Annotated in this window: 54 protein-coding genes and 1 tRNA gene (1 of these 55 cut by a window edge); 20 read left to right on the plus strand and 35 right to left on the minus strand. The window is 71.4% G+C overall.

The features are described from left to right. Window positions 1-66 precede the first annotated feature (66 nt). Both rpoC and ACFVTX_RS04555 read right to left on the minus strand, forming a co-directional pair. A complete protein-coding gene (gene rpoC, locus ACFVTX_RS04550) occupies window positions 67-3,963 on the minus strand; it encodes a DNA-directed RNA polymerase subunit beta' (protein ID WP_386898366.1) in 3,897 nt (1,298 codons plus the stop codon). Window positions 3,964-4,006: 43 nt separating this feature from the next. Next, the gene (locus tag ACFVTX_RS04555) at window positions 4,007-7,495 is read right to left on the minus strand and encodes a DNA-directed RNA polymerase subunit beta (RefSeq protein ID WP_386898367.1); all 3,489 of its coding nucleotides are present in this window, start codon (window positions 7,493-7,495) and stop codon (window positions 4,007-4,009) included. Window positions 7,496-7,891: 396 nt separating this feature from the next. Between ACFVTX_RS04555 and ACFVTX_RS04560 the strand changes: the two genes are divergently transcribed. Beyond that, window positions 7,892-8,053 carry a hypothetical protein gene (locus ACFVTX_RS04560; protein ID WP_386898368.1) on the plus strand — a complete coding sequence of 54 codons (162 nt, stop codon included), beginning with the start codon at window positions 7,892-7,894 and terminating at the stop codon, window positions 8,051-8,053. Window positions 8,054-8,106: 53 nt separating this feature from the next. Here the strand turns inward: ACFVTX_RS04560 and ACFVTX_RS04565 are convergent, their stop codons facing one another. The 3 genes from ACFVTX_RS04565 to ACFVTX_RS04575 are packed head-to-tail and all read right to left on the minus strand — an operon-like array spanning window position 8,107 to window position 11,208. After that, a complete protein-coding gene (locus tag ACFVTX_RS04565) occupies window positions 8,107-10,368 on the minus strand; it encodes an Ig-like domain-containing protein (protein ID WP_386898369.1) in 2,262 nt (753 codons plus the stop codon). Between the two features lie 59 nt (window positions 10,369-10,427). Next, entirely contained in the window at window positions 10,428-10,829 is a 402-nt protein-coding gene (locus ACFVTX_RS04570) for a hypothetical protein (RefSeq protein ID WP_386898370.1), read from the minus strand. 1 nt (window position 10,830) lies between these two features. Continuing rightward, window positions 10,831-11,208, minus strand: coding sequence for a hypothetical protein (locus ACFVTX_RS04575; RefSeq protein ID WP_386898371.1), 378 nt, complete (start codon window positions 11,206-11,208; stop codon window positions 10,831-10,833). 239 nt (window positions 11,209-11,447) lie between these two features. Between ACFVTX_RS04575 and ACFVTX_RS04580 the strand changes: the two genes are divergently transcribed. Beyond that, window positions 11,448-14,120, plus strand: coding sequence for a LuxR C-terminal-related transcriptional regulator (locus ACFVTX_RS04580; RefSeq protein ID WP_386898372.1), 2,673 nt, complete (start codon window positions 11,448-11,450; stop codon window positions 14,118-14,120). Between the two features lie 20 nt (window positions 14,121-14,140). Here ACFVTX_RS04580 and ACFVTX_RS04585 read toward each other — a convergent pair whose 3' ends face one another. Beyond that, the gene (locus ACFVTX_RS04585; protein ID WP_386898373.1) at window positions 14,141-14,497 is read right to left on the minus strand and encodes a group 1 truncated hemoglobin; all 357 of its coding nucleotides are present in this window, start codon (window positions 14,495-14,497) and stop codon (window positions 14,141-14,143) included. A 104-nt stretch (window positions 14,498-14,601) separates the two neighbouring features. Between ACFVTX_RS04585 and ACFVTX_RS04590 the strand changes: the two genes are divergently transcribed. Both ACFVTX_RS04590 and ACFVTX_RS04595 read left to right on the plus strand, forming a co-directional pair. Then, window positions 14,602-15,369, plus strand: coding sequence for a spermidine synthase (locus ACFVTX_RS04590; RefSeq protein WP_386898374.1), 768 nt, complete (start codon window positions 14,602-14,604; stop codon window positions 15,367-15,369). Window positions 15,370-15,448: 79 nt separating this feature from the next. Continuing rightward, complete coding sequence (locus ACFVTX_RS04595; RefSeq protein ID WP_386898375.1) at window positions 15,449-16,321, plus strand: spermidine synthase; 873 nt, start codon at window positions 15,449-15,451, stop codon at window positions 16,319-16,321. Between the two features lie 99 nt (window positions 16,322-16,420). On the opposite strand, the gene ACFVTX_RS04600 is transcribed toward ACFVTX_RS04595, so the two are convergent. The 4 genes from ACFVTX_RS04600 to ACFVTX_RS04615 all read right to left on the minus strand — a co-directional run bounded on the left by ACFVTX_RS04600 (window position 16,421) and on the right by ACFVTX_RS04615 (window position 20,454). After that, entirely contained in the window at window positions 16,421-18,109 is a 1,689-nt protein-coding gene (locus ACFVTX_RS04600) for a glycoside hydrolase family 10 protein (RefSeq protein ID WP_386898376.1), read from the minus strand. 79 nt (window positions 18,110-18,188) lie between these two features. Then, complete coding sequence (locus ACFVTX_RS04605) at window positions 18,189-19,055, minus strand: biotin-dependent carboxyltransferase family protein (protein ID WP_386898377.1); 867 nt, start codon at window positions 19,053-19,055, stop codon at window positions 18,189-18,191. After that, on the minus strand, window positions 19,052-19,696 hold the full coding sequence (locus ACFVTX_RS04610) for an allophanate hydrolase subunit 1 (protein ID WP_386898378.1): 645 nt from the start codon (window positions 19,694-19,696) through the stop codon (window positions 19,052-19,054). Before ACFVTX_RS04610 ends, ACFVTX_RS04605 begins: the two co-directional genes overlap by 4 nt. Continuing rightward, window positions 19,693-20,454: a LamB/YcsF family protein gene (locus ACFVTX_RS04615; RefSeq protein ID WP_386898379.1), complete on the minus strand. Its 762-nt coding sequence runs from the start codon at window positions 20,452-20,454 to the stop codon at window positions 19,693-19,695. The genes ACFVTX_RS04610 and ACFVTX_RS04615 overlap by 4 nt, the downstream gene beginning before the upstream one ends. A gap of 47 nt (window positions 20,455-20,501) precedes the next feature. Between ACFVTX_RS04615 and ACFVTX_RS04620 the strand changes: the two genes are divergently transcribed. The 3 genes from ACFVTX_RS04620 to ACFVTX_RS04630 all read left to right on the plus strand — a co-directional run bounded on the left by ACFVTX_RS04620 (window position 20,502) and on the right by ACFVTX_RS04630 (window position 23,181). Beyond that, window positions 20,502-21,761, plus strand: a complete 1,260-nt coding sequence (locus ACFVTX_RS04620) for a PQQ-dependent sugar dehydrogenase (RefSeq protein WP_386898380.1) — start codon at window positions 20,502-20,504, stop codon at window positions 21,759-21,761. 74 nt (window positions 21,762-21,835) lie between these two features. Further along, a complete protein-coding gene (locus tag ACFVTX_RS04625; protein WP_386898381.1) occupies window positions 21,836-22,333 on the plus strand; it encodes a SprT-like domain-containing protein in 498 nt (165 codons plus the stop codon). Window positions 22,334-22,425: 92 nt separating this feature from the next. Continuing rightward, entirely contained in the window at window positions 22,426-23,181 is a 756-nt protein-coding gene (locus tag ACFVTX_RS04630) for a CGNR zinc finger domain-containing protein (RefSeq protein WP_386898382.1), read from the plus strand. Window positions 23,182-23,203: 22 nt separating this feature from the next. Here the strand turns inward: ACFVTX_RS04630 and ACFVTX_RS04635 are convergent, their stop codons facing one another. Genes ACFVTX_RS04635 through ACFVTX_RS04645 form a run of 3 tightly spaced genes read right to left on the minus strand, consistent with a single transcriptional unit; the run spans window position 23,204 to window position 28,391 of the window. Further along, window positions 23,204-26,245 (minus strand): hypothetical protein, encoded by a 3,042-nt coding sequence (locus tag ACFVTX_RS04635; protein ID WP_386898383.1) that lies wholly within the window; start codon window positions 26,243-26,245, stop codon window positions 23,204-23,206. A 9-nt stretch (window positions 26,246-26,254) separates the two neighbouring features. After that, a complete protein-coding gene (locus ACFVTX_RS04640; protein ID WP_386898384.1) occupies window positions 26,255-27,091 on the minus strand; it encodes a 2-phosphosulfolactate phosphatase in 837 nt (278 codons plus the stop codon). Between the two features lie 40 nt (window positions 27,092-27,131). After that, complete coding sequence (locus ACFVTX_RS04645) at window positions 27,132-28,391, minus strand: hypothetical protein (protein WP_386898385.1); 1,260 nt, start codon at window positions 28,389-28,391, stop codon at window positions 27,132-27,134. 90 nt (window positions 28,392-28,481) lie between these two features. On the opposite strand from ACFVTX_RS04645, the gene ACFVTX_RS04650 reads away from it, so the two are divergent. The 4 genes from ACFVTX_RS04650 to ACFVTX_RS04665 all read left to right on the plus strand — a co-directional run bounded on the left by ACFVTX_RS04650 (window position 28,482) and on the right by ACFVTX_RS04665 (window position 32,267). Then, window positions 28,482-29,003, plus strand: a complete 522-nt coding sequence (locus ACFVTX_RS04650) for a hypothetical protein (protein WP_386898386.1) — start codon at window positions 28,482-28,484, stop codon at window positions 29,001-29,003. After that, on the plus strand, window positions 29,000-29,629 hold the full coding sequence (locus ACFVTX_RS04655; RefSeq protein WP_386898387.1) for a DUF1684 domain-containing protein: 630 nt from the start codon (window positions 29,000-29,002) through the stop codon (window positions 29,627-29,629). Before ACFVTX_RS04650 ends, ACFVTX_RS04655 begins: the two co-directional genes overlap by 4 nt. 220 nt (window positions 29,630-29,849) lie before the next feature. Continuing rightward, the gene (locus ACFVTX_RS04660; protein ID WP_386898388.1) at window positions 29,850-31,424 is read left to right on the plus strand and encodes a DEAD/DEAH box helicase; all 1,575 of its coding nucleotides are present in this window, start codon (window positions 29,850-29,852) and stop codon (window positions 31,422-31,424) included. A gap of 273 nt (window positions 31,425-31,697) precedes the next feature. After that, entirely contained in the window at window positions 31,698-32,267 is a 570-nt protein-coding gene (locus ACFVTX_RS04665) for a hypothetical protein (protein WP_386898389.1), read from the plus strand. Between the two features lie 22 nt (window positions 32,268-32,289). Here ACFVTX_RS04665 and ACFVTX_RS04670 read toward each other — a convergent pair whose 3' ends face one another. Continuing rightward, window positions 32,290-32,787, minus strand: a complete 498-nt coding sequence (locus ACFVTX_RS04670) for a hypothetical protein (protein ID WP_386898390.1) — start codon at window positions 32,785-32,787, stop codon at window positions 32,290-32,292. Further along, window positions 32,784-33,383, minus strand: coding sequence for an RNA polymerase sigma factor (locus ACFVTX_RS04675; protein ID WP_386898391.1), 600 nt, complete (start codon window positions 33,381-33,383; stop codon window positions 32,784-32,786). The genes ACFVTX_RS04670 and ACFVTX_RS04675 overlap by 4 nt, the downstream gene beginning before the upstream one ends. A gap of 147 nt (window positions 33,384-33,530) precedes the next feature. Here ACFVTX_RS04675 and ACFVTX_RS04680 point away from each other — a divergent pair, with 147 nt between their 5' ends. After that, a complete protein-coding gene (locus ACFVTX_RS04680; RefSeq protein ID WP_386898392.1) occupies window positions 33,531-34,034 on the plus strand; it encodes a GNAT family N-acetyltransferase in 504 nt (167 codons plus the stop codon). A gap of 225 nt (window positions 34,035-34,259) precedes the next feature. Here ACFVTX_RS04680 and ACFVTX_RS04685 read toward each other — a convergent pair whose 3' ends face one another. Beyond that, window positions 34,260-34,841, minus strand: coding sequence for an NUDIX hydrolase family protein (locus tag ACFVTX_RS04685; RefSeq protein WP_386898393.1), 582 nt, complete (start codon window positions 34,839-34,841; stop codon window positions 34,260-34,262). Window positions 34,842-34,877: 36 nt separating this feature from the next. Between ACFVTX_RS04685 and ACFVTX_RS04690 the strand changes: the two genes are divergently transcribed. After that, window positions 34,878-35,519, plus strand: coding sequence for an alpha/beta hydrolase (locus ACFVTX_RS04690; RefSeq protein WP_386898394.1), 642 nt, complete (start codon window positions 34,878-34,880; stop codon window positions 35,517-35,519). A gap of 158 nt (window positions 35,520-35,677) precedes the next feature. On the opposite strand, the gene ACFVTX_RS04695 is transcribed toward ACFVTX_RS04690, so the two are convergent. Further along, window positions 35,678-36,085, minus strand: coding sequence for a DUF5997 family protein (locus ACFVTX_RS04695; RefSeq protein WP_386898736.1), 408 nt, complete (start codon window positions 36,083-36,085; stop codon window positions 35,678-35,680). Window positions 36,086-36,171: 86 nt separating this feature from the next. Here ACFVTX_RS04695 and ACFVTX_RS04700 point away from each other — a divergent pair, with 86 nt between their 5' ends. Together ACFVTX_RS04700 and ACFVTX_RS04705 are read left to right on the plus strand one after the other, a co-directional pair. Beyond that, entirely contained in the window at window positions 36,172-36,903 is a 732-nt protein-coding gene (locus tag ACFVTX_RS04700; protein WP_386898395.1) for a LysR family substrate-binding domain-containing protein, read from the plus strand. Then, on the plus strand, window positions 36,900-37,649 hold the full coding sequence (locus ACFVTX_RS04705) for a glutamine amidotransferase (RefSeq protein ID WP_386898396.1): 750 nt from the start codon (window positions 36,900-36,902) through the stop codon (window positions 37,647-37,649). Before ACFVTX_RS04700 ends, ACFVTX_RS04705 begins: the two co-directional genes overlap by 4 nt. Window positions 37,650-37,705: 56 nt before the next feature. Here ACFVTX_RS04705 and ACFVTX_RS04710 read toward each other — a convergent pair whose 3' ends face one another. The 7 genes from ACFVTX_RS04710 to ACFVTX_RS04740 form a co-directional block, all read right to left on the minus strand. Beyond that, window positions 37,706-37,978: a GlsB/YeaQ/YmgE family stress response membrane protein gene (locus ACFVTX_RS04710; protein WP_386898397.1), complete on the minus strand. Its 273-nt coding sequence runs from the start codon at window positions 37,976-37,978 to the stop codon at window positions 37,706-37,708. Between the two features lie 93 nt (window positions 37,979-38,071). Then, complete coding sequence (locus tag ACFVTX_RS04715; protein ID WP_386898398.1) at window positions 38,072-38,884, minus strand: YidC/Oxa1 family membrane protein insertase; 813 nt, start codon at window positions 38,882-38,884, stop codon at window positions 38,072-38,074. A 140-nt stretch (window positions 38,885-39,024) separates the two neighbouring features. Next, the gene (locus ACFVTX_RS04720; protein WP_386898399.1) at window positions 39,025-39,342 is read right to left on the minus strand and encodes a DUF6412 domain-containing protein; all 318 of its coding nucleotides are present in this window, start codon (window positions 39,340-39,342) and stop codon (window positions 39,025-39,027) included. Window positions 39,343-39,369: 27 nt separating this feature from the next. Further along, on the minus strand, window positions 39,370-39,909 hold the full coding sequence (locus ACFVTX_RS04725; protein WP_386898400.1) for a GNAT family N-acetyltransferase: 540 nt from the start codon (window positions 39,907-39,909) through the stop codon (window positions 39,370-39,372). A 644-nt stretch (window positions 39,910-40,553) separates the two neighbouring features. Then, the gene (locus ACFVTX_RS04730) at window positions 40,554-41,120 is read right to left on the minus strand and encodes a hypothetical protein (protein WP_386898401.1); all 567 of its coding nucleotides are present in this window, start codon (window positions 41,118-41,120) and stop codon (window positions 40,554-40,556) included. Window positions 41,121-41,131: 11 nt separating this feature from the next. Continuing rightward, window positions 41,132-41,464, minus strand: coding sequence for a hypothetical protein (locus tag ACFVTX_RS04735; protein WP_386898402.1), 333 nt, complete (start codon window positions 41,462-41,464; stop codon window positions 41,132-41,134). 316 nt (window positions 41,465-41,780) lie between these two features. Next, window positions 41,781-41,870 (minus strand) — tRNA-Ser (locus ACFVTX_RS04740). 239 nt (window positions 41,871-42,109) lie between these two features. On the opposite strand from ACFVTX_RS04740, the gene ACFVTX_RS04745 reads away from it, so the two are divergent. Further along, window positions 42,110-42,961 (plus strand): SGNH/GDSL hydrolase family protein, encoded by an 852-nt coding sequence (locus tag ACFVTX_RS04745; RefSeq protein WP_386898403.1) that lies wholly within the window; start codon window positions 42,110-42,112, stop codon window positions 42,959-42,961. A gap of 10 nt (window positions 42,962-42,971) precedes the next feature. Then, entirely contained in the window at window positions 42,972-44,336 is a 1,365-nt protein-coding gene (gene radA, locus ACFVTX_RS04750) for a DNA repair protein RadA (protein ID WP_386898404.1), read from the plus strand. Between the two features lie 71 nt (window positions 44,337-44,407). Here radA and ACFVTX_RS04755 read toward each other — a convergent pair whose 3' ends face one another. From ACFVTX_RS04755 to ACFVTX_RS04780, 6 genes are all read right to left on the minus strand, one after another. Then, the gene (locus tag ACFVTX_RS04755) at window positions 44,408-44,818 is read right to left on the minus strand and encodes a dehydrogenase (protein WP_386898405.1); all 411 of its coding nucleotides are present in this window, start codon (window positions 44,816-44,818) and stop codon (window positions 44,408-44,410) included. A gap of 179 nt (window positions 44,819-44,997) precedes the next feature. Further along, on the minus strand, window positions 44,998-45,624 hold the full coding sequence (locus ACFVTX_RS04760) for a hypothetical protein (RefSeq protein ID WP_386898406.1): 627 nt from the start codon (window positions 45,622-45,624) through the stop codon (window positions 44,998-45,000). 135 nt (window positions 45,625-45,759) lie between these two features. Continuing rightward, window positions 45,760-46,266, minus strand: coding sequence for an amino-acid N-acetyltransferase (locus ACFVTX_RS04765; RefSeq protein ID WP_386898407.1), 507 nt, complete (start codon window positions 46,264-46,266; stop codon window positions 45,760-45,762). Window positions 46,267-46,348: 82 nt separating this feature from the next. Continuing rightward, the gene (locus tag ACFVTX_RS04770; RefSeq protein WP_386898408.1) at window positions 46,349-46,729 is read right to left on the minus strand and encodes a heavy metal-responsive transcriptional regulator; all 381 of its coding nucleotides are present in this window, start codon (window positions 46,727-46,729) and stop codon (window positions 46,349-46,351) included. Continuing rightward, window positions 46,726-47,187, minus strand: coding sequence for a hypothetical protein (locus tag ACFVTX_RS04775; RefSeq protein ID WP_386898409.1), 462 nt, complete (start codon window positions 47,185-47,187; stop codon window positions 46,726-46,728). Before ACFVTX_RS04775 ends, ACFVTX_RS04770 begins: the two co-directional genes overlap by 4 nt. Before the next feature lie 156 nt (window positions 47,188-47,343). Next, the gene (locus ACFVTX_RS04780; protein WP_386898410.1) at window positions 47,344-49,872 is read right to left on the minus strand and encodes an ATP-dependent Clp protease ATP-binding subunit; all 2,529 of its coding nucleotides are present in this window, start codon (window positions 49,870-49,872) and stop codon (window positions 47,344-47,346) included. 175 nt (window positions 49,873-50,047) lie between these two features. On the opposite strand from ACFVTX_RS04780, the gene ACFVTX_RS04785 reads away from it, so the two are divergent. Continuing rightward, window positions 50,048-50,665 (plus strand): hypothetical protein, encoded by a 618-nt coding sequence (locus ACFVTX_RS04785; protein ID WP_386898411.1) that lies wholly within the window; start codon window positions 50,048-50,050, stop codon window positions 50,663-50,665. After that, a complete protein-coding gene (locus tag ACFVTX_RS04790; protein WP_386898412.1) occupies window positions 50,665-50,898 on the plus strand; it encodes a helix-turn-helix domain-containing protein in 234 nt (77 codons plus the stop codon). Before ACFVTX_RS04785 ends, ACFVTX_RS04790 begins: the two co-directional genes overlap by 1 nt. A 98-nt stretch (window positions 50,899-50,996) precedes the next feature. On the opposite strand, the gene ACFVTX_RS04795 is transcribed toward ACFVTX_RS04790, so the two are convergent. Next, window positions 50,997-51,452, minus strand: coding sequence for a hypothetical protein (locus tag ACFVTX_RS04795; protein WP_386898413.1), 456 nt, complete (start codon window positions 51,450-51,452; stop codon window positions 50,997-50,999). A 66-nt stretch (window positions 51,453-51,518) separates the two neighbouring features. Here ACFVTX_RS04795 and ACFVTX_RS04800 point away from each other — a divergent pair, with 66 nt between their 5' ends. Continuing rightward, window positions 51,519-52,568 (plus strand): pirin family protein, encoded by a 1,050-nt coding sequence (locus ACFVTX_RS04800; protein ID WP_386898414.1) that lies wholly within the window; start codon window positions 51,519-51,521, stop codon window positions 52,566-52,568. 31 nt (window positions 52,569-52,599) lie between these two features. Here ACFVTX_RS04800 and cls read toward each other — a convergent pair whose 3' ends face one another. The 4 genes from cls to lysS form a co-directional block, all read right to left on the minus strand. Next, window positions 52,600-54,072: a cardiolipin synthase gene (gene cls / locus ACFVTX_RS04805; protein ID WP_386898415.1), complete on the minus strand. Its 1,473-nt coding sequence runs from the start codon at window positions 54,070-54,072 to the stop codon at window positions 52,600-52,602. A 6-nt stretch (window positions 54,073-54,078) separates the two neighbouring features. Continuing rightward, window positions 54,079-54,255, minus strand: coding sequence for a hypothetical protein (locus ACFVTX_RS04810; RefSeq protein ID WP_386898416.1), 177 nt, complete (start codon window positions 54,253-54,255; stop codon window positions 54,079-54,081). Between the two features lie 113 nt (window positions 54,256-54,368). Then, window positions 54,369-54,518, minus strand: a complete 150-nt coding sequence (locus ACFVTX_RS04815) for a hypothetical protein (protein ID WP_386898417.1) — start codon at window positions 54,516-54,518, stop codon at window positions 54,369-54,371. A gap of 24 nt (window positions 54,519-54,542) precedes the next feature. Further along, on the minus strand, window positions 54,543-55,197 hold the end of the coding sequence (gene lysS / locus ACFVTX_RS04820; protein WP_386898418.1) for a lysine--tRNA ligase. Its footprint extends 863 nt past the window's final position; 655 of the gene's 1,518 nt are visible here — the last part of the coding sequence; the start codon falls outside the window, past its right edge; the stop codon is at window positions 54,543-54,545.

Consider the following 55,197-nt stretch of genomic DNA (forward strand, 5'->3'; position numbering starts at 1 on the left):
TCCCCCCGGGTACGGCGAAGGGCCCCGGATTCCTCCGGGGCCCTTCGTCTGGAACTCGCTTCGCGCTTAGCTGTAGTTGCCGGGCGTGAAGTCGTCGCTCGAGAACGCGTCGAAGTCGACGAAGCTGAGGTCGCCCTCGCTGAAGGCCGCGTCGTCGGTGAAGATGCGGTTCGGGTAGCGCTCCGCCTTCGCCTCCTCCGTGGCCTCGACCGCGACGTTCCGGTACTTGCCGAGGCCAGTACCTGCCGGGATCAGCTTGCCGATGATCACGTTCTCCTTGAGGCCGACCAGCGGGTCGCTCTTGCCCTCCATGGCGGCCTGCGTGAGCACGCGGGTCGTCTCCTGGAAGGACGCGGCCGACAGCCACGACTCGGTCGCGAGCGAGGCCTTGGTGATACCCATGACCTCCTGGCGAGCCGACGCCGTCTTCTTGCCCTCGGTGAGCGTCGCACGGTTGATCTCGTTGTACTTCAGGCGGTCGACGAGCTCACCCGGGAGCAGGTCGGTGTCGCCGTGGTCGACGACGGTGACCTTGCGCAGCATCTGGCGCACGATGACCTCGATGTGCTTGTCGTGGATCGGCACACCCTGCGAACGGTAGACGTCCTGCACGCCGTTCACGAGGTGCTTCTGCACCTCGCGGACGCCCTTGACCCGGAGGACCTCCTTCGGGTCGACGGTGCCGACGATCAGCTGCTGACCGAGCTCGACGTGCTGGCCATCCTCCACGAGGAGGGTCGAACGCTTGAGCACGTTGTACGCGATCGGCTCGTCGCCGTTGTCGGGCGTGAGGATGACCTTGCGCTGCTTGTCGGTCTCGTCGATCGTGATGCGACCGGGAGCCTCGACGATGGGCGACGCACCCTTGGGGGTACGGGCCTCGAAGAGCTCCTGCACGCGGGGCAGACCCTGCGTGATGTCGTCGGCCGAGGCCGAACCACCGGTGTGGAAGGTACGCATCGTGAGCTGCGTGCCGGGCTCACCGATCGACTGGGCCGCGATGATGCCGACGGCCTCGCCGATGTCGACGAGCTTGCCGGTCGCGAGCGAACGGCCGTAGCACTTCGCGCACACACCGACGGCCGACTCGCACGTGAGGACCGAGCGGACCCGGATCGACTCGACGCCCGCGGCGATGAGCTCGTTGATGAGCACGTCGCCGACGTCGCTGCCGGCCTCGGCGACGACCTCGCCCTTGGCGTTCACCGCGTCAGCGGCGAGCGAACGGGCGAACACCGAGTTCTCGACGTTCGGGTCGCGGACGAGCTCGCCCGCGGCGTCGACCGTGGCGATCGGGAGCTCGAGGCCCTTCGACGTGCCGCAGTCCTCTTCGCGGATGATGACGTCCTGCGAGACATCCACCAGACGACGCGTGAGGTATCCCGAGTCGGCCGTACGGAGGGCCGTGTCGGCCAGACCCTTGCGGGCACCGTGCGTCGCGATGAAGTACTCGGCGACCGAGAGGCCCTCGCGGTAGCTCGAGATGATCGGGCGAGGGATGATCTCACCCTTCGGGTTGTTCACGAGACCGCGCATACCGGCGATGTTGCGAACCTGCAGCCAGTTACCACGAGCGCCCGAGGTCACCATGCGGTTGATGGTGTTGTCGGTCGGGAAGTTCTCCTGCATGGCCTTGGCGACCTCGTCGGTGGCCTTCGTCCAGATCTGGATGAGCTCCTGACGACGCTCGAGGTCGGTCGTGAGACCCTTCTCGAACTGCGACTGCACCTTGGCGGCCTGCTTCTCGTACTTCGACACGATCTCGCCCTTGCTCGGGGGCGTGATGATGTCGGAGAGCGCGACGGTGACGCCCGAACGGGTCGCCCAGCGGAAGCCGGCGTCCTTGATCCGGTCGAGGGTCGCGGCCACCTCGGTCTTCGGGTAGCGCTCGGCGAGGTCGTTGACGATCTCCGAGATCTGGCCCTTGCCGGCCTGGCGGTTGAAGTACGGGTAGTCGACCGGCAGCGCCTCGTTGAAGAGGGCGCGACCGAGGGTCGTCTCCATGAGGAACGGCTTGCCCTGCACGAAGCCCTCGGGCTCGTCGCCCTCGGCGAAGTAGAGACCGTCGAGACGGATCTTCACCTTCGCGCCGAGGTCGAGTTCGAGGTCGCCGGGGCGGTTCTGGTCGAACGCGAGGATGGCCTCGGCGATCGACGAGAACGCGCGGCCCTCACCGTCGGCGCCGGGCTTCTCGGTCGTCAGGTGGTGCAGACCGATGATCATGTCCTGCGAGGGCAGGGTCACCGGACGGCCGTCCGACGGCTTCAGGATGTTGTTCGAGGCGAGCATGAGGATGCGCGCCTCGGCCTGGGCCTCGACCGAGAGGGGAAGGTGCACGGCCATCTGGTCGCCGTCGAAGTCCGCGTTGAAGGCGGCGCAGACGAGCGGGTGGAGCTGGATGGCCTTGCCCTCGACGAGCTGCGGCTCGAACGCCTGGATGCCGAGACGGTGCAGGGTGGGCGCACGGTTCAGCAGCACGGGGCGCTCGCGGATGATCTCCTCGAGGACGTCCCACACCTGCGGGCGCGAACGCTCGACCATGCGCTTGGCGGCCTTGATGTTCTGAGCGTGGCTCAGGTCGATCAGGCGCTTGATCACGAACGGCTTGAAGAGCTCGAGCGCCATCTGCTTGGGCAGACCGCACTGGTGCAGCTTCAGCTGCGGGCCGACGACGATGACCGAACGGCCCGAGTAGTCGACGCGCTTGCCGAGCAGGTTCTGGCGGAAGCGACCCTGCTTGCCCTTGAGCATGTCGCTCAGGGACTTGAGGGCGCGGTTGCCGGTACCGGTGACGGGGCGACCACGGCGGCCGTTGTCGAACAGCGCGTCGACGGCCTCCTGCAGCATGCGCTTCTCGTTGTTGACGATGATCTCGGGAGCACCGAGGTCGAGCAGACGACGAAGGCGGTTGTTGCGGTTGATCACACGACGGTAGAGGTCGTTGAGGTCGCTGGTCGCGAAGCGGCCACCGTCGAGCTGCACCATGGGGCGGAGCTCCGGCGGGATCACCGGCACGACGTCGAGCACCATCGCCGCGGGCGAGTTGCCCGTCGCGAGGAACGAGTTGACGACGCGCAGACGCTTGATCGCGCGGATCTTCTTCTGGCCCTTGCCCTCGGCGATCTGCAGGTGCAGGTCTTCCGCCTCGGCGGCCAGGTCGAACGCCTCGAGGCGCTTCTTGATGGCCTCGGCGCCCATGTAGGCGTCGAAGTACATGCCGAAGCGGTCCTGGAGCTCGTGGAAGACCGAGTCCTCGGGCTTGAGGTCGCCGACCTTGAGGGTGCGGAAGTCCTCCCACACGCGCTCGAGGTGCGCGATCTGCTCGTCGCCCGACTTGCGGACCTGGGTCATCTCCTTGTCGGCGGCGGCCTCGGCGCGCTTGCGCTGGTCGCTCTTGGCGCCCTCGGCCTCGAGGGCCGCGAGCTCCTCCTCCTTGCGCGCCATGAGCGTCGCGATGCGAGCGTCGCGCTGGTCGCCGATGGTCTTGATCTCGAGGCGGAGCTCGTTCTCGAGGCCGGGCATGTCGGCGTGACGGCCCTCGTCATCGACGTCGATCACCATGTAGGCGGCGAAGTAGATGACCTTCTCGAGGTCCTTCGGCGCCATGTCGAGCAGGTAGCCGAGGCGCGAGGGAACACCCTTGAAGTACCAGATGTGGGTGACGGGGGCGGCGAGCTCGATGTGGCCCATGCGCTCGCGGCGGACGGAGGACTTGGTGACCTCCACGCCGCAGCGCTCGCACACGATGCCCTTGAAGCGCACGCGCTTGTACTTGCCGCACGCGCACTCCCAGTCGCGGCTCGGCCCGAAGATCTGCTCACCGAACAGACCGTCCTTCTCGGGCTTGAGGGTGCGGTAGTTGATGGTCTCGGGCTTCTTCACTTCGCCGTAGGACCACTTGCGGATGTCCTCTGCGGTGGCCAGGCCGATCCGAAGCTCGTCAAAAGTCGTTGCGTCGAGCAATTTCTCTCCTTGGAAAGTCTCTGTAGTCGTCTACTGGCCTGGCTTAGATCTCGTCGATGTTCGACGACTCGAAGCGCGCGGAGATGTTGATGCCGAGCTCTTCCGCAGCGCGGAAGGCCTCGTCATCGGTGTCGCGGAGGGAGACCGCCGTGCCGTCGGCCGAGAGCACCTCGACGTTCAGGCAGAGCGACTGCATCTCCTTCATGAGCACCTTGAAGGACTCGGGGATGCCGGGCTCCTGGATGTTCTCGCCCTTGACGATCGCCTCGTACACCTTGACGCGGCCGAGGATGTCGTCGGACTTGATCGTGAGGAGCTCCTGCAGCGCGTACGCGGCGCCGTAGGCCTGGAGCGCCCAGACCTCCATCTCACCGAATCGCTGGCCACCGAACTGCGCCTTACCACCGAGCGGCTGCTGGGTGATCATCGAGTACGGGCCCGTCGAACGCGCGTGGATCTTGTCGTCGACGAGGTGGTGCAGCTTCAGGATGTACATGTAGCCGACCGAGACCGGGTACGGGAAGGGCTCGCCGGAGCGGCCGTCGAAGAGCTGCGTCTTGCCGCTCGAGTCGATCAGGCGCTCGCCGTCGCGGTTGGGGAGCGTCGAGTCGAGCAGACCCGCGATCTCCTCCTCGAAGGCGCCGTCGAACACCGGGGTCGCGACCTTGGTGCCGGGGGCGGCCTCGTGGGCGGCCTCGGGCAGGCGCTTGGCCCACGTCGGCTTGCCTTCGACCTTCCAGCCCTGCTTGGCGACCCAGCCGAGGTGGGTCTCGAGCACCTGGCCGAAGTTCATTCGACCGGGGATGCCGAGCGGGTTGAGCACGACGTCGACCGGCGTGCCGTCCGCGAGGAACGGCATGTCCTCGACGGGGAGGATCTTCGAGATGACGCCCTTGTTGCCGTGACGGCCGGCGAGCTTGTCGCCCTCGGTGATCTTGCGCTTCTGGGCGATGTAGACGACCACGCGCTGGTTGACGCCCGAGCCGAGCTCGTCGTCGTTCTCGGCCGAGAACTCCTTGACCGCGATGATCGTGCCCTGCTCGCCGTGAGGCACCTTCAGCGAGGTGTCGCGGACTTCGCGGCTCTTCTCGTTGAAGATCGCGCGGAGCAGGCGCTCCTCGGCGGAGAGCTCGGTCTCGCCCTTCGGCGTGACCTTGCCGACGAGGATGTCGCCGGGGCGGACCTCGGCGCCGATGCGGATGATGCCGCGCTCGTCGAGGTCGGAGAGCAGGTCGGGGCTCACGTTGGGGAGGTCGCGGGTGATCTCCTCCTTGCCGAGCTTGGTGTCGCGGGCGTCGACCTCGTACTCCTCGATGTGGATCGAGGAGAGGACGTCGTCCTTCACCAGGTTCTGGCTGAGGATGATGGCGTCCTCGAAGTTGTGACCCTCCCACGGCATGAACGCGACGAGCAGGTTCTTGCCGAGCGCGAGCTCGCCGTTGTCGGTCGCGGGGCCGTCGGCGATGACCTCTCCGGCCTCGATGCGCTCGCCCGCGGTCACGATGACGCGGTTGTTGTACGAGGTGCCCTGGTTCGAGCGGTCGAACTTGCGCAGGAAGTAGGTCTGCGTGCCGCCCTCGTCGAGCTGGACCGTGACGGAGTCGGCCGAGACCTCGGTGACGACACCGGCCTTGTCGGCGGTGACGACGTCACCGGCGTCGATCGCGGCGTAGCCCTCCATACCGGTGCCGACGTACGGCGAGTCGCTGCGGAGCAGCGGCACCGCCTGACGCTGCATGTTCGCACCCATGAGGGCGCGGTTCGCGTCGTCGTGCTCGAGGAAGGGGATGAGCGAGGTGCCGACCGACACCATCTGGCGCGGCGAGACGTCCATGTAGCCGATCTCGTCGGCGTGGATCATGTCGACCTCGCCGCCCTTCTGACGGGCGAGCACGCGCTCCTCCGAGAAGTGGCCGTCGGCCTTCAGCGGCGCGTTGGCCTGAGCGACGATGTAGTCGTTCTCCTCCATCGCGGTGAGGTAGTCGATCTGGTCGGTGACCTTGCCGGCGACGACCTTGCGGTACGGCGTCTCGATGAAGCCGAACGAGTTGATGCGCGCGAACGACGCGAGCGAGCCGATGAGGCCGATGTTCGGGCCTTCAGGGGTCTCGATCGGGCACATGCGGCCGTAGTGCGAGGGGTGGACGTCACGGACCTCGACGCCGGCGCGGTCGCGCGAGAGACCACCCGGGCCGAGCGCCGAGAGGCGACGCTTGTGGGTCAGGCCCGCGAGCGGGTTGTTCTGGTCCATGAACTGCGACAGCTGCGAGGTGCCGAAGAACTCCTTGATCGCAGCGACGACGGGTCGCACGTTGATCAGGGTCTGCGGGGTGATCGCCTCGATGTCCTGCGTCGTCATGCGCTCGCGGACGACGCGCTCCATGCGGCTGAGGCCGGTGCGCACCTGGTTCTGGATGAGCTCGCCCACCGCGCGGATGCGACGGTTGCCGAAGTTGTCGATGTCGTCGACGTCGAGGCGGAGGTCGACGGCCTTGCCGCCGCGGCGGCCGGGCAGCGTCTCGCGCTCGTCGTGGAGGGCGACGAGGTACTTGATCGTGGCGACGATGTCCTGCACCGTCAGCACCGAGTCGGTGAGGGGCGCCTCGAGACCGAGCTTCTGGTTGATCTTGTACCGGCCGACCTTCGCGAGGTCGTAGCGCTTCGGGTTGAAGTAGAAGTTGTCGAGGAGCGCACGCGCGGCCTCGGCGGCCACCTGCTCGCCCGGACGGAGCTTGCGGTAGATGTCCTTGAGCGCCTCTTCCTTCGTGAGGATGTTGTCCTTCTCGAGGGTGAGGGCGATCGACTCGTAGCCGGCGAACTCCTCGAGGATCTCCTCAGAGGTGAGGCCGAGGGCCTTGAGGAAGACGGTGACCGACTGCTTGCGCTTGCGGTCGATGCGGACGCCGACCTGGTCGCGCTTGTCGATCTCGAACTCGAGCCATGCGCCGCGGCTCGGGATCACGCGCGCCGAGTAGATGTCCTTGTCGGAGGTCTTCTCGGGGGTGCGCTCGAAGTAGACGCCGGGCGAACGGACGAGCTGCGAGACGACGACGCGCTCGGTGCCGTTGATGACGAAGGTGCCCTTGGGGGTCATGAGCGGGAAGTCGCCCATGAAGACCGTCTGGGTCTTGATCTCACCCGTGAGGTGGTTCATGAACTCCGCGTTCACGTACAGCGGTGCGGAGTAGGTCTTCGACTTCTCCTTGCACTCGTCGATCGTGTACTTCGGAGGCTCGAGCTCGGGGTTCGTGAACGAGAGCTGCATGGTCTCGCCGAGGTCCTCGATCGGGGAGATCTCCTCGAAGATCTCCTCGAGGCCGGTGGTCTCGGGCAGGTCGGTGCGACCTGCGGCCTGCGCCTCGGCGAGGCGGGCCTTCCAAGCGTCGTTGCCGACGAGCCAGTCGAAGCTCTCGGTCTGGAGCGCGAGGAGGTCGGGTACCGTGAGGGTATCGGCGATCTTCGCGAACGAGAGGCGGCTTGCACCGCGTCCGTTCTTGGGGGTGGGCGTGGTTGCGTTGCGCGCAGCAGCCAAGTGAATAACCTCCATGGCCCCGTCGGGCCGGTTCACTGTCGGTAGCGGAGAGAGTTCAGTACCCCTCAGACATGGTGCGGACGTCGAAGACCACAGGATCTCGACACGCACGAAGCCGACCGCAATATGAAGGCATGCAGGGTCTGGGAGCGCAAACCTCAACTATATGCGATATGACGCGCCAAGTCCAGCGAGATTCTTGATTTGTTTCGAGATGTCCGGTATATAGCCGGTTCTCGGTGATCGGCGGATGCCACGAGCCCCGGTTCTCCGCGGAATCCGGCCCGCCCCGTGGCATCCGAGCAGGCGCCGCCCGGGTGGTCAGAAATACCCTCCGGGTATTCCTATGATGGACGCGGTCACCTTTTCGACCCCATCGACCCCGGAGGAGAACCCATGTGCCGAGCCGTCACCTGCCGCGAGTGCGGAAAGACGACGTGGGCCGGCTGCGGCCAGCACGTCGACGCCGTGATGCGCGGAGTGTCCCGCGCCGAGCGCTGCACCGGACACGAGCGGGAGCCCTCGACCGGATTCCTCGCCCGGCTCTTCGGGCGCTGAGCACGACGTGCGCCCCCGGCCGGAATCCGGACGGGGGCGCACGAGCCGGACGGCTACCCTGCGGCCCCGCGTCGGCGCAGTCGCGCCGCCACGAGCGCCACGAGACCGAGCAGCAGCGCCAGGGCGGATGCCTCGGCGGCGCCCCGCACCTCGGCGCCGGTGTCGGCGAGCGAGCGGGCGCCGGGTTCCTCGGTCGACGCGACGGCCGCCGGTGACGCCTCCTCGGGCCGCGCGGGCGTCGCCGGAGCCGGCTCGCCCTCGGGCTGGGCGGGGGTCTCGCCCTCCCCATCGGTGGGATCGGTCGGGTCGGTCGGGTCGGTCGGGTCGGGCACCGGCTCCTCCCCCTCGCTGGAGATCACGAACTCGGCCGACATCGAGCCGACCTCGCTGCGACCGTCGGTGATCGAGAACTCGAGCCAGGCCGAACCGTCGAACCCGGCCTCCGCCGTGAACGTGAAGGAGCCGTCCGGCGCCACCTCGGCCTCGCCGTGGCCGAGCGCGTCGTAGGCGACGAGCACCGCGAGCGGGTCGCCGTCGGCGTCCTGGTCGTTCGCGAGGAGTCCCGCGGCGGTCGGCACGGTGATCGTCTGCCCCGCCGGCACGAAGTAGCGGTCGGACGCCGGCACGGGCGGCGTGTTCGGCTCGCCGTCGCCCTGCACGACCTCGATCGTGATCTCCGCTGCGTTCGCGCTCACGAGCCCGTGCTCGTCGCGCACGGTGTAGGTGAGGCGGTCGGTACCGACGAATCCGACCGGCGGAGTGTAGAGCGACCACCCGTCGGAGAGGGTGGACCACGTGCCCATCGGCTGGCCGCCCGAGCCCGCGAAGTCGAGCTCGTCGCCATCGGCGTCGGTGTCGTTCTCCATCTGCGCCGGCGCCGGCACGTACAGCGGCTCGCCCGAGACCGCCGTGTAGTGGTCGTCGACCGCGACCGGCCGGTGGTTGACCGTGCCGTCGCCGACCTGCAGCTCGACGGTCACCGTCCGGCTCGTGTAGGCGTGCTGGTCGTTGACGTAGTAGTGGAAGGTGTCGGTACCCGTGAAGCCGGCCGGCGGCGTGTACGTGAACGAACCGTCGGTCGACCACTGGAGGAGCCCTGCGAGCCCCGTCGTGTCGACGATCGCCTCGAGCAGCTCACCCGCCTCGCCGAGCTCGATGTCGCTGTCGTTCGCGAGCAGCCCCTCGGCCGCGGAGACCGTGCGCACCGTGTCGTGGACGACGCCGTAGACGTCGGCCGTCGCGACCGGCGCCTCCGGAATGGCGTCGGGGCCCGACGGTTCGACGCCGGGCTCGGCCGGGTAGAGCCAGAGCGTGGCGTCGCTGCACGCGACCGTCGTGCACACGCGGTACTGCAGGTAGTGGAGGTCGGGCGCCGAGTCCCCGGCGTCGGCGAGGAACGCACCCCCATTGCCGAGCAGCGTCACCTGCCCGTTGCCGATCTGGTGGCCGTACGGGAACTCGAGCGAGGTCACGATCTGGCCGTCGAGCGCGTCGTTCACGAGCAGGCCCTGGAAGTCGGCGATGTAGAGCGGTGCGCCGGGAGTGAAGAGGTAGGTGTCGTCGGCGGCGACCGGCGGAAGGGCGACCTCGCTGCCGGTCGGGAGCACCTCGATCTCGACGGTCGCCCACTCGCTCTCGAGGTCGGCGTCGCCGTGCTCGTCGCGGATGAGGTACTGCCACGTGACGGTGCCCGTGAAGCCGGCCGGCGGCGTGTACGCGAAGCCAGGGAAGAGGCCCCAGCCCTCGCGGTCGCCGACCGCCGGGTAGGTCGAGTCGACCAGGTTGAAGCCGTCGCCGTCGGGGTCGAAGTCGTTCTGGAGCACGCTCGGCTCGGCGACGCGGAGCGTCGTGTCCTGCACCATCTGCCAGTGGTCGTCGACCGCGACGGGTGCGGTGTTCACCGGGCCGAACGGCTGAGGCTCGGGCAGGAGGGCCTTCGGATCCGGCAGTGAGGGTCCGGACTTCGCTGCGGCGTCGGCCGAGCCGGTCGCGTCGGCGCTCTCCGCGCCCTCCGCGCCCTCCGCGGTCTCGGCGGCATCCGCGGTCTCGGCGGTCTCGGCGGCGTCCGCGGTCTCGGTTCCTCCGGCGGCGTCACCCGGCCCCGCCGGGTCGGTCGGCTCGGCCGAAGGCGGCTCGGTGCTCTCGGTGGGCACAGGCACCGCGGGTGCGGCCGGCAACTCCTCGGCGGCGGCGCCGAGCGGCGCCGCGATCACCGCCGCGCCGATCGCCGCGGCGAGCGCGAGGCTCACGAGGCGGGTCGTCGAGGGTTTGCGGCGCGACCTCGGTTCGGCGGCCGTGTGGTGGTTCAGGTTCATCGTTCTCTCGCTTCGCTGCTGAAGTGGGTACGGCTGATCGGATGGCGCGGACGGCGGGCTCAGGCCCACTCGAGACGCAGGGTCTCGGGGCGGCCCGGCACGAGGCTGACGTCGAGGGTGGCGCCGGGCACGGCCCGGGCGAGGTGGAGGGGCGCGAGCTGCTCGGTGCGGGTGACCGGCATCGGCACCCCGCCCGGCATGAGCACGTGCAGTTCGAGCTCGACGACCGCGTTCATGCCGAGCATCATCGGCAGCTGGCGCGCGTCGAGCACGCTCGCCGTCGTGCGGAGTCGCTGCGCCTCGAGGTGGGGCGCGGTGGCGGCGGGGGTCGTGGCGGCCATGATGCGGCTCGCCTCGGCCATCGAGGCTTGGGCCTGTGCCATGGAGGCGCCGACGTCCATGCGCTGCTGCGCTTCGTGCCCCTGGCGGGTGAGCGTCGCGAGGTCCTTGAGGAATCCCATGTCACACCGCCGCGTAGAGCTCGTTGAAGCGGCGGCCGACCCCGCGGTCGGCCTGGATCCGGGCGCCCCAGCCGGCGGCGGCCGTCTCCCACGCGGCGCCGTCGACGCCGAACATCGCGGCGACGGTCGGCAGCATGGCGGCGTCGTAGCCGTAGGCGGCGATGCCCTTCGAGATGCGGGCGTAGCGTTCGAGGTCGACGCCGGCGATCGGTTCGAGAGTGCCCGGGGCGGCCTCGGCGGTCGTCGCGAAGGCGGCCTGCGCGTTCATCTGCTGCTGGTACTCGGCGGCCTGCGCCTGGAGGGTGTTCGCCTGGTCGATGAGGGCGGGGGCGGCCTTGACCATCTGCGCCATGTCGCCGAACTGCGTGAAGAGACCCATGATCGTGCTCCTGATTCGTGTGCAAGTGATGTGGTGGGCGGGCCGCACGGCCCGATGACACCGAGGTTCCCGCGGGGCGGGTCGGCAGCGGATGGGCAGGGTCTGCTCAATCGTTCCGGCGCGATTACTCAGTCGCGCCCCGCGTTGCCTAGGAGCACCCCCCTTTGCGGGGTACAGCGCGGCGGGCGTGCGAGTCGTACAGTGAATCCACCGACGCACCGACGACGCGAGAGGCGGCGATGGCTCCGAGCGATTCCGCTTCCGCGCACGAGGCCGAGCCGGCGCTCGATCGGCCGTGGCCGCTCGTCGGCCGCGAGGTGCAGCTCGATCGCGCGGCGAGCGCGTTGCGCTCGGGTCAGGCGCGCTCGGTCTTCCTCTACGGTCCCTCGGGCGTCGGCAAGAGTCGCATCCAGTCCGAGGTGGGCGATCGGCTCGCCGACGCCGGATGGCTCGTGCTCACCGCGAGCGGCAACCCGGCGCTGTCCGCGGTGCCCTTCGCGACCGTCGCGCCCGCACTCGCCCGCGGCATCGAGAACCCGACGCTGCCGTCGACGACCGACCCGCTGGCCCTCTTCAGCGCGACGAACTCGACGGTCTCCGAGCTCGCCGCCGGTCGCCCGGCGATCATCGCGGTCGACGACCTCTCCTCGGCCGACTCCGTCTCGGTCGCGCTCATCGCCCAGCTCGTCGCGGCGGGGGCGATCTCGCTCATCGCGACGCTCCCCGAGGGCGAGCCGGTGCCCGAGGGCGTGCTGCCCGTCGCCGGGGCCGCCGACTCGGTGCGCATCGACGTCGCACCCCTCGACCTCGAGGAGGTCACGGAGCTCCTCGCGCTCGCACTCGACGCACCGGTCGCGCACCGCGACGCCGTGGAGCTCCACCGCGCCTCGCACGGCAACCCGCTCTTCCTCCGCGAGCTCGTGATCGGCGGGGTCGAGACCGGTGCGCTCGCCTGGTCGGGCGGGCAGTGGCAGCTGCTCGGCGACCCGGTCGGCACGCCCGCGCTCCGCGACCTCATCCGGGCGCGGCTGCGCAACCTCGGCGTCGAGGAGCGCGACGCCGTCGAACGTCTCGCGCTGTGCGAGCCGCTCGGCATCGACGAGTTCGTGCGGCCCGGTGCGCCCGAAGCGCTCGCCGAGCTCGAACTGCGCGGCATGGTCCGCGTCGACGAGTCGGGGCACGGCATCGCGATCACCCTCGCGCACCCGCAGTACGCGGGCGCCGTGCGCGAGTCGCTCCCCCGCATCCGGGCGATCACGCTGCTCGCCGAGCAGGCCGACGTCGTCGCCGCCGGTCCGATGACCGTCGTCGACGAGCTCCGCATCGCGATGTGGCGGCTCGACGCCGGGCGCCCCTCCGACCCCGAACTGCTGATCCGTTCCGCGGATCTCGCGCGGCGCGCCCATGACCACCGCACCGCCGAGCGACTCGCGGCCGCCGCGATCGGCGCGGGCGCGACCGACGCCTCGGCGCACCTCCTGCACGGCGAACTGCTCTGGTCGCTCGGCCGCGGCGCCGAGGCGCTCGACGCGCTCGCGAACGCCGAGCTCGCGGCGCGCGCCGCCGAGCACCCGGAGGCGGACCTCGCGGCGATCGCCGCGAAGCGGGCCGAGATCTACGGCGGCGATCCGCTCGGCAGCGAACGCGGCATCCGCCTGCTCGAGGAGATCGGGCGCGCCCTGCCCGAGCAGCTGCCCGTGCTGCTCATCAGCAAGGCGACCCTTGTGCTGCACCTGCTGCGCGCCGAGGAGGCGCTCGCGCTCGTCGACGAGGCCGACGGGTACCTCGGCGACAGCCCCGTCGAACGGGCGCTCGTCTCCCTCGGTCGTTCGATGCCGCTCTCGCAGATGCAGCGCTCGGCCGAGGCCCTCGACGAGGCCGAGGCCGCGGTCGCCTACGCCTCGACCGAGGGAGCGCACATCCCGAGGCGTCGCGCCCAGGTGCCGTATGCGTACGCGCTCATCGAGAGCGACCGGTACGACGACGCGCGGCTCACGACGATCGAGATGCTGCACGACGCGATCCGCAACGACGACGAGCTCACCGCCCGGCACGCCGAGTTCCTGATGGGGCGGCAGTTCTGGGCGTCCGGGCGGCTCGACACGGCGACGCGCTGGTTCCGCGACAGCCTGAGCGGCGCCGAACTGCGCGGGCCGGCCTCCTTGCGGGGGCCGTCGCTCGGGTTCCTCACCGTGATCGCCTGCATGCAGGGCGAGCTCGAGCACGCGCGCGAGCTGCGCGGCCGCTTCGAGGCCGGGTACGACCGCGAGGACACCCTCACCGCCCTCTCCGACGCGTGGCTCGCCCGCACCGAGGGCGACTCGGGCGCGGCCGCGAAGATCCTGCTGACCCGGGTCGCGCAGGTGCTGCCGCGCGGGGCGAACCACGTGGCGGCGTCGTTCCTGCACACCCTCGCCCGGCTCGGCTCACGCGCGCACGCGGCCGAGGCCGCCGAGCGGCTCGCGGCGCTCGAACGGCAGACGGGCGCGCCCGAGATCGCGCGCCGGGCCCGGCACGCCAGGGCCGAGGCCGACGCCGACGCCGAGCTCCTCCGCGCCGTCGGCGAGGAGTGGGAGCGCCTCGGGGCGTTGCTGTTCGCGGCGGAGGCCTTCGCCTCGGCCGGTCAGGCGGCACGCGCGGAGGGGCGGGGGCGCGAGGCATCCGCCGACCAGCAGCGCGCCGCCGCGCTCGCGGCCGCCTGCGAGGGCGCACGCACCCCGCTGCTGAGCTTCACCGACGGCACCGAGCCGCTCACCCCGCGCGAGCGCGAGATCGCCGCGCTCGCCGCGCAGGGGCTGAGCTCGAACGAGATCGCGCAGCGGCTGTTCCTGTCGCCGCGGACCGTGAACAACCACCTGCAGTCGACGTACACGAAGCTCGGCATCCGCGGGCGGCGCGAACTGCAGCTCTGAGCCGAGCCGCAGCGCCGGGCTCAGACGCCGACGATCTCGCCGCGCATCCCCTCGAGGCGTTCGCCGACGGTGTTGACGGCCTCCTTCGCGACGCCGAGGTCGGCGAGCGCGGTCATGAGCGAGGCGACGACCCGGTCGAAGGCGTCGTCGGTGATCGCGAGACCGTCGTGGGCTTCGCCGACCGAGCGACCGGTGAAGACCTGCGGCCCGCCGAACGCGGCGGCGAGGAACGCCCGCTGGTGCGCCTTCAGCCGCTCGGTGTCGACGCCGTCGAACCAGGGCGCGAGCTCGGGGTCGGCGACGACGCGGTGGTACATGACCGTGACCGCGGTGCGCACTCCGTCGCTGCCGCCGAGCTCATCGTAGATCGCGTGCATCCGGCCTCCTTCGGCTCCGGTTCCCAGCATGGCCCATCGGTGCGGGACCGCGCCTGAGCAATCGTTGCTCATCCTGGTCGGCGATCTCGTGGGACGATGCTTCCGTGCCGCAGACGCCCCCGCGCATCGAGTTCGAGGCCGACATCTTCTCGTCGACCGGCCTCACCCTGCTCGTCGACGGCACCGCGCAGTCGCACGTCGACCCCGGCGACCCGACGCACCTGTTCTTCGAGTACGTGCGCCGCATCGGGCACGTGATCGACGCGATGGGCCTGCCCGGCGAGCCGCTGCGGGTGCTGCACCTCGGCGGCGGGGCGTTCACGCTCGCCCGCTACGTCGAGGCGACCCGACCGGGTTCGGTCCAGCACGTCGTCGACCTCGACGGCGAACTCGTCGAGCGGGTGCTCGCGCGCCTGCCGCTGCCGGCCGGCGCCGACATCGCGGTGCACGTCGACGACGCGGCATCCGTCATCGGCGCACCCGGCGCGCTCGGGCCGTTCGACGTCGTCATCGTCGACCTGTACCGGCGTCTGCAGGCGCCCGACTTCGTCGAGACGCCCGAGTTCATGGGCGGATGCCTCGCGCTCCTCGCCGCACGCGGGCTCCTCGTCGTGAACGTGGCCGATGCCGAGGGGCTCGCACGCCTCCGCGGGCAGGCCCGGGCCGTCGCGCGCGCCCGGCCCGCGGCCGAACTGCTCGTCGCCGGCGATGCCACGGTCGTCGCCGGCACGGAGGAGGGCAACACCGTGCTCGTCGCCGCACCCGACGGGCTGCCCGAGCGGCTCGCCGAACGGCTCCTCGCCCATGGGCCGCACCCGGCCGAGGTGCTCACCGGTGCTCGGCTCGACTTCGTACTGTGGGGCGCCTGCTGAGCGGCGCCTGCTGAGCGGCGCCTGCTGAGCGGCGCTTACTGATCGGCGGCCGCCCAGCTGCGGCGGGTAGCGTGGGCTCGTGGCATCCCCAGAACCCTCGCTCGAACGCCGCCTCGCCGTGAGCGGGCACCTCGCCCATCTCGAGGAGTCGCGGCAGTCGCCGGGCTCGTGGACCCTCTACGTCGACGGCACCCCGCAGTCGCACGTCGAGATCGAACGGCCCGAGTGGCTCGGCTTCGAGTACGTGCGCCGCATCGGGCACGCCGCCGACCTCGTGCGCGCCGAGGGCGAGCCGATCACGGCCGTGCACCTCGGCGGCGGCGCCCTGACGCTGCCGCGCTATGTCATCGCGACCCGGCCGGGGTCGCGCCAGCAGGTCGTCGAACTCGAGTCGGAGCTCGTCGAGCTCGTGCGCGAGCACCTGCCGCTGCCGCGCGGGGCACAACTCCGTATCCGTCACGGGGATGCGCGCGAGGTCGTCGCGAAGCTGCCCGGCGGGCTCGACGGCGCCGTCGACCTCGCCGTCGTCGACATCTTCTCGGGCGCCCGCACGCCCGCGCACGTCACGAGCGTCGAGTTCTACGGGCTCATCGCGCCGCGCCTCGCTCCCGGCGGCATCCTCGCGGTGAACGTCGCCGACGGCGCCGGGCTGGCCTTCGCCCGCTCGCAGGCGGCAACCCTCGCGCACGTCTTCGCGCACACGGCGATCGCCGCGGACGCGAGCATGCTCAAGGGCCGCCGCTTCGGCAACGTCGTCATGTACGCCTCGAACGAGCCGCTGCCCTTCGACGAGATGCCCCGCCGGCTCGCGAGCGACCCGGCCCCGGCGAAGCTCGTCGAGGGCGACGAGCTCCGCCGCTTCATCGCCGGCGCCCCCATCGTGACGGATGCCACGGCGGTGCCCTCGCCCCCGCCCGCGCGCTCGATCTTCCTGGCGAAGCCGGGGCGCTGACGCAGCGGCGCGCGCGCCGCAGGATCGGAGATCACCACAGGCTCGGAGCGATTCCCCCGATCCGCCCGATCCTGCGGTGATCGCCGAGAACGTGGCGGCTCAGCCGAGCCCGACCTCGACCGTGCGCACCCGGCTCGGGGCGCTCTCGTTCCACACCCGGTCGAGCGCCGTCACCGCGTAGGCGTAGCTGCGGCCCGCCTCCGCCGTGTCGTCGGTGAACCGCTGCACCACGCCGGCCGTCGCACGGACGGTGGCGAGGAGCGCCGTGGCATCCTCGACGTCGATCGCACCGCCGCCCTCGACGCGGTACACGGCGAACGAGGTCGCCCGGCGTGCGGGCGGCGCCGCGTCCTGCCACTGCAGCACGACGCCGGCATCGCTCCGGGCGGGCGGGGTCAGCACGGGAGTCCGGACCGCCGTCGCGGGCAGCCATTCCATGGCCGGGACGATCGCGGGGTGCGCGTAGTGCTCGGCGAGGACCTTCGACATCGAGCCCTGCGGATCGGCCGGCACGTGCTTGGCCGAGAAGTACACGTTGCCGTGCACCGGCGTCCCCGACGCGTCGATCTCACGGCTCATGGTGAGGTGGTTCGACAGCTCGGCCGGGTCGCTGAAGACGCCCGAGGTGACCTTGTAGAGCGCCTCGCCGACGTAGAGGTGCGTGCCGGACGCCGCCGCGACCTCGGCCCACCAGGGCACGAGCTTCGCGTAGTCGGCGACGGCGAGGCCGATCTGCCAGTAGATCTGCGGATTGATGTAGTCGAGCCACCCCTCGAGCACCCACTTGCGGGTGTCGGCGAACTGCATGTCGTACGACTGCGAGCCGCCCGTCTCCGAGCCGAGCGGGTCGGTCGCCCGGTTGCGCCAGATGCCGAAGGGGCTGATGCCGAACTTCACCCACGGCTTCAGCGCCTTGATGCGCTGCGAGATCGACTGCACGAAGATGTCGACGTTGTGCCGGCGCCACTCGGCGACATCGGCGAACCCGGCGCCGTGCGTCGCGAACGTCGCCTGGTCGGGGATCGTCTGGCCGGCGACGGCGTAGGGGTAGAAGTAGTCGTCGAAGTGCACGCCGTCGAGGTCGTAGTGCTCGACCGAGTGCAGGATGGCCCGCTGGATGTGCTCCTGCGCCTCGGGGACGCCCGGGTCGAAGTAGAGCTTGCCGCCGTACGCCCACACCCACTCGGGGTGCACGCGCGCGGGGTGCTCGGGCACGAGCTTCGCCGGGTCGGCCTGCATCGAGACGCGGTACGGGTTGTACCAGGCGTGCAGCTCGAGGTTGCGGGCGTGCGCCTCCTCGACGATGAAGGCGAGGGGGTCGTAGCCCGGGTCCTGGCCCTGCACGCCGGTGAGGTACTGCGACCACGGTTCGAGCGGGCTCGGCCAGAACGCGTCGGCGGTGGGGCGCACCTGCACGAATACGGCGTTGAGGTTGAACTGCTCGGCGACGTCGAGCCAGTGCAGGAACTCGGCGCGCTGCTCGTCGGCGGTGAGGCCCGTGCGGCTCGGCCAGTCGATGTTCACGACCGAGGAGATCCACATGGCGCGGAGCTCGCGCTTGCGCGGACCGGAGGGGAGGCTCGCGGCGCCCGTCAGCGCCTCACCGGTGCCGGCCGCGTGGGCCGGGGTCGCGGCGAGGCTGCCGATCGTCACGGTGAAGGCCGAGGCGGCGACGCCCGCGACGGCGAGCGTGAGGAACCCGCGGCGGGCGAGAGCCGGTGCGGGCATCGAGGCCGGGCCGCCCGTACTGGGTGCGGCGGGCGCGGCGGGCGTGTGGTCGAGGGGCATCGTCGATCCTCCGAGTCATCAGTTTTGGAAGATACTTCCACACCCGCTCGGAGTTGTGAAGACTAATTTCCAGACTCGCTCACGCGTGCCGGAACCGCAGCTCCTGGCCGGGCCGGAGCTGGGCGATCGCATCGAGGGACGACGGCGCGACGATCGCGATCACCGGATACCCGCCCGTCACCGGCCGATCGGCGAGCAGGATCGTCGGCCGACCGTCGCCCGCGAGCTGCACCGAGCCGGGCACCGTCGCCTCGCTCGCGAGCTCACCGGCCACGCGCCGCTCGAGCGCGGGCCCGACGAGACGCGCCCCGATGCGGTCGGCCTGCTCCGAGAGCCGCCACGGGCCGTCGAAGAGCGCGGCATGGGCGGCCGCGGTGAGCCAGTCGGCACGCGGCCCCGGCATGAGCGCGAGCGTCACCGGTCCGTCGGGCGGCGGGTACGCCGCCTCCTGGTCGATGAGCGGCACGGATGCCACGGGCTCCGCCCCGATCACGAGCACCCGCCCCGGCGCGACCGGCTCGGGGCCGAGTCCCGCGAGGGTGTCGCGCGAGCGCGAACCGAGCACAGCCGGTTCGTCGACGCCGCCGCGCACCGCCAGTTCGTAGCGGAGCCCCCTCGACGCAGGACCGAGCTCGAGCACCGACCCCTCGGCCGCGTGCACCGCCGTATACGGCGCCACGGCGCGGCCGTCGAGGCGGACCTCGCCCCACGCCCCCGCCACCGCGAACCAGCACGCACCGCCCGTGAACCGCCCGCGGAACCCGCCCATGAGCACCTCGAGCACCGCCGCGTCGTCGGGATTGCCGACGAGTCGGTTCGCGAGCCGGGCGGCGCCACGGTCGAGCGCGCCCGACCCGGTGACGCCGAGGTGCGCGAACCCCGGCCTGCCCAGGTCCTCGACGAGGGCGAGCGGGCCGGGCGTCTCGACGACGAGTGCGCGGGTCATCCGCCGGCCCGTTCGAATCGCACGCGGCGGCCGGGCGCGAGGAGCGCCGGGTCGGGCCGCTCGGCGTCCCACAGCGCGGCGTCGGTGCGGCCGATGAGCCGCCACCCGCCCGGGCTCTGCCGTGGATACACGCCCGCGAACCCTCCGGCGAGTGCGACGGCACCCGCGGCCACCCGCGGGCGCGGGGCCGCGAGCCGGGGCACCTCGAAGGGCCAGTCGCCGGGCGACTCGGCCACGAGGTACCCGAACCCGGGCGCGAAGCCGCCGAACGCGACCCGCCACGTCGTCGCGAGGTGGCGGGCGACGAGCGCCTCGGGCGAGAGTTCGAGCAGCGCAGCCGTCTCGACGAGGTCGTCGCCGTCGTAGTGCACGGCGATCGCGACGTCGTCGGCCCGTGCCTGCGGAGTTCGCTGCTCGGCGCGCTCACCGACGGGAATCCGCCGCAGCCACGTCGCGAGCGACTCGAGCGGCAGCACCGCGGGGTCGACCGCGACGAGCACGGTGCGCGCCGCGGGCACGAGCTCGACGACGCCCGGCCGTCGTGCCGCGACGAGCGCGTCGTGCAACGCGAGCACCTCGTCGAGCCCGTCGCACTCGACGAGCAGCGCGGCCTCACCCGACGGCAGCAGGCGTCTGGTCACGCGAACGCCTCGACGGCGACGCCCGCACGATCGAGGGCGGCGCGCACCGCCCGCGCGATCGCGACCGCACCAGGGGTGTCGCCGTGCAGGCACAGCGAGTCGGGCGCCAGTTCGAGTCGGCTGCCGTCGTCGGCGGTGAGGCCGCCCGTCTCGACGAGCTCGAGCGCACGGTCGGCGGCGGCCGCCGGGTCGTCGACGATCGCGCCCGGCTCGCCGCGCGGGCTGAGCGAGCCGTCGGCGGCGTACCCCCGGTCGACGAAGGCCTCGCGGGCGAAGACGAGCCCCGTGGCATCCGCCGCCGCCTCGATCTCGCTCGCGCGCCGGCCGAGCACCGCGAGGCTCGCATCGAACGCGGCGACCGCCTCGACGAAGGCGTGCGCGGCGGCCCGGTCGGCGACCAGCCGGTGGTAGAGCGCCCCGTGCGCCTTCACGTACCGCACGCGGGTGCCGGCGAGGCGTGCGAGGCCGTCGAGGGCGCCGAGCTGCGCGACGAGTTCGGCCGCGATCTCGCCGGGGCTCACGTCGAGCGCCCGCCTGCCGAAGCCGACGAGGTCGCGGTAGCCGGGGTGCGCGCCGAGCGCGACGTCGTGACGGGCGGCGCGGCGGGCGCTCTCGAGCATCGTGAGCGGATCGCCCGCGTGGAACCCGCAGGCGACGTTCGCGCTCGTCACGAGCCCGAACATGGCCTCGTCGTCGCCGACGCGCCACGCGCCGAATGATTCGCCGAGGTCGCTGTTGAGGTCGATCGAGGCCCGCATGCTCCCATTCTGCCGCTGGGGCGCGCACACTGGGGTGGGGAGGCGGCATGCGACGGGCGCGGTTCGACGGCGACGGTCCGGATGCCGCGCGCCCGCGCCGCACGCCGCGTGCACCGCACCGGCGCCCACCGCACCCGGCCGCGGCGCTCGGCAGGGCGGCCGCCGCGATCGCGGTGGGGCTCCTCCTCGGCGGCTGCACGGGGCTCGGCCCGGTGCCGACGCCGACCCGCACCCCCACGCCCTTGCCGAGCGCGCCCGCCCCCTCGACCGAGCCCCCGACGCCTCCGCCTGCGCCGCAGGTGCTGCTGCCCGCGGGCGGGGTGTCGGTCGTGGCCGAGGGGCTCGAGGCGCCGTGGTCGATCCTCGTGCTGCCGGGCGGCGGCACCCTCGTCTCGCAGCGCGACCGCGGCGACATCGTCGAGGTGCTGCCCGGCGGAGGCCTCCGCCAGGCCGCCGTCGTCCCCGGCGTCGCTGCCGGCGGCGAGGGCGGCCTGCTCGGGCTCGCACTGCTGCCGGGCGACGCCGACCGGCCCGCCTACGTCTACGCGTACTTCACCGCCGCGAACGACAACCGCATCGTCCGGATGCCGCTCACGGGGGCCAGGGGTTCGCTGTCGCTCGGCGCCGCCGAAGACGTGCTCACGGGCATCCCGAAGGCCGGCAACCACAACGGCGGACGCCTCGCCTTCGGCCCCGACGGCCTGCTCTACGCGACCTCGGGCGATGCCGGGAACCGCGACGCGGCGCAGAACCCCGACTCGCTGTCGGGCAAGATCCTGCGGATGACGCCAGACGGCGCCCCCGCACCCGACAACCCGTTCGGCAACTACACCTGGTCGCTCGGCCATCGCAACCCGCAGGGCCTCGCCTGGGATGCCTCGGGCGGCATGTGGGCCGCCGAGTTCGGCCAGAACACGTGGGACGAGCTCAACCGCATCGAACGCGGCGGCAACTACGGGTGGCCGGTCGTCGAGGGCGCGGCGGGCGACCCGCGCTTCGCCGATCCGGTGCAGCAGTGGGCGACCGGCGACGCGAGCCCCAGCGGGCTCGCCGTCGTGGGCGACACCCTCTTCCTCGCGGCGCTCAGAGGCGAACGCGTGTGGTCGATCGCCCCGGCGAGCGGACCGGCAGCCGGGGTCGCGGTCACCGCGACGCCCTGGTTCACGGGCGAGTTCGGGCGCATCAGGGATGTCACGACCGCGCCCGACGGCGGGCTGTGGTTCATCTCCAACAACACCGACGGTCGCGGTTCGCCCGAGGCCGGCGACGACCGGCTCTACGCGGTCGGGCTGGCCCCCGCGGGCTGAGCGGGGCCGCTCGGCCCACTTCGGGGGTGATCGTGCTCTCCCGCACCGGGGGCGGCCGGGGTTATTCTCATCCCATGGCGGATCTCGATCGGGTCAGGCGTTGGGCTGAGGCGCTCATCGCACTGCACCTCGATCCGCTCGTGTGGAGCTTCGAGTTCGACAACGCCAAGAAGCGCGCCGGGCTGTGCAACTACACCGCGAAGCGGATCTCGGTGTCGCGCTACCTCGCGGCCCGGTACGACGACGACGAGATCCACCAGATCCTGCTGCACGAGGTCGCGCACGCGATGGCCGGGCCGCGGGCCGCGCACGGGCCGAAATGGGCCGCGACCGCGGCCGAGCTCGGCTACGTCGGGCAGCGCACCCACGACGGCGAGGTCGCGCACGAGCTCGCCCCGTGGGTCGGTCGGTGCCCGGCCGGGCACGAGCACTTCCGCTATCGGCAGCCGAGCCGACCGCTCAGCTGCGGGCTGTGCCGACGCGGCTTCGACCGGGCGAACCTCATTGTGTGGCGGCACCGCGAGATCACGGCCGCGGTGCGTCGTCGCGCGGCGAGCGCGGCGGCCGGCTGACCCGTCGGCGCCACCGGTCGACCCGTCGGCCGCCGCCCGGCAGACCCGTCTCGGAGACGGTCCGACCCCCGCGAGACCGCTACGCTGGACGGATGCCCGTCTCCACCGTCTCGATTCCCATCGGGCAGTGGCTCATTCCCGCCGAGGGCGTCCGCTGGTGGTTCGATTCCGGTTCGTTCGCGCTCGATTTCGCGACGACCGGATCGATCGGGGGCACCGCGGCCGGAGCCGGCGTCGAACGTCTCCACTCCCCCGACGACCTCACCGCCTGGCTGCGCGAGCGGTTCCCCGTGCCGGTCGGCGCGGCCCGCTCGCGTGACCTGTTCGACGCCGTCGCGCTCCGCGACGCGATCGGGCGCATGGCGCTCGCCGCGAGCCGCGGCGAGGCGCTCCGCGCGAGCGACCTCGACCTCGTGAACCTCTACGCGGCGACGCCCGACGTGCCGCCGTCGCTCGCCGGCGGCTCGCGGCAGGCCGGCCGCTCGGTGCACACCGTGCCGCAGGCCCTCTCGACGATCGCGCGCGACGCCGTCGACCTGTTCGGCCCCGTGAACCTCGAACGCATCCGCGTCTGCTCGGGCGACGACTGCGAGGTCGTCTACCTCGACACCTCGCGCGCGGCGACCCGTCGGTGGTGCTCGATGCAGCGCTGCGGCAACCGGGCCAAGGTGCGTGCGCACCGCGCCCGCAAGAGCCGCCGCCTGGGTTCGACGCCGTTGGCCGGGCTCCGGGTGGGCGACGAGCAGCTCGAGGCACCCGACGAGACGCCCGGCTTCGCCGTGCCGCAGCACACCGAGCTCCCGGCCGCACCCGAACGCGAGGCCGAGCCCGACCGACCGGCGGCCTGACCGGCTGACGACCGCTGGGCGCTCAGTCGCTCGTGCGAACCGGTCGACGCTTCGGCAGCGCGAGGAGCACACCGACGAGGAGCAGCACGGCCCCGAAGCCGGCCGCGAACCACGCCGTCTCGCTCGGGATGTCGAGGTAGGTCGTGATGCCGAGGATGCGTGCGAGCCCCCACGGCAGCAGTCCGAGCTCGTCGTTCCAGAGGGTCAGCGCCCGTTCGAGGCCGATCGCCCCGATGACGAGCGAGGGCACGAGCAGGGCCGCGCCGACGGCGGCGAGCACGAATCCGGTCGCGCGACGCGCACCGACCTGCCCTGCGGCCGCCCACCCCGCGGCGACGAACACCCAGACGAAGAGCGCGAAGGCGAGCGCGATGTACGCGGTGCGGAGCACCGGGTCGGTCCAGAACGAGAACCAGTAGCCGCCGGGCCCGGTGAACGACAGCGCGACGAGCGTCACGATGCAGCGCAGTACCACGGCCCCGCCGACCGCGGCGATCACGGGCCACGGCGAACGCAGCCCGACGCAGTACCGCAGCACGAGCGCGAACACCGTCCAGGCGCCGAGCACGACCGCGAGGTGCGTCCACGACAGGAACGAGGTCTGCACGGCACGGGTGCCGACGAGCAGGGCGACGGGTACGAGGATGAGCAGCCATCGGTCGAGGTCGTAGAGGCCGAGCGTCGTCTCGCGGGCGCGCCACGGCCTGGTCGAGGCGACCCAGGTCGCGCTCGCGGCGGCCGCGCCGGGCTTGCCGACGAGCCGGCTGCGCGTCGCGACGGCCCCGATCACCACCCACGCGAGGGCGAGCAGGAGGAGCACCCGGGCGATCCACGCCATGGCGGGGTCGCGCTCGGTGCGCTCGACGCCGAGCTGCGCCGCCGTGAGGTTGAAGGCGGGGTGGTCGAGATCGCCCTCGTACCGTTCGAGGTGCTCGGCCGCGAGTTCGTCGAAGCGGGCGCGGTCGGCCTCCCACGCCTCGCGTGCGGTGGGCGAGAGCGTGTCGTGCCATTGCCCCTGGTGCAGGATCAGCGCGCGGTAGGCCTGCAGGAGCCGGAGGGTGTCGAGCTCGTAGTCGAGGGTCGACACGAACGCCTCCCGCGACTCGGGTGAGCGCCAGCTCGAGGCATCCGTCGCGGTCACGAGCTCGCGCATCTCCTCGGCTGCGCGCACCGCCGTCTCGCCGCTCGCGATCGCGGCCTCGACGGGGTCGGCCCCGCCCGAGTCGCGCACGATCGAGTACATGACGTCGAGCACCGCCGAGTCGCCGGTGAGGATGTCCCATTCGAAGATCCACATCATCGGCGGCGGTTCGAGGCCGATCGCGAAGACGCGCTGCTCGGCGAACTGCTCGAGGTACATGCCCTGCTCGATCGCCTCGCGCGAGCGGGCCATCGCCGCGACGATCGCCTCGACCGTCTCGGGGTCGTCGCTGAACCACTCGCGCGCCCACGCGGCGGTGATCGCGGCGACGTCGGCCTCGGGGTCGCGCGCAAGCTCGGCGGCGAGCTGCGTGTCGAGCTCGTACAGCTGCCAGAAGCCGCTCTTCAGGTAGAGGCTCATGGGGCCCGCCCGCCAGGGGCCGCCGTCCTGGGTCCACACCCAGACGCCCTCGATGCGGTCGTTCGCGGCGAGCAGGCGCTGCAGGGCCCACTGGTACTGCGTGCCGAGATCGTTCGGGAACGCTCCGAAGTTCTCGAACTCGCGCCGGCTCTGGAACTCGACGATGCGCCGCTGCGCTCCCTGCTCGAGAGTGTGGTTGAGCGGCAGCCAGCTGTAGAAGTCGCCGAGCGTGTACTTCGTCGACACGATGAGCGCGGGCGAGTCGATGCCGCCGAGCACCGCCTCGTAGGAGGCGTCGTTCGTGTGCATGTCGCCGACGGCCCCGACGCCGACGCTCCACGTGCGGAAGATCACCTCTCGCCCGCTCGCCTCGGCCTGCCCGGCGAAGGCCTCGAGCATCGCGCGCACGGCGTCGACCGTCGTGACCTTCAGGGCCGAGTAGGCGTCCCACCCGCCGACGTCGTAGATCGCGCCGGCCTCGCCGATGCGGATGAGCACGCCGTCGAGTGCGGGCACCGCCCCGTAGAGCTCGTCGAGCCCCGCGGTGTAGACGCTCCAGAACTCGGGGTTCTCGGTGTCGAGCGAGCCGAACCGCTCGATGAGAGTGCGTTCGAGGGGGCCGGTGAGCGCGAGCATGTCGGTGCGCAGGAACACCTGCACCCCGAGTTCGTCGGCGCGCTCCCAGAACGGGGCGAAGGCCGCGCGCATCGCAAGCGCCCGGTCGCGGTGCGGGTCGCCCTCGGCGTAGACCGGGCCGCCCGGGGCATCGTCGAAGGTCACGAACTCGACGAACCCCGGGAAGGCGACGGCGTTGGAGCCGTTGGCGATCGAGTGCCGGAGGAACTCGTCGAAGTCGTCGTAGGCGTCGGCGAGCGCCTCCTCGTCGACGTAGGGCGCCTCGGGCAGCACGACGTCGGCGAACGCCTTCGACGCGTGCGAGTAGTCGTCGCCCGTCTCCCACTCGGCCGGGTCGGGCTCGACGCCCACCGCCCCGAGATCGGTCATGCGCAGCGGCAGCCGGGACGGCTCGTGCACGCCGAGGAGGTCGGCGATCGGCGCGCCCGCCCGCACCTGCGCCGCGAGGTCGTAGACCGCGCGCACGGCGGCGAGCTCGGTGAAGGCGACGATACGCAGCGCCGAGGCATCCCCACGCAGTTCGTAGCCGTCGTCGCCGGGGCCCGAGTCGACCTCCTGGCCCGGAATCAACTCGACCGCGAGCGTGGCCTTCCCCTCGCGCGCCGACGCGTCGGCGACCGCGTCGCGCAGCTCGTCGACGGCGACCTCGAACCGCACCGTGTCGGGTACGTCGAGCATCGTGAACTCGGGCGGCGCTGCGGGTGGGGCGACCTCTGGCACGACAGCGGCCGCGGGCCGCATCTGCTCGCTCGACTCGGTTCGGATGCCGAGCGCGTCACCCACGGCGAAGGCGACGCCGAGCCCGAGCGCGAGGAGGACGACGACCGTGGCGACCGCGAGGATGCCCCGCTTCGTCGCCCTCGTCATGAGCAGATCCTATTGGGCGCGGAAGACGCCGTCGTACAGGATCGGGACGACGTCGGTGGCATCACGCTCGGCGGCGAGCAGCGCGTCCGCCGCGAACCCGCGCTCGCGCAGCTCGACGCCGCTGCCCGACGCGGTGATCAGATGTCGGGTGGCGCGCGCCAGCCCCTCGAAGGCCGCGCACGCGACCGCGGCCTCCGGCGAGGTGTGATCGACGCCGCGGGCGACGAGCGCGTCGACGACGGCGCCCGCGACGAGGAGGTCCTCGATCGCGAAGCGGAGGCCGCCGGGCTCCTCGCCTGCGATGGCCTGCTCGCCCGCCGCCACGATCGCGATCATGAACCGGTCGCCGTGCTCGGCCTGCAGCGCGAGCAGCCGTTCGGCGACGGCCGTGCGGTTGCGCATCGACGCCGCGATGACGGGCACTCCCAGCACGCCGAGCCGGTGCGCGAGCGCGCCGCCGTTGGGCGAGGGCAGCACGACGAGCGGCGGCGCGTCGGAAGGACCAGAAGGACCGGGAGCACCGGGCGCACCGGGCGAACCCGGCGCTCCGGTCGCCGCCGCGAAGCTCGACGGCGACAGGGTCGGGCCCGCCTCCCCGCGCTGCCCTGCCACGACGCCGCCGTGTTCGGCCGCGAACGCCGCCGCCCCGTCGAGGTCGTCGCCCGACGGCCACGGCGCGACCGCGGTGCCGTGCTCGGCGGCGACGACGACCGCGGTCGTGAACGAGAGCGCATCGACGAGCACGACCGCGTGCACCCCCGGCACGATGCGATCGGCGCCGGCGGCGCCCCAGTCGAACCGCACCTGGTACTTGGCCTGCCCGAAGGGATCCGTCGTCGCGCTCACCGCGACAGAGTACCGCCGGCCGAGCTCGGGCCGGCTCGGGTTACGTGCCGAGCCCGTCGTACAGCGCGAGCGCCTCGGCGTCGCTCGCCCGGGCGCTCGCGCGTCGGGCGGCGTCGAGCGCGGCGACGGGGTCGGCCTCCTGCCGGGCGATCTGCAGTTGCCGTTCGGCTTCGGCGAGCCGGGTCCGGGCCGCGGCACCGACGCGGCTCCGACCACGATCGACGGCCGCCGCGGCGACGCGCAACTGGCTCTCGGCGATCGAGATCGCCCCGCCGAGCGCGCTCTGCGCACCGTCGAGGCGGTGCTGCGCGGTCCGGGCAGCGGCTCGGGCGACCTCGAGGCGGTCGCGTGCGGCCTGCAAGCGGTCGCGGTCGAGAAGGGGTTCGCCCCGATGCGCCGGCCGCGCGGCGAGCACGGCGGATGCCTCGCCCACCGCCGCACCGAGCGCGGCCGCCGAGTCGGGGTCGGTCTGCGCGTCGCGCTCCTCGCGGGCGCGGGCGAGCTCCTCGGCGAGCTGTGCCGCTTCGCGGCCGGCCTCGGCACCCGCCGCGTCGAGCAGCCCTTCGACGGCGTCGACCGCATCGAGCTCGCGCCCGGCGCCGTCGAGCTCGTCGGCGGCCTCGGCGAGGAGCGGCGCGGCGGGGCGCCCCTGGCCGACGAGCGCTCCGGCCTCGGCGAGCGCGGTACCGGCCCGCGCGTGCTTCGCCTCGGCGCGCGCCAGCGCGGCCGACGCTGCGGCGAGCGCGGTCTCGGCGTATCGCGGGGCGAGCTCTCCGAGGAGGGTCTCCGCGGCGACCAGACGGCGCCCGACGGTCTCGGCGTCGTGCTGCAGGGCGGGCAGTTCGTCGCCTGCGCCGCGCTCCTGCCTGCGGCGGTCGCCGAGTTCGGCGCTCGCCCGCTCGATCGCCCCGAGTGCCGAGCGGCAGAGCTCGTCGATGCGGGACGCCCAGCTGCGGCGCTCGGCGGCGGTGTCGGGTTCGGCGTCGTCGAGGCGCTGCTGCAGCAGGAACGCCTCGCGCAGCCACCCCCTCGCCCGGTCGACGGCGACCCGGGTCTCGCGTGCGGCGGGGGCCCCGAATTGCGCCTCCGCGAAGGCCACCTCGCGCTCGGCGTCGCGCACGGCCTCGTCGGCCTGCACGATGAGCTGCTTCGCCCGCACCTCGGCATCGCGACCCGCGCTGAGGTCGGCGAGTTCGCGGCGGGCACCGAGTCGGCGCAGGCCCACCGCGGCGGCGACGAGTGCGACCGCGGCGACGCCGAACACCACGAGCGACGGCAACCACGAGAGGGCTTCGGGCATGGCGCGAGTCTAGGGGCCGCGGGTGAGCGCAGACCGGGAATCCCCCGGGATCCCTTGGCACGGGCGCGGCCCGCGTCCTACCCTCGGCTCATGCGGGTGCTCCTGAAACTCGAGCTCGACTGCACACCGGACGCCGCCTGGCGGGCGATCCGGAGCCCGGCCGTGCTCCGCGAGGTCGTGGCGCCGTGGCTCGACTTCGACTCGCTCGAGCCGGGCGGCCTGCCGACGGTCTGGCCAGAAGGGCCGCACCGCATGCGAGCGCTGGCATTCCGCCGGTTCCCTGCGGGCGACGAGTTCGTCGACGTGAGCTTCCCGGGCGGCCTTCCTTCAGGTGTTCGGATGCTCCGCGACGGCGGGGGCGCACTGACCGGGCCGCTCGCGGTGTTCCGCGAGTGGGACCACCGCATGGCCGTCTCCCCGCTCCCCGAGGGCCGCACCCTCTACCGTGATCGGCTGCGGGCGAGGGCGGGCGCCTGGGAGGCGGCGGCCTGGTATCCGACGTGGGCGTTCTGGCAGTGGCGGGGCCTCCGGCTGCGGCAGCTCGCTCCGGGCTGGTCGTACGATCCGCCGGGCACGGCCGATGCACGGGAGCTCGAGGGGGCGAGCCCGTGACCGACACGTACGGCGCCCTCCAGCTCGCCGACTGGCGGCGGCGCATGTTCGGCCTCTACGCGGGCGTTCGGCAGCTCAGCGTGCACGACCCGGCGGCCGGCCACGCCCTCTGGACCTCCGGCCGCGACGAGCTCTTCGCGGGACATCCGCAGTCGCCGTTGCTGCCCGACGACCGCGCCCGCTTCACCGGCCTCACCATCGCGCGCTACGACCCCGACTGGCGCTTCGAGCTCGAGGTGCGGCGCACCGAGGAGCCGCAGCGCATGGTCGTCGACAGCGCGACCGACGGCGCCATCCCGTTCGCGCTCGTCGGCACGGTGCGGCTGCCCTACCTCGGCACGCTCGACGTGTGGCGGCTGACCGGCTACGGCGGCGGGCTCTTCCTGCCCGTGAAGGACGGGCTGGCGGGCGCGCCGGGCGGCACCTACGAGGGCGGCCGCTACCTGCTCGACACGGTGAAGGGCGCCGACCTCGGGCCGGGGGCCGATCCCGACTCCCTCGTCGTCGACTTCAACTTCGCGTACAACCCGTCGTGCGCCTACGACCCGTCGTGGTCGTGCCCGCTGCCGCAGGAGGGCAGCACGCTCCGCGCCGAGGTCCCGGTCGGCGAGCGGATGCCCCGCTGACGGCTCCTGCACAGGGGCATCCGCTATGCTGACCCTTGGTGTGCGCGACGATCGCGCCGCCTGCGTCGTAGAAACGCTTCCGGGCACGGCTCCTGACCGAGCCGCCCGATGACTCTCATACGGCGAACGGATGCGCCGACCGGCGCCTTCGCCACATCCCACCGCCGGGTCCGATGCAGGCTGCATCGGCGCGCGGTGTGCTCTGCCCTGAAAGGCACCAGTGACCGACATCACCTTCGCAACGCTCGGCGTGCCCGCCCCTCTCGTGGCGGTCCTCACGGCCGACGGCAAGACCGTCCCCACCCCCATCCAGGCCGACTCGCTGCCCGACACCCTCGCCGGGCGCGACGTGCTCGGCCGCGGCAAGACCGGCTCGGGCAAGACCATCGCCTTCGCGCTGCCCATGGTCGCGCGCCTCGGCACGACCCTCGCCGGCGGTCAGCGTCGCGCGGGCCGCCCGCTCGGCCTCGTCCTCGCCCCGACCCGCGAGCTCGTCACCCAGATCGCCCGCACCATCGAGCCGCTCGCCGACGCATACGGCCTCAAGGTCACCACGATCTTCGGCGGCATCAACCAGAAGCGCCAGGTCGAGGCGCTGCGCGCCGGCGTCGACATCGTCGTGGCCGCGCCCGGCCGTCTCGAGGACCTCATGAAGCAGGGCTTCGTGCACCTCGACGCCGTCGAGATCACCGTGCTCGACGAGGCCGACCACATGGCCGACCTCGGCTTCCTCCCGGTCGTCACCCGCATCCTCGACAAGACGCCGCGCGGCGGCCAGCGCCTGCTGTTCTCGGCGACCCTCGACAACGGGGTCGACAAGCTCGTGAAGCGCTACCTCGAGAACCAGGTGCTGCACTCGGTCGACGAGGCGAACTCGCCCGTCGCGGCGATGACGCACCACGTCTTCCTCACCGAGGACGCGGACACGAAGTTCGAGCTCGTGAAGACCCTCGCGAGCGGCACCGGCCGCCGCATCCTCTTCATGCGCACGAAGCACCACGCGAAGAAGCTCGCGAAGAAGCTCACCGAGCAGGGCATCCCCGCGGTCGACCTGCACGGCAACCTCTCGCAGCCGCAGCGCGACCGCAACCTGGCGGCGTTCTCCGACGGTTCGGCGAAGGTCATGGTCGCGACGGATGTCGCGGCGCGCGGCGTGCACGTCGACGACATCGAGCTCGTGGTGCACGTCGACCCGCCCATGGAGCACAAGGCGTACCTGCACCGCTCGGGCCGCACCGCGCGCGCCGGCAGCGAGGGCGACGTCGTGACGATCGCGATGCCCGGCCAGCTCCAGGACCTGAAGCAGCTGCTCCGCAAGGCGGCCATCACGGTGACCCCGTCGCCCGCTGTGCCCACCACGCCCGCCGTCGTGAAGCTCGTCGGCGACGTCGCACCCTACGTGAAGCCGGCTCCCCGCGAGGTCAAGCCGCAGGGCGGCGGCCGCTCGCAGGGCGCCAACGCGCAGCGCAAGCGCGCGGCCCGCGAGGGCCAGGGCGGCCAGTCGCAGGGCGGCGAGCGCCAGGGCCAGTCGCAGGGCGGCCGCGGTCGCGGTCGTGGCCGCGGCGGCCAGTCGGATGTCGCGGCCGGCGCCCCCCGCCGCGACCGCTCGGGTAGCCCCGCCGAGTCGAAGTCGAACGCCCCCAAGCAGGGCGGCGGCCAGAGCCGCGGCGCGCAGACCACCGGCGCGCAGCGTCAGGGCACGGGCCGCTCGGGCGGCGCGAAGCAGCCGATCCGCGTCGGCAGCCTCGTCTCGCCGTCGCGCAGCACCCGCACCAACCGCCGCGCGCAGGGCTGAACCGCCCGCACCGGAAGCGCCGAGGCCCGTGGAGTCGATGACTCCACGGGCCTCGGCCGTACGGGCCGGCGTTCCCCCGATCGCCGGCCCGTCCGTCCCGTCCCCCGACGGAGCCGGGCCGCGTCCCTACGACGGCCCGACCTTCCCACATCACAGGTATGTCCGGATGTCGGCGGAAGGTTCCCGATTCATGGAACTTTCTTCGGGCATCCGGACATATCGATGCGGCCGGTCGGTGAAGTCCGGCCGGGATCCGACCCGAGGGAGACATCGATGCCGCTTCGAACCACCGTCCTGACCGCTGCGACCGCGCTCGTGTTCGCGATCGGGGTGCTCGCCCCCGCCGCGCCCGCGAGCGCCGAACCGCTGCCCGCTGCGACCGCTGCTGCTGCCGGAATCGCCGAGGAGCACTGCGCAATCGACATCACGGCCGGCGAGACGCGCCGCGCGAAGGCCGCCGAGCCGGTGTGCTTCGCCTCGATCGAGGAGGTCGACCGGTACCTCGAAGCGCGATCGGCCGCCACTGCCGAGTCGCGTTCGCTCGCGGCTGCCTCGGTCGCCGTCGGCCGCATCTACGAGAACACCGACAAGGGCGGGTCGAGCCTGACGTTCTGGGGCTCGAGCGGCTGCGCCGGCGAGACCTTCGGCTTCCCGTCGCTGTCGTCGGGCTGGAGCACCTCGGTGAGTTCGGTCACGGGCCTCAACGGGTGCTGGGCGACGAGCTACACGGCCACGAGCTACGGCGGTTCGCGCCTGAACTGCACGCCGTACTGCAGCAACATGTGGAACTACAACGACAAGATCAAGTCGCTCGTGTTCCGGCCGAGCGGAACGCTCGGCTAGCCCGCGGAGGCGTTCGCCGAGCTCAGTCGGTCGGTCGTGCCATGCCGAGTGCGGCGCAGATCGACTCGTTCGAGGACGGGACGACGGCGGCAGCGCCGTCGTCCATCACGCAGAGCTGCAGCTCCTCGGGCACGTGGCCGGGCGGATTGCTCACCGCAGCCGGGTCGTAGTCGGGTTCGAAGAGCCCCTGCTCCCACATCATGGTGCACAGTTCGATCGGGTCGTCCGTGATGCCGTCGCCTTCCGCCATGGCGGCACCGGAACTGGGGTAGCTGCCGTCGGGGTTGCGTTCGGCGGCGCTCAGGCAGTGCACCATCCGCGTCTCGGTGACGGGTTGCGGAGCGAGCAGCATGCTGCCCGCGGTGGCGACGGCGCCCACGGCGAGCACGCCGAGGCCACCCCAGCCGATGATCCGGTTGCGCCGTGCGCGGGCGCGCACGGCCGGCTCGGTGCGCACGTGCTCGAGGAGCATCGCACGGATGGCGTCGGCCCGCTCAGGCCGCATCTCGGGGCCGGTCATCCGGTCACCTCCACGTCGTCGGCGAGCTGCGGCGCGCGCGTCGTCGGGCTGAGCTCGGCCTGCAGTTTGCGCCGGGCGCGCGACAGCCGCGACTTCACCGAGCCGAGCGGCACGTCGAGTGCGGCGGCCGCATCGGCGAGCGGGAGCTCCTCGATGAGGCAGAGCTCGACGACCCGCCGCTCTGCGGCGTTGAGCCGGCCGAGCGCCGCCCGGAGCCGGTCGTTCAGCAGATACCCGTCGAGGCGCTCCTCGACCTCGTAGCCGGGGTCGGGCGCGTGCTCGGCGACCGGGACCGCGGCGAGCAGCCGGCGGTGCCGCCGTGCCGCGCGCTGCGTGTTGAGGGTCACGTTGGTGGTCACGACGAGCAGCCAGGGCAGGAGGGAGCCGTCGACGAACCGCACGTCCTTGCGGCGGCGCCACGCCTCGAGGAAGACCACGGCGACGATGTCCTCAGCGTCGGCGATGTCGCGCACCTGCGCGTACGCCCTGCGGAAGACGCGGGCGCGGTAGCGGTCGAAGACCACGCCGAACGAGGCCTCTGTGCCCGACGTCGCCTCGAGCCAGAGCGCCGCGTCGGTCCGCCGGTCTTCGCCCATGACCGGGCAAGCCTAACCGCGCGACCCGACGTTCGCGGATTCCTGCGTTCCCCCATGCAGTGATATGTCCGGATGCCTCGTGTTGGTTCCCGTTCGGTCGCGGCACTCGATTTCGCGCCGACGCCCGACTGGCTTAGTCTCGGGGGCATGAGCACCGAAGTCGTTGCCGAAGTCGTCGTCCGTCCCATCCGCGATTCCGACGTCGAGGCGCTGGGCCGGGTCCACGCGACCTGCTGGCACGAGACGTACGACCACCTGATCAGCTCCGCCGCGTTCGAGAAGCTGTCGCCGCGGCGCATGGCCGAGCTCTGGAACCACTACGCCGAGCGGGGCGAGGAGTACGCCCAGTTCGCAGCCCTCGTCGACGGTGAGATCGTCGGCTTCGTCGGGTCGGGCCCCGCCCGCGACGAGAACGCCCCGCGCGAGCGCGAGCTGTACTTCATCTACCTCCTCGACGCGTACCACGGCACCGGCATCGGCCAGAAGCTGTTCGACGCGGCCGTCGGCGCCGACCCCGTGTACCTCTGGGTCGCCTCCGACAACCCGCGCGCCCACCGCTTCTACACGCGCAACGGCTTCACCGCCGACGGCGCCGACCAGCACGTCCCGTTCCTCGGCGAGGAGATCCACGAGGTGCGCCTGGTCCGCTGAGCGGCCCCGCCGGTCGAGGAACGACGCCCCAGCCCCGGTTTCGAGACGCGTCGTCGCTGCGCGCCGGCGCTCCTCAACCACCGATCGGTCCCCGCTGGTCGAGGAGCGAGCGACGAATGAGCACGCGTCTCGAGACCCCGCGCGTCAGCGCTCCTCGACCACCGATCGGTCCCCGCCGGTCGAGGAGCGAGCGACGAAGGAGCACGCGTCTCGAGACCCCGCGCGTCAGCGCAGCGCGCCCACCGAGGCGAGTCCCTGCTTGACGAGGAGCCCCCGCCCGCCCTCCATCTCGCTCGTGACGGAGTCGCCCACCGCTTCGGCGGGCGTCATCCACGTCACCTCGAGCGCGTCCTGACGCGGCTCGCAGGTGCCGGTCACGGGCACCACGAACGCGAGCGACACGGCGTGCTGGCGTTCGTCGGTGTACGGCGTGATGCCCGGCAGCGGGAAGTACTCGGCGACGGTGAACGGCACGGGGCTCGCGGGCAGCAGCGGGAACGCCATCGGCCCGAGGTCCTTCTCGAGGTGCCGGAACAGCGCGTCGCGGATCGTCTCCCCGTACATCACGCGCCCCGAGACGAGCGTGCGGGTCATCTCGCCGACGGCGTTGGCGCGCAGCAGCACGCCCACCTCGGTGACCTGCCCGAGCCCGTCGACGCGCACCGGCACCGCCTCGACGTACAGCAGGGGCAGTCGCCCGCGCACCTCGGCGAGTTCGAGGTCGCTCAGCCACCCCGGATTCGCCGGTGGACGCACGACGGGTTCGTCGCCGGGATTCCAGTCGGGATCTGGGGTGCGTACGCTCATGCCCTCGATTCTGCCCCACCCCGATACCGTTGTCGCATGACGAGTGTGCAGATCGACGACGAGGCCGTGCTCTGGTCGGCCTCCCCGGCCGACCGCGAGGGGCGTCCGCTGCTCGTGCTCCTGCACGGCTACAACTCGAACGAGGGCGACCTGTTCGGCCTCACTCCGTACCTGCCGCTCGATCCGGCGGTCGCGTCGCTCCGCGCCCCGATCTTCGCGGGCTACGGCTACGCGTGGTTCCCGTTGCTCGCACAGGGCGCCGAGCTCTCGGTCGAGGGGGCGGATGCCGCGGTCGACGCGCTCATCGCCTGGCTCGACCGGGCCGCGCCCGATGCGGGTCGGGTCGGGCTCCTCGGGTTCTCGCAGGGCGGCGCGATGGCGCTCGAACTGCTGCGGCGCGCTCCCGAGCGCTTCGCGTTCGCGGTCAGTCTCGCCGGGTTCGCCCTGCCGGGCGATCGCGAGGGCGACGGGCGGATGTCACAGCTCGCCCTGCCCGTGTTCTGGGGTCGGGGCACTGCCGACGAGGTCATCCCCGAGGCATCCGTCGCTCGCACGCTCGCGTGGCTGCCCGAGCATGCGACGCTCGACGCGCGCATCTACGAGGGGCTCGGCCACTCGGTCTCCGAGGCCGAGCTCGCCGATGTCGCGGCGTTCCTCCGCGAGCGCTACGCCGCCTGACCCCGCCGGTCGAGGACCGAGGGTCTCGAGACCGACTCAGCAGGTTTCGAGACGCGTCGGCGCTGCGCGCCGGCGCTCCTCAACCACCGGATCGTCCCGCTGGTCGAGGAGCGCGCGACGAAGGAGCACGCGTCTCGAGACCTCGACCACCGGACTGCTCAGACGCCCGAACCGCCACCGCCACCGGCGGCACGACGCTCGGCGCGCTCCTTGTCGCGCTCGGCGACGCGGATCTTCTCGGCTCGCACTGCGGCCTGCGTGGCGCGCTCCTGCACGAGCCAGGCGGGCGGCGCTTCGAGCAGCGCCTTGATCTCTGCGGTCGTGAGCGGCTCGGTGACGCCGCCGCGGGCGAGACCCGAGTTCGAGATGCCGAGCTTCGCGGCCACGACGGGGCGCGGGTGCGGGCCCTCGCGGCGCAGGGTGTCGAGCCACTCGGGCGCGTCGGCCTGCAGGGCGGCGAGCTCGTCGCGCGTGATCGTCGAGTTCTTGAACTCCTCGGGTGCGGCGTCGAGCAGGATGCCGAGCTTCTTCGCCGCGGTCTCTGCCTTCATGGACTGCGGTTTCATGGCCTTCGGCTGCTTCTCGCTCACCCTGCAACCGTAGCCGACGGTAGCCTGAGAGGCATCCGTACGCTGTGAACAGGGGGCGCCGAATGGCATTGCGGCTCGAGTACGTCGCGGGCGTCTCTCCGGCGAAGTGGCTGCGCGCATGGAACGAGCGCCGCACCGACCTGCCGCTCGAGGCCGTGCGGGTCGACGAGCCGGTGCAGCTCGAGGGCCTTCGCGCGGGCGACGTCGACCTCGCCTTCGTGCGGCTCCCGGTCGACGCCGACGGGCTCCACCTCATCCCCCTGTGGGAGGAACTGGCCGTCGCCGCGCTGCCGAAGGAGCATCCCTTCGCCGACGAGACCGAACTCGCCCTCGCCGACCTCGCGGGCGAACCGCTCGCCCCCGTGCAGGACGACCCGGCGATGACGCTCGAACTCGTCGCGGCGGGCACCGGCTACGCGATCGTGCCGCACTCGATCGCCCGCCTCCACCAGCGGCGCGACGTCGTCGCCGTCCCGCTCGCCGACGCCCCGCCGACCCGTATCGCGCTCGTCTGGCGCGTCGAACGCGACGACGACGACATCCAGGAGTTCGTCGGCATCGTCCGCGGGCGCACCGCCCGCAGCTCGCGCGCCGACGAGGTGCCCGAGCTCTCGCCCGCCAAGCTCGCCAAGAAGGCGGCGGCCGAGCGCCGCGCCGCCGAGGCGGCCAAGGGCGGCAAGAAGACCGCGAACAAGGGAGCGGCCAAGAAGGGCACGGGCGGCGCGAAGGGCGCCGGCCGCGGAGCATCCGGCCGATCTTCTGCATCTCAGCGAGGGCGGAAGAAGGGCCGATGAGCGACGCCAAGCCGTTCCTGTTCATCTCGGCGCGCCCCGAGGTCGAGGCCGTCGGCCCCGAGTACGAGTCGGTGCGCCGTGCGACGGGGCTCGATGCGGGCCGCCTCGAGCACCACCGGCTCGACGTCGAGGCGCTCGGCGAAGTCCCGCTCGACGCGTATGCGGGCATCATCGTCGGCGGCAGCCCGTACAACGTGACCACGCCCGAGGCGAACAAGCACGCGGTGCAGCGCCGGGTCGAGGCCGAGCTCGCCTCGCTCGCCGTCCGCGCCCTCGACGCCGGGTTCCCGCTGCTCTTCACCTGCTACGGCATCGGCGTGCTCACCCGCGAGCTCGGCGGCGGCGTGGGCACGCTGCACGGCGAGGATGCGGCCGCGGTCGAGATCACGCTCACCGAGGAGGGCGCCGCCGACCCGCTCGTGGGTGCGCTCCCCCGCCGGTTCGACGCGCTCGTCGGCCACAAGGAGTCGACTGAGCGGTTGCCCGACGGCGCGGTGCTGCTCGCCGGATCGAAGGGCTGCCCCGTGCAGATCTATCGCGTCGGCGAACGCCTGTACGCGACCCAGTTCCATCCCGAGGTGACGACGGCCGACTTCATCGCCCGCGCGCAGGTGTACCGCCACCACGGCTACTTCCCGGCGAGCGAGCTGCGCGAGGTGAGCGCGCGCCTCGACTCGGCGAGCGTCACCGAGCCGCAGCGGCTGCTCGCCCGTTTCGTCGAACTCGCCGACACCGTCTGGCGCTGAGCGGCACGCCGAAGCGAAGCGGATGACCGGTGGGCCACCCGCTTCGCCGACGGCGATCAGGCCGCGGTGTTCCGGCTTCCGCGCGTGACGAGCCCCCAGATGAGCAGCACGATGATCGAGCCGCCGATCGCGAGGAGCCAGGTCCCGAGGTCCCAGAACTCCGTCAAGGGGCGATTGAGGATGAGGCTGCCGAGCCAGCCGCCGAGGAGGGCCCCGACGACGCCGAGCAGCAGGGTGATGAACCAGCCGCCGGCCTGCTTGCCGGGCAGGATCAGCTTGGCGATGGCCCCGGCGATCAGACCGAGGATCAGAAACGCGAGGAAACTCATGGTTGCTCCTTCGTTCGTTCCCTCAACGTTGGCACCGTCGGAACCCCACGGCAAGCCCTTGCCGCGCGTGTCGGCACCCCGGAGAGACGCGGATCAGGCGGGGTTCGGCAGCGGAAGCGGGTACACCCGGCGCAGCAGCACGCGCTGCGCGAGCGTCCAGGCGACGGTGACGAGCAGGTAGAGGCCGGCCGCGAGCGGCACGAACACCGCGATGACCGCGGTGACGAACTGCAGGAGGCCCAGCATGCGCTGCGCCCCGGCCGTCGCGAGGGGCGAGGCGGATGCCGCGGGGCGGGAGCCGGCCGCCGTGCCGGCGCGGTTCGCGACCGGCGCGGCCGCCGTCGGCATCGGCACCCGGAACACGCGTCGGGTCACCTCGCCGATCAGCGCGATCGCGAGGATGATCGTGGCGAACACGGCGAATCCTGCCGGCGTCAGCGTGCCGTCGACGATCGATCCGGCGAGGCTCGACCCGAGCGGCACCCCGAGGAGGGTCTCCTGCAGCAGGGCGTTCTCGTGCCCCGCGATCGTCGGCAGGATGAAGAGGGCGTAGATGATGCCGACGACGGGCGCCTGCGCGAGCATCGGCAGGCAGCCAGCGAACGGGCTCGTGCCCTCGTCGCGGTAGAGCGCCATCATCTCGCGCTGCAGTCGTTCGGGGTTCTTGGCGTGCTTGCGCTGCAGTTCGGCGAGCTTCGGCGCGAGCCGGGCGCGCCCCTGCTCGGCCTTCGCCTGCGAGATGCCGACGGGGATGAGCACGGTCCGCACGAGGAGCGTGACGAGCACGATCGCGGCGGCGGCGCACGATGCCCCCGCGAACGGCTCGAGGAGGTCGGCGAGCCCCATGAGCAGGGCGTGGGCGCCGTCGAGGAGGGCGGCGATGGGCGGGAAGGCGTAGAGATCCATGGTGGTGCGAGTCCTTTGCGGTCGGCGAGACGAGGGTTCCGTCCGGCCGCGCAGGGTCGCCGATCATCGCCGAGGTTCCGGGGCGCACCGTTCGCGACGAGGGGTCGCAGGTGCTGCCGGGAGGTGGCGGGGTTCGGGCGCTACGCGGCCACGAGACCGCGACCCGGCGCCCTGGGCCGAGCACGCCCGGGCGCGTCGGGGTCGCTCTGCGACAGCAGGAGCCCGGGGTCGGCCGTCTGGCGCAGTCGCCGCGCGGCACGACTGGAGTCGGCGGCGACGAGCGCGGGCAGCACCCGGCACGCGACGACGACGACCGCGACGGCCGCGACGCCGACGACCCCGAGGAGGAGCACCGCGAGCGGGCCGTTCGACGCGAGCGAGAGCTCGAGCGCCGCCTGGAGCGAGCGGAGGAGCACGACGAAGAACTCGATCACCGCGCCTCCTTCCGACGTGGTCACGCTACCACCCGTCGCCGTGGACCCGCCTCACTCGTCGAGGAGCCGTTCGAACATGGCGTGGTCCTGCCACTCCCCCGCGATGCGGAGGTAGCGGCGGGCGAGACCGAAGCGCGCGAAGCCGTTGCGCTCGAGCACCCGCTGCGAGCCGGTGTTGTGCACGAGGGTGCCGGCCTGCACCCGGTGCAGGCCCGCTGCACGGGCGTGGTGCAGGGCGACGCCGACGGCCATCGTCGCGAGCCCGCGCCCGGTCGCCTCCCCGTCGACCCAGTACCCGAGGTTCGCGTTCTGGAACACGCCGCGCACGACGTCGGAGAGGTTCAGCCGCCCGACCACCCGTTCACCCTCGACGAGCACGAACGGCAGCGAGGTGCCCGCCTGCAGCCGCGCGAGGGCCCCGGCGACATCGCGGTGGTGCCACGCCGCGGTGAAGAACTCGGGCGTGCGCAGCGGCTCCCACGGGGCGAGGTGCTCGCGGTTGCGCGCGTACGCCTCGGCGAGCGCGGGCCCGTCGCCCGGGTCGAGCAGCCGCATGACGACCCCGTCGACGAGTTCCACCGCGTCGAGCATGACACCTCCCGAGAAACAACGAACCCCGCGATCATACGATCGCGGGGTTCTGTGGCGGTACCGGTGGGATATGAAGGCTTGGATCACCCTCTCTGCGCCTTGCTCCCGTGAATTCGGTGAGGCATGTGCAAGCGGTGTCGCACCCGCGCATCTACGCGGCGCGTGAAGGACGGCCAGAACCAGCAGCTTTCGCGGGCCGATTCATGGGCATCAATGTCCGACGATGCCGGGCTCAAGCGGCAGGCACGAACAAGCAGCCACGCTCTACAGCTCGATCCCGAAGGATTCTTGCCCGCCTTGCAAGTTCACCACGGCTGGGGAGTTCCCGAAAGTTGACCGACGCGTGGAATGGTTCTCCGCTCGCGACCGCATCATCAACTGCGTGAAGTTCAGCAACATCAATCTCGCCTACGCTGACTCCCCAGGTCCCAGCGGAATCCATTCCGCGCTCGACCCAATCAGCGTGCGCCCCCTCGGGTGTCACGCATTCACGCTTCGTGGAAAGCAAACGGCCATGGCTGTCAGAGGGAAGGAACGCTTGCTTTGTAGGAGTTCCATCGTCCTGTACTTGCGTGGGGTGAACCTGTCGAAGCAATACTTCCGCTGAGTCCTCGAGCAGCTTGTTGCCATCGAGATCGTGATACTCACACATTCGCAGGCAGACTCCCCAGGCGGATGAACTCGCGAAGCGTTTCGACCGCGTAGGCTACTTCGCTCTCAACCACATCCTCGTCCGGGTCGTCGATGCACATAAAAAGTGATCCGTCCGCCTCGATCTCGGCTGTGTACTCAACGTCCTTGTCACGCCATTCAAGTGCCACTCCACCGGCTGCCGTCGGCGCGACGTTGACGCCAGGCTCGAGGCTCCCCAATAGTGCGAGATTCTGTAGGGCGACCGTGGTTGGCGCCAAACTTCCGGGACCGAGGTACCCGTCCGAAAGGCCATGAAGAGTCGCGACTTTGGTCAACAAACTCACCTCCCCCACACCCGCGCCGCTACGGACCGCCGGCCGCACCCAAGTCGCCGAAACAGAATTCACAGGCTTCGTGGACCACTGGGACTGGACAGTCTTCCGCAGCACAAGGGATGCGTCAATAGCGCCGGGATGGACAGCACCATGAACCGCGATTGGCTCTGTGTACCGGATCATCGGCATCGTCGGCAGCATGACACTTGATGTTGCAACAACGACACCGCCGAGTTTCAGCATCGCGCTGACCACTACTGCCCCTGATCCCCGTCCGTGGCGGCGAGGATCTCGCTGATTTTGGTATGGAGCTCGATCAACCGGCCGCGCGACATCGTCACGCGAGCAACGGCCGGCACCGGGAAAATCGACGACGCCATCGCCTGCTCGATTTCCGCTTGGCTGGCCCCAGGAAGGTTGACCAGCGGCGGGCTAAAGTAGCCAAAATTCAGGACAACCTCGGCGGACGCACCCGTCTCATCACCGCTGGCTTGAACCAGGAACTGGTTCGCAGGGGCAGGGACAACCATGGGGTCGATTACCCACTGGGCCTGCACTTGACCTTGACCAGAAGTCTGAACTGCCATGCCACGAAGTATGGCACAGGTACTTCACCCCGGAGCCATCAAGTGCGCACCCTCCTCCGGCGCACCCATGCCGATCCATTCGAAGACGTCGTCGGCCTCGATTTCAGATCACGCACGCCGTCGCTGCTGACGGAGCGGCTTAGCTCGAGGTCGCAGCTTGCGGGCGAAGCCCTCGATGCACCGTTTTGGTTAAGGGGTGCGTAGAGCCGCAATGGATTCGGGTCCTAGCAAGCCCCAAACCCCAAACCCCAAACCCCAAACATGAGAATGCCCCCGTCTCTCCAGCTATCCACTGGGGAGACGGGGGCTTCATCTGTGGCGGTACCGGTGGGATTTGAACCCACGGTGCGCTTTCACGCACACAACTTTTCGAGAGTTGCACCTTCGGCCGCTCGGACACGGTACCGGGATCAATAATAGGGGGCGAGAGCAAGACTGCCAAAACGAGCGGATGCCACGGGCCGCGCGCTGCCCTCGAATCGTCGCGAATCGCGCACGTCTTCCCTGATCAGCGCCGGGTTCGACGAGTTTCGAACGACGCCCGCGCGGGTGGCATCCGCACCGTGATCATTTCGTCATCGAAAGCCCAGCGTGCGTTCAGCCGGCGCCCAGACCCCTTGAAGCGCGCGTCGATACCGTCGCCGCATGACCACCGCACTGCTCGACTCCGCCTTCGCGCCGACCCGGCCGCGCACCTCGCCGCGCGCGCTCGCGGCGGGCACCTCGCTCGCGATGTCGACCGTGCTCGGCACCGCGGGTGTGCGGCCGTTCCGCGAACGCATGGAACTGCGCCGCTCCACCCTCAACGACACCCTGCCGGTGCACTCGAAGTGGTGGCGCGAGCACGGCTCGGGCGACGGCGAGCTCCTGTACGTCGCGCTCGGCGACTCGGCCGCGCAGGGCATCGGGGCGTCGCGGCCCGATCGCAGCTACGTGGGCGTGCTCGCCGAGGGGATGCGGTCGGCGTCGGCGCGGAGCATCCGCACCGTGAACCTCAGCGTCTCGGGCGCGACCACCGGGCTCGCGGTGCGCGACCAGCTGCCGCGACTGCGCACCCTCTCCCCCGACGTCGTCACCGTCGCGATCGGCGCGAACGACATCGCTGAGTGGGATGCGACGGCCTTCGACCGCAACCTGCGGGCGATCCTCGACGAGCTGCCCGAGCACGCGATCGTCGGCGAACTGCCGTGCTTCCACTTCCCGCAGAACGAGCGAAAGGTCGCCGAGGCGAACCGGATGCTCCGTGCCGCCGCGCGCTCGCGCGGCCTCGCCGTGGCGCCCCTCCACTCGGCGACCCGCCGGCAGGGGCTCCCGGGCATCCTGACGCAGTTCGCGCGCGACATGTTCCACCCGAACGACCGCGGGTACGCGGTCTGGGCGGAGGCGTTCCGGCCGTTCGTGGCCGAGCGGCTCGGGGTGCTCTCGTCGGGAGGCGCGCTCGAAGCGGTGGGCGCGCTCGAAGCAGCGGGCGCGCTCGATGTCGGGGGCCGCGGCTAGTCTCGGGGGCATGGCCCGACCCACCTCCGCGTTCCGTTGCACCGAGTGCGGTTGGTCGACCGTCAAATGGGTCGGCCGCTGCGTCGAATGCCAGCAATGGGGCACCGTCGTCGAGGCCGCCGAGAAGACCGGCATCGTGCGCGCGGTGCAGGCGGTGCAGCTCGATCCCTCGCGCGCGGCCCGGCCCATCGTCGAGGTCGAGACGAGCGACGCAGCCCACCGCCCGAGCGGCATCGGCGAGTTCGACCGCGTACTCGGCGGCGGCATCGTGGCGGGTGCCGCCATCCTGCTCTCGGGCGAGCCCGGCGTCGGCAAGTCGACCCTGCTGCTCGAGGTCGCCGCGCGCGTCGCCGCGACCGGCCGCCGGGTGCTCTACGTCACGGCCGAAGAGTCGGTCGCCCAGGTCCGGCTGCGGGCCGGCCGCACCGGCGCCCTGCACGACGAGCTCTACCTCGCCGCCGAGACCGACCTCGCCACGATCCTCGCGCAGGTCGACGCGACCCGCCCCGAGCTCCTCATCGTCGACTCCGTGCAGACCGTGTCGTCGTCGCTCTCCGACGGGCTGCCCGGGCAGCCGAGCCAGGTGCGCGAGGTCGCCTCCACCCTCATCCGCGTCGCGAAAGAACGACAGCTGCCGGTGCTGCTCGTCGGCCACGTCACGAAAGACGGCTCGATCGCCGGCCCACGCCTGCTCGAGCACCTCGTCGACGTGGTGTGCCAGTTCGAGGGCGACCGGCAGACGGCGCTGCGCTTCGTGCGCGCCCTCAAGAACCGCTTCGGCCCCACCGACGAGGTCGGCTGCTTCGAGATGACGGGCGACGGCATCGCCGAGGTGCCCGACCCGTCGGGGCTGTTCCTCTCGAGCGGGCGCAGCCTCGTGAGCGGCACCTGCGTCACCGTCGCCCTCGAGGGCCGCCGGGCGCTGCCCGTCGAGGTGCAGGCCCTCGTCGTCTCGACGAAGGCGCCGCAGCCCCGACGCGTCGTCAACGGGGTCGACCCCGCTCGCGTCGCCATGATCATCGCCGTGCTCGAACGCCGAGCCGGCCTCAGGGCGCTCGGCGAGCACGACGTGTACATCTCGACCGTCGGCGGGGTGAAGCTCACCGAGCCCGGCGCCGACCTCGCCATCGCCGTCGCGATCGCCTCTGCCGTGCGCGACCAGGCCGTTCCGCACGAGCTGGCCGCCTTCGGCGAGATCAGCCTCGCCGGCGAGGTACGACCCGTCACCGCCGCGAAGCAGCGCGCCTCCGAAGCGCGCCGGCTCGGGTACACGACCATCCTCGACGTCGAGGCGGGCAGTGTGCGCGCCGCCGTCACACAGGCGATGCTCGCCGCAGCCCCCGCCCGCGAACGCGAGCTCGACGCGGCGTTCTGAGCGCGGCGCCCCCGGCCGGGCGTCCGCAGGGCCCTGTGCCTGTGCCCTGTGCCCTGTGGCTGGCCTGCGCCCTACGCTTCGAGCGCCCGCAGCAGCTCGCCGGGCGGTGCCTGCATCGGGTGCGGGCCCGCGATGTCGAGGAAGACGGTCGTGATCGTCGACTCGTAGCGCTTCAGGAAGGTGCGCAGCCACGCGGGGCTCTGCAGGCCCACCGCGGGCGGCAGGTTCGCGGGCTTGTTCGCGGCGTCGCTGAAGAGCAGCAGCGCGACCTCGCCGGTCTTCGGGTCGCGGAACGTCCACACCTCGCCGCCGTCGAGCGGCTTGTCCCGGGGGCCCGGCTTGATGAGCGGCACCACCGTGTTGCCGTTGCGGAGCGCGAGGGCCACCGCCGCCATGTCCTGGCGCTCGAGCGCCTCGGCGAGCGCCTGCGAACGGAACTCGATCGGTTCGCCCGCGGGCTTCTTGCGTGCCTTGCCTGCCATGCCTCAAGGCTATCGAGCGTTCGCCCCGTGCCCGGTCGCCGTTCGCCGAGCGCTGAGCCGTGGCATCCGCCCGCGGCTGCTCGTGCAGGAGAATGGGCGCTATCCCTGCCCGACAGCAGGACTCAGCGCAATTCTCCTGCAGTGGCAGCGCGGCGCGCTCAGCGCTCGGTGCTGAGCGCTCAGTACAGCAGGAACTGCTTCTGCGCCGCCGACTCGAAGCCGTCGACCGTCACCGCGAGGTGGTACGAGGCGCCGCCGGCGGGCACCGCCTCGCGCGGGCCCTCGCAGGTCTCGGGGGTCGAGCGGGTGCGATCCCAGACGAGCGGCGCGCTCGAGCTGACCGGCGTGCCGGGCGTCAGCGAGACTTCGGCGTCGATCGCGTCGGTCTGGCAGTCGGTCGAGGTCCAGTAGACCTCGTCGCCGCTCGTCACCGTGAAGACCTGCGCCTTCGTGCCGGCGTTCAGCACGCAGACGTTCTTGCCGGTGTTGGTGATCGTGACCGACAGCTGCGGCTGTTCGCCCGCCCCGTAGGAGCTCTTGTCGGTGATCGCCTCGACGGTCACCTGCTCGGGCGCGCACGGGTCGCCGTCGACGGCGGTCGGCTCGGTCGGGATCGCGGTCTCGGGGCCGGTCGTCTCGACGGGCGCCGTGGTCGGCGACACTTCGCCGCCGGAGCTCGCGCCGGGTCGCACGATGATGAGCACGATCGCGACGATGACGGCGATCAGGCCGAGCAGCACCAGGAACCGGCGACGACGGTACACCTGCGGCGTCTGGCGCCCGGACGGTGCGGAGTTCGTCGACATGTTCACAGGGTACGGCCGCAGGCGCCGGCCCCGAGGCATCCCCGCGGCGCGCCGAGCTGCGCGAGCGCCCGCCGGGCCGCCCGCGAGGCCGCCCGCGGTGCGGCCCGCGAAACCCGGCGCGCGACGCGTTCGGGCTCAGAGCAGCTTCAGCATGCGCGTGTTGCCGAGCGTGTTCTGCTTGACCCGCGCGAGGTCGAGGAACTCGGCGACGCCCTCGTCGTGCGAGCGCACGAGCTCGCCGTACACCTCGGGGTCGACGGTCTCCGAGCCCATGTCCTCGAAGCCGTGCCGGCCGAAGAACGCGGTCTCGAAGGTGAGGCAGAACAGACGGCTGAGGCCGAGCGCGCGGGCGTCGTCCTCGAGCGCGTCGAGCAGGGCATGCCCGACCCCCTTGCCGAGCCATGCGTCGTCGACGGCGAGGGTGCGCACCTCGCCGAGGTCCTCCCACATGACGTGCAGGGCGCCCGCGCCGATCACGCGCCCGTCGGCGTCTTCGGCGATCCGGAACTCCTGGATCGCCCCGTACAGGTCGACCCGCTCCTTGCCGAGCAGGATTCGTCGGGCGACGAGGGGCTCCACGACCTCGATGATCTTCGGCACATCGTTCGTGCGCGCCCGGCGCACGTGGAACTCGCTCGTCATCCGTTCATCGTATTCCCGCGTGCGGTGCGCTGCTGCACGGGTCGTCATGAGCTGCATCGGGATGCACCGGGCGACGCGCCGCTCAGGCGAGCGCCTCGACCACGGGGCACCTCGGGTGGGTCGGGCCGGTCTCGACGAGGAGTGCGAGCGCGTCGCGCACCCGCCCGAGCTCGGCGATGCGCCGCTCGAGCTCATCGAGCTTCGCCGCGACCTGCCCTGCGACGTCGTCGAAGGCGATGAGCTCGGGCTGCTCCGACAGCCGCAGCACGTCTCGCACCTCGCGGAGGGTGAACCCGAGCTCCTGCGCGCGGCGGATGAACCGGACGCGACGGACGGTCTCGTCGTCGTAGAGGCGGTAGCCCGCCGGCGTACGACGGTCGGGGTCGACGAGCCCCTGCCGCTCGTAGAAGCGGACGGTGCTGATCGCGACGCCCGAGGCGCCCGCGAGCTCGCCGATCGTCAACGCCGCCGCAGACGCAGCAGACCGCTGAGTTGCAGACTGAACCACACGACCTCCCCGATCAGGAACACGACGACCGTCGCGCTCTGCCCATTCAACAGCGCCCAGGTCATCCAGAGCGAGAACAGTGCCCGGCCGACGGTGTCGATCGCGATGAAGCGCGCCTCGGGTCGCAGGATGCGGGCGATCGCCCACATCGTCACGACCGTGCCGAACATCGCGATGAACATCATCTCCGCCGGGCCGAAGATTGGCAGCCGTGCGCCGGGCAGCGCGAGCGCGTCGTGGGCCCACCGGGTGAGGTCGAAGATCGCGGCGGCGGTGAACGGCGTCGCGAAGCCGACGGTCACCACGAGGTCGTAGATCGCTCCGGCGCGGCCCCAGCGGGGCTGACGCGCTGCGCGGTCGGAGTGGAGTGCGGGCAGTTCGGTGGCGCCGGTGGCGGCGGTCGAAGTGGTCATTCGGCAAGCGTCGGCCCTGCACCATGGTGCAGGGTCAAGTCGGCCGGGTACGCGAAAGGGGCGGATGCCTGGGCCCACACGCCGGAGGCTCAGCGCATCGCGAAGCGATGTGCGGAGTGGCGTGGGGAAGCATCCGCCCCTATCGTGTCGCCGGTGTTACTCGCCCGCAGCGGCGGCGAGGTCGGGCGTGGCCGGCCCCGTGCCGATCGCGGCGTTCGTGTTCACTCCGACACTCACCGGCAGCGCGCGCTGCGTGGTGGTGAAGACGAACTCGCCGTCCTTGAAGTCCACGTGCACGTGGTCGCCCGCGTTGAGCTCGCCGTGCAGGATCTTCTCGGAGAGGCGGTCCTCGATCTCGTGCTGCACCGCACGGCGCAGCGGGCGGGCGCCGAGCGCCGGGTCGAAGCCGACCTCGATGAGGCGCTCCTTCGCGGGCACGGTGAGTTCGACCGTCATGTCGCGGTCGAGCAGACGCTCGCTGAGTCGCTTGAGGAACAGGTCGACGATCTGCAGCAGCTCGGGCTTCGAGAGCTGCGGGAACACGATGATCTCGTCGACGCGGTTGAGGAACTCGGGCTTGAAGTGCTTCTTGAGCTCTTCGTTGACCTTGCCGCGCATGAGGTCGTACCCGGTGCGGGTGTCGCCCTCGAGTGCGAAGCCGACGGGGCCGCTCGAGATGTCCTTCGTGCCGAGGTTCGTCGTCATGATGATGACGGTGTTCTTGAAGTCGACGACGCGCCCCTGACCGTCGGTCAGACGACCCTCTTCGAGGATCTGCAGGAGCGAGTTGAAGATGTCGGGGTGCGCCTTCTCGATCTCGTCGAACAGCACGACGCTGAACGGCTTGCGACGCACCTTCTCGGTGAGCTGGCCGCCCTCTTCGAAGCCGACGAACCCGGGAGGGGCGCCGAACAGGCGGGAGACGGTGTGCTTCTCGCCGTACTCGGACATGTCGAGCGAGATCATCGCGGCCTCGTCGTCGAAGAGGAACTCGGCGAGCGCCTTGGCGAGCTCGGTCTTGCCGACGCCCGTGGGCCCGGCGAAGATGAACGAGCCCGAGGGGCGCTTCGGGTCCTTGAGGCCGGCGCGGGTGCGGCGGATCGTCTTCGACAGGGCGGAGATCGCCTCCTCCTGGCCGATGACGCGCTCGTGCAGCGCCTTCTCCATGAAGACGAGTCGCGACGACTCCTCTTCGGTGAGCTTGAAGACGGGGATGCCGGTGGCCTGTGCGAGCACCTCGGCGATCAGGCCCTCGTCGACGACCGCGGTGGTCTTGACGTCGCCCGACTTCCACTGCTTCTCGAGGCGCAGACGCTCGCCGAGGAGGTTCTTCTCCTCGTCGCGCAGCGACGCGGCCTTCTCGAAGTCCTGCTCCTCGATCGCGGTCTCCTTCGCGGCGCGGACCACGGCGATCTTCTCGTCGAACTCGCGCAGCTCGGGCGGCGACGAGAGGATCGAGAGGCGCAGGCGTGCGCCGGCCTCGTCGATCAGGTCGATCGCCTTGTCGGGCAGGAAGCGGTCGGAGATGTACCGGTCGGCGAGGTTCGCCGCGGCGACGATCGCGCCGTCGGTGATCGACACCTTGTGGTGCGCCTCGTAGCGGTCGCGGAGGCCCTTGAGGATGTTGATCGCGTGGGGCAGCGAGGGCTCGGCGACCTGGATCGGCTGGAAGCGGCGCTCGAGCGCGGCGTCCTTCTCGAAGTGCTTGCGGTACTCGTCGAGCGTCGTGGCGCCGATGGTCTGCAGCTCGCCGCGGGCGAGCAGCGGCTTCAGGATCGAGGCGGCGTCGATCGCGCCCTCGGCGGCACCCGCGCCCACGAGGGTGTGGATCTCGTCGATGAAGACGATGATGTCGCCGCGCGTGCGGATCTCTTTGGTGACCTTCTTCAGGCGCTCTTCGAAGTCGCCGCGGTAGCGGGAACCGGCGATGAGCGAGCCGAGGTCGAGCGAGTAGAGCTGCTTGTCCTTCAGGGTCTCGGGCACCTCGCCCTTGACGATCGCCTGCGCGAGGCCCTCGACGACGGCGGTCTTGCCGACGCCGGGCTCGCCGATGAGCACGGGGTTGTTCTTCGAGCGGCGCGAGAGGATCTGCATGACCCGCTCGATCTCCTTCTCACGGCCGATCACGGGGTCGAGCTTCGACTCGCGCGCGGCCTGCGTGAGGTTGCGGCCGAACTGGTCGAGGATCTGCGAGCCGCCCTGCGGGGCCTGCTGCTCGTTCGCGCCGACCTGCACCTGCTCCTTGCCCTGGTACCCCGAGAGCAGCTGGATGACCTGCTGGCGCACGCGGTTGAGGTCGGCGCCGAGCTTCACGAGCACCTGGGCGGCGACGCCCTCGCCCTCGCGGATGAGACCGAGGAGGATGTGCTCGGTGCCGATGTAGTTGTGGCCCAGCTGCAGTGCCTCGCGGAGCGAGAGCTCGAGCACCTTCTTCGCGCGCGGCGTGAAGGGGATGTGCCCGGTCGGCTGCTGCTGGCCCTGCCCGATGATGTCCTGGACCTGCTCGCGCACGGCGTCGAGCGAGATTCCGAGCGACTCGAGCGCCTTGGCGGCGACGCCCTCACCCTCGTGGATGAGGCCGAGCAGGATGTGCTCGGTGCCGATGTAGTTGTGATTGAGCATCTTGGCCTCTTCTTGGGCCAGGACGACGACACGACGGGCTCGGTCGGTGAATCTCTCGAACATGCTCTACTCCTCACGGCCCCACTGGGCAGGGGACGTCGATACAACGAGCGTAAACAAGGCGGATGCCTCGTGGGGCGCTGTTCGCCGTGGGCGCATCACGCTTCGGGGTTGACCCGTTCCATGGGCCGCGCTACCTTAACGATTATCGTTAGTATCGATAAACGTTAGGAATGTGATGAGCACCACCGCCGCACCCCCGATCAGTCGCTCGGACACGGTCGGACTCCTGCTGTTCATGGTCGCGGGCGTGGCCATCGCGGCGTGGGGCATCGGCGCTGCCGTGCTGCGCATCCTCGAGGTCGCGCCGAATCGCGATGTCGCCGTGGCCGCCGAGTTCGCCGGCACCCCCGCCGAGGCGCCGATCGGACCGGATGGCGCGCTGGTGACGGTCGAGCTCGACAAGGCGATCGTGACCCTCCCCGCGCTCCCCGGCGCGTCGTGGGCGTCGCTCATCATGCAGCAGGCGATCGCCGCGACGACGATCGCCGTCGTCGTCGCCTGCCTCCTGCTCCTCTGCTGGTCGGTCATGCGCAACCAGGTCTTCAGCCGCCGCAACACCGCGTTGGTGGCGGTGGCCGGCATCACCGGGACCATCGGCTTCGCCGCGGTGCCGTTCTTCGGCAACATGGCCGCCAACGGCGCATTCGTCCGTCTCAGCGACGGCGACTTCGACAACGTCGTGATGGCGGTCGACGTGATGCCCCTCTTCTTCCTCGCCTTCCTCGCGGCGATGGCCGCCACCGTCTTCACCGTCGGCGATCGGTTGCGCCGCGAGACCGAGGGACTCGTCTGATGGCCCCCGCCGAGCCCGACGGGCCGGGCGACGTGCACTGCCGCCTCGACGAGCTGCTCGCGGCCCACGACATGACGCTCACCCGCCTCAGCGAGATCGTGGGCGTCTCGGTCGTGAACCTCAGCGTCTTGAAGAACGACCGGGCACGGGCCATCCGCTTCTCGACCCTGCAGGCCGTCTGCGAAGCCCTCGACTGCGAGATCGGCGAGCTCCTCGTGCTGCGCCGCGCGTAGCGAAGACGACGACGGGCCGCCGGGGTCTCCCCCGACGGCCCGTCGTCAGCCTCGGTTCGGTGCGAGTCGATCGCAGGCGAGGCGGATGCTTCGTGGCCTTACTTGACCGGAACGACGACCTCGGCGTCGGCGACCTCGACGGTCAGCTCCTCGGTCGTGGTGACGTCCATCGGGGTCCAGAAGACGGTGGTGTGCGGCACGAAGTCCATCGTGCACACCTCGTTCTCGTCGCGCTGCACGAGATCGATCGCAACGCGGTTGCCCTCGCCGGCCTTTTCGACGACGCGGATGGTCTCGCCGACCTGCGGGCAGGTCGAGCTGCCCCAGAGGGTCACGGCGAGCTGGCCGCCCTGGCCGACCCACGCCGCCTGCGGCTCGCCCTCGACGTTCGCCTCGCCCTCGTCGTGGCTGCCCTCTTCGGCGTGCTCGGCGACCGGCTCGCCGGGGAAGTTCTCGGCGGCGCTCTTCGGCGGCGCGCACGCGGCCAGCAGGAAGACGGAAGCGAGGGCCGCGGCAGCGAGGCCGGCACGACGAAGACGCACGGAGGTAGCCATGCTGCAATGTTATCGGTTCGGATGCCTCGGGCCAGGCCGTCGGCGGCCGGGATTAGGCTGGCGATCATGAGCAATCTCGAGAAGGATCCGCTCGAACTGCTCTGCCCGCCCGAAGGGCGGCAGGGTCCGGCCGTGCAGGTGCTCGCCCCGCGCGACGTGCCGCTCGGCGGCCCGCGCGCCATGGGCGTGCGCCGCACGCTGCCGCAGCGGGGTCGCACCACGATCGGCGCCTGGTGCTTCGCCGACCACTACGGCCCCGACGACGTGACCGCGACGGGCGGCATGGTCGTGCCGCCGCACCCGCACACCGGACTGCAGACCGTCAGCTGGTTGTTCGAGGGCGAGATCGAGCACCGCGACTCGACCGGCAGCCGCGAGCTGGTCACGCCCGGTCATGTGAACCTCATGACCGCGGGGCGCGGCATCTCGCACTCCGAGGTCTCGACGCCGGCCACCACACGACTGCACGGGGTGCAGCTGTGGGTCGCGCTGCCCGACGCCTCGCGCGGCGTCGCCCCGTTCTTCGAGCACGCAGAGGTGGGCGCGGCGAGCGTCGACGACGCGGTCGTGCACGTCTTCGCGGGGTCGTTGCCCGGCATCGGCGACGAGGCATCCGTGACGCTCTTCAGCCCGCTCGTGGGCGCGCAGATCGACCTGCCCGCCGGCGGCGAGGCGTGGATCGAGCTCGACCCGGCGTTCGAGCACGGCGTGCTCGTCGACGCCGGACCGGTGCGGATCACCATCGCGGCGACCGCCGACGAGGTCGACGACTCCCCCGCCGCCGCCGACGGGCTCACGGTCGCGGGCCACTCGGCGACGCTCGAGTGGAGCGAGCTCGGCTATCTGCCGACCGGCCACGAGGGCGTGCGCCTCACCGCGATCGACGGGCCGGTGCGGGTGGTGCTCCTCGGCGGAGTCCCGTTCGGCGAAGAACTCGTCATGTGGTGGAACTTCATCGGCCGTGACCACGACGAGATCGTCGAGTTCCGCCGGCAGTGGCAGTCCGACGTGATCGGCCGCGACAACCCCGACGGGCGATTCGGCGAGGTCGCCTACGACGGCGCCCCGCTGCCGGCCCCCGACCTCCCGACCGTGCGGCTGAAACCACGCGGGTGACGTCCGCCGCGAGACATCCGGCCTGCTCGGTCTACTGCAGCGCGGAGGTGAGCCGCGCGAGGTTGTCGAGCACCGTGGCGCCGAGCGGCTGCCGCATCCACTCGTCGAGCGTCAGCTCGCGGCTGTCGCGCCGATAGCCGTCTTCGACCGCGCGCATCTCACGTACGAAGGAGCGCCCCCGCACGAGGAGCGACACCTCCATGTTGAGCTCGAAGGAGCGGATGTCCATGTTGCTCGACCCGATCACCGCGACGTCGTCGTCGATCGTGAAGTGCTTCGAATGCAGGATGTACGGCGCCTTGAAGAGGTAGATCCTCACCCCCGCGCGCAGCAGCGCCTCGTAGTACGAGCGCTGGGCGTGGTAGACGAGGGCCTGGTCGCCGATCTCCGAGACGAAGAGCTCGACATGGATGCCGCGCTGCGTCGCCCCGCTGATCGCGTAGAGCATCGCCTCGTCGGGCACGAAGTACGGGCTCGTGATGATGATCCGCTCCTGCGCCGCGTACATGAGCGCGAGGAAGAGCTTGAGGTTGTTCTCGCTGCGGTACCCGGGGCCACTCGGCACGACCTGGCAGTCGAGATCCTGCGCCTCGCCCGGCTGCTCGAGCGACTCGGCGAGGTCGCGGGTCGGCTCCTCGCCCGTCTCGAGGTACCAGTCGGTCGCGAAGATCGCGTCGAGACCCGCGACGATCGGCCCCTCGACCCGGGCGACGAGTTCCTTCCACTTGAGGCCGCGGCGCTGGTTCGACCGCTTGTTGTAGCTGCGGTCGATGATGTTCTGCGAACCCATGAACCCCACGTCGCCGTCGACGACGAGGATCTTCCGGTGGTTGCGCAGGTCGGGTCGCTGGTACTTCCACCGGAGCGGCTGCACGGGGAGCATCAGCTGCCAGCGCACGCCCATCGCGTCGAGCCGGGCGAGGGTCTTGCGGTAGCCCTTCACCCGCAGCGAGGCGATGTGGTCGAGCAGCACCTTCACCTCGACGCCGCGCGCCACCGCATCTCCGAGCGCCTCGAAGAACGGCTCGGTCGTGCGATCGAGGGCGAAGATGTAGAACTCGACGTGCACGAAGCGCTTCGCGTCGCGGATCGCATCGGTCATCGCCGCGAGCGAACCGTCGTACTCGCCGATGAGGCTCGCGCTGTTCTCGCCGATGAGCGGCATCGAGCCGAGGTTGCGATTCAGCCGGACGATGCCGTCGAACCAGCTCGGCCAGTCCTCCGAGTCGCTGACCCGCTCGACGCCGAGGGTCGACTCGCGGATGTACCGGTCGACCTCGGCCTGCTTCTCGCGCCGGTGCTTCGGCAGCTTCGGATTGCCGATGAGGATGAAGATGAGCGCGCCGAGGATCGGGATGAAGAAGATCGCGAGCAGCCACGCCATGCCCGCCGTCGGGCGGCGGTTGCGCGGCACCACGATGATCGCGGTGACGCGCACGATGAGGTCGAGGACGAGAACGATCGCGGCGATGATGAGCGTCGCCTGCGAGACCCCCGCCTCCATACCGGACTAGGCCGTGGGCCGTTCGCGGCCGAGCTTCGCGCGCTCCTCGGCCTCGATGCGCGAGTAGGCCTTGCGCTCGGTGCGGTCGGCGCGGATGATCGCGCGCATCACGAACCAGAAGATGAGGCCGATGAGCACGGTCGGCGCGAGCGACCAGATCGCATTCGCCCAGTAGTCGTCCATAGTGCTCTCAGCATAGACGGCCCGGCCTCGAAGTTCGCCGAGAACGGCGGATGCCTCGTGCGGCACGCCGCACGAGGCATCCTTCGGTCAGCGGGCTCACCTCTCCACGCGGCTCACCCGGCGGTGATGAGCCCCCACACGCCCGAGCCGACGAGGTAGAGGCCGATCGCGCCGACCACGATCCAGATCGCGAGCCGCGTGTTCGACGGCCGCTTCGGATCCTGGTCGGGCTCGAGCTGGTCCTTGGGGAGGTAGTCGTTCATCGCCGGGGCACCGTTCTCTGGTCGTTACTTGACGAGCGGGAACAGGATGGTCTCGCGGATGCCGAGCCCGGTGATCGCCATGAGCAGGCGGTCGATGCCCATGCCCATGCCGCCCGACGGCGGCATGCCGAACTCGAGCGCCCGCAGGAACTCCTCGTCGAGGCGCATCGCCTCGGGGTCGCCGCCGGCGGCGAGCTTCGCCTGCTCGACGAAGCGGTCGCGCTGGATCACCGGGTCGACGAGCTCGGAGTACCCCGTCGCGAGCTCGAAGCCGCGGATGTAGAGGTCCCACTTCTCGACGACGCCCGCGACCGAGCGGTGGCCGCGCACGAGGGGCGAGGTGTCCTCGGGGAAGTCCATGACGAAGGTCGGGCGCACGAGGCCGCCCTTGATGTGGTGCTCCCACAGCTCCTCGATGAACTTGCCGGGGATCGGGTGGTCGATCTCGATGCCCGCCTCGTCGGCGAGCTCCTTGAGACGCGACATCGGGGTCTCGGGCGTGATCTCCTCGCCGACCGCCTCGGAGAGCGAGCCGTACATCGAGATGCGGTCCCACTCGCCGCCGAGGTCGTACTCGGTGCCGTCGGCCCACGTCACGACGTGCGAACCGGCGACCGACATCGCCGCGTCCTGGATCAGTCGCTGCGTGAGGTCGGCGATCGAGTTGTAGTCGCCGTAC

Origin of the sequence: Agromyces sp. NPDC058136 (assembly GCF_042884375.1) — a bacterium.
Lineage (GTDB): Bacteria > Actinomycetota > Actinomycetes > Actinomycetales > Microbacteriaceae > Agromyces.

Coding starts and splice junctions, on each gene's coding strand:
- ACFVTX_RS04560 (WP_386898368.1), top strand. CDS start 7,892: ATGTGCCGAGCCGTCACCTGCCGCGAGTGCGGAAAGACGACGTGGGCC.
- ACFVTX_RS04565 (WP_386898369.1), bottom strand. CDS start 10,368: ATGAACCTGAACCACCACACGGCCGCCGAACCGAGGTCGCGCCGCAAA.
- ACFVTX_RS04570 (WP_386898370.1), bottom strand. CDS start 10,829: ATGGGATTCCTCAAGGACCTCGCGACGCTCACCCGCCAGGGGCACGAA.
- ACFVTX_RS04575 (WP_386898371.1), bottom strand. CDS start 11,208: ATGGGTCTCTTCACGCAGTTCGGCGACATGGCGCAGATGGTCAAGGCC.
- ACFVTX_RS04580 (WP_386898372.1), top strand. CDS start 11,448: ATGGCTCCGAGCGATTCCGCTTCCGCGCACGAGGCCGAGCCGGCGCTC.
- ACFVTX_RS04585 (WP_386898373.1), bottom strand. CDS start 14,497: ATGCACGCGATCTACGATGAGCTCGGCGGCAGCGACGGAGTGCGCACC.
- ACFVTX_RS04600 (WP_386898376.1), bottom strand. CDS start 18,109: ATGCCCCTCGACCACACGCCCGCCGCGCCCGCCGCACCCAGTACGGGC.
- ACFVTX_RS04605 (WP_386898377.1), bottom strand. CDS start 19,055: ATGACCCGCGCACTCGTCGTCGAGACGCCCGGCCCGCTCGCCCTCGTC.
- ACFVTX_RS04615 (WP_386898379.1), bottom strand. CDS start 20,454: ATGCGGGCCTCGATCGACCTCAACAGCGACCTCGGCGAATCATTCGGC.
- ACFVTX_RS04620 (WP_386898380.1), top strand. CDS start 20,502: ATGCGACGGGCGCGGTTCGACGGCGACGGTCCGGATGCCGCGCGCCCG.
- ACFVTX_RS04625 (WP_386898381.1), top strand. CDS start 21,836: ATGGCGGATCTCGATCGGGTCAGGCGTTGGGCTGAGGCGCTCATCGCA.
- ACFVTX_RS04630 (WP_386898382.1), top strand. CDS start 22,426: ATGCCCGTCTCCACCGTCTCGATTCCCATCGGGCAGTGGCTCATTCCC.
- ACFVTX_RS04635 (WP_386898383.1), bottom strand. CDS start 26,245: ATGACGAGGGCGACGAAGCGGGGCATCCTCGCGGTCGCCACGGTCGTC.
- ACFVTX_RS04645 (WP_386898385.1), bottom strand. CDS start 28,391: ATGCCCGAAGCCCTCTCGTGGTTGCCGTCGCTCGTGGTGTTCGGCGTC.
- ACFVTX_RS04650 (WP_386898386.1), top strand. CDS start 28,482: ATGCGGGTGCTCCTGAAACTCGAGCTCGACTGCACACCGGACGCCGCC.
- ACFVTX_RS04665 (WP_386898389.1), top strand. CDS start 31,698: ATGCCGCTTCGAACCACCGTCCTGACCGCTGCGACCGCGCTCGTGTTC.
- ACFVTX_RS04670 (WP_386898390.1), bottom strand. CDS start 32,787: ATGACCGGCCCCGAGATGCGGCCTGAGCGGGCCGACGCCATCCGTGCG.
- ACFVTX_RS04675 (WP_386898391.1), bottom strand. CDS start 33,383: ATGGGCGAAGACCGGCGGACCGACGCGGCGCTCTGGCTCGAGGCGACG.
- ACFVTX_RS04680 (WP_386898392.1), top strand. CDS start 33,531: ATGAGCACCGAAGTCGTTGCCGAAGTCGTCGTCCGTCCCATCCGCGAT.
- ACFVTX_RS04685 (WP_386898393.1), bottom strand. CDS start 34,841: ATGAGCGTACGCACCCCAGATCCCGACTGGAATCCCGGCGACGAACCC.
- ACFVTX_RS04690 (WP_386898394.1), top strand. CDS start 34,878: ATGACGAGTGTGCAGATCGACGACGAGGCCGTGCTCTGGTCGGCCTCC.
- ACFVTX_RS04695 (WP_386898736.1), bottom strand. CDS start 36,085: ATGAAACCGCAGTCCATGAAGGCAGAGACCGCGGCGAAGAAGCTCGGC.
- ACFVTX_RS04700 (WP_386898395.1), top strand. CDS start 36,172: ATGGCATTGCGGCTCGAGTACGTCGCGGGCGTCTCTCCGGCGAAGTGG.
- ACFVTX_RS04705 (WP_386898396.1), top strand. CDS start 36,900: ATGAGCGACGCCAAGCCGTTCCTGTTCATCTCGGCGCGCCCCGAGGTC.
- ACFVTX_RS04710 (WP_386898397.1), bottom strand. CDS start 37,978: ATGAGTTTCCTCGCGTTTCTGATCCTCGGTCTGATCGCCGGGGCCATC.
- ACFVTX_RS04715 (WP_386898398.1), bottom strand. CDS start 38,884: ATGGATCTCTACGCCTTCCCGCCCATCGCCGCCCTCCTCGACGGCGCC.
- ACFVTX_RS04725 (WP_386898400.1), bottom strand. CDS start 39,909: ATGCTCGACGCGGTGGAACTCGTCGACGGGGTCGTCATGCGGCTGCTC.
- ACFVTX_RS04730 (WP_386898401.1), bottom strand. CDS start 41,120: ATGCTGAAACTCGGCGGTGTCGTTGTTGCAACATCAAGTGTCATGCTG.
- ACFVTX_RS04735 (WP_386898402.1), bottom strand. CDS start 41,464: ATGGCAGTTCAGACTTCTGGTCAAGGTCAAGTGCAGGCCCAGTGGGTA.
- ACFVTX_RS04745 (WP_386898403.1), top strand. CDS start 42,110: ATGACCACCGCACTGCTCGACTCCGCCTTCGCGCCGACCCGGCCGCGC.
- radA (WP_386898404.1), top strand. CDS start 42,972: ATGGCCCGACCCACCTCCGCGTTCCGTTGCACCGAGTGCGGTTGGTCG.
- ACFVTX_RS04755 (WP_386898405.1), bottom strand. CDS start 44,818: ATGGCAGGCAAGGCACGCAAGAAGCCCGCGGGCGAACCGATCGAGTTC.
- ACFVTX_RS04760 (WP_386898406.1), bottom strand. CDS start 45,624: ATGTCGACGAACTCCGCACCGTCCGGGCGCCAGACGCCGCAGGTGTAC.
- ACFVTX_RS04765 (WP_386898407.1), bottom strand. CDS start 46,266: ATGACGAGCGAGTTCCACGTGCGCCGGGCGCGCACGAACGATGTGCCG.
- ACFVTX_RS04775 (WP_386898409.1), bottom strand. CDS start 47,187: ATGACCACTTCGACCGCCGCCACCGGCGCCACCGAACTGCCCGCACTC.
- ACFVTX_RS04780 (WP_386898410.1), bottom strand. CDS start 49,872: ATGTTCGAGAGATTCACCGACCGAGCCCGTCGTGTCGTCGTCCTGGCC.
- ACFVTX_RS04785 (WP_386898411.1), top strand. CDS start 50,048: ATGAGCACCACCGCCGCACCCCCGATCAGTCGCTCGGACACGGTCGGA.
- ACFVTX_RS04790 (WP_386898412.1), top strand. CDS start 50,665: ATGGCCCCCGCCGAGCCCGACGGGCCGGGCGACGTGCACTGCCGCCTC.
- ACFVTX_RS04795 (WP_386898413.1), bottom strand. CDS start 51,452: ATGGCTACCTCCGTGCGTCTTCGTCGTGCCGGCCTCGCTGCCGCGGCC.
- ACFVTX_RS04800 (WP_386898414.1), top strand. CDS start 51,519: ATGAGCAATCTCGAGAAGGATCCGCTCGAACTGCTCTGCCCGCCCGAA.
- cls (WP_386898415.1), bottom strand. CDS start 54,072: ATGGAGGCGGGGGTCTCGCAGGCGACGCTCATCATCGCCGCGATCGTT.
- ACFVTX_RS04810 (WP_386898416.1), bottom strand. CDS start 54,255: ATGGACGACTACTGGGCGAATGCGATCTGGTCGCTCGCGCCGACCGTG.
- ACFVTX_RS04815 (WP_386898417.1), bottom strand. CDS start 54,518: ATGAACGACTACCTCCCCAAGGACCAGCTCGAGCCCGACCAGGATCCG.